This is a genomic window from Pedobacter sp. 05L430 (genome assembly GCF_056397585.1).
In genome coordinates, this window is sequence record NZ_JBFTNT010000008.1 from 1 (window position 1) to 57671 (window position 57671).

Annotated in this window: 63 protein-coding genes and 1 pseudogene (1 of these 64 running past the window's edge); 38 read left to right on the top strand and 26 right to left on the bottom strand. The window is 42.4% G+C overall.

Annotated features, from left to right (window positions below; all coding sequences use genetic code 11):
• The 6 genes and pseudogenes from AC1DG9_RS03695 to AC1DG9_RS03720 all read left to right on the top strand — a co-directional run.
• Positions 1-929: pseudogene (locus AC1DG9_RS03695) on the top strand (SusC/RagA family TonB-linked outer membrane protein); the annotation flags it as partial.
• Between the two features lie 4 nt (positions 930-933).
• Positions 934-2391 carry a RagB/SusD family nutrient uptake outer membrane protein gene (locus AC1DG9_RS03700; protein WP_288879682.1) on the top strand — a complete coding sequence of 486 codons (1458 nt, stop codon included), beginning with the start codon at positions 934-936 and terminating at the stop codon, positions 2389-2391.
• Positions 2392-2404: 13 nt separating this feature from the next.
• A complete protein-coding gene (locus AC1DG9_RS03705) occupies positions 2405-3913 on the top strand; it encodes a CBM96 family carbohydrate-binding protein (protein ID WP_288879684.1) in 1509 nt (502 codons plus the stop codon).
• A gap of 51 nt (positions 3914-3964) precedes the next feature.
• Positions 3965-5512, top strand: coding sequence for a family 20 glycosylhydrolase (locus AC1DG9_RS03710; RefSeq protein ID WP_337715825.1), 1548 nt, complete (start codon positions 3965-3967; stop codon positions 5510-5512).
• 11 nt (positions 5513-5523) lie between these two features.
• Positions 5524-6711 (top strand): N-acetylglucosamine-6-phosphate deacetylase, encoded by a 1188-nt coding sequence (nagA, locus tag AC1DG9_RS03715; protein ID WP_288879689.1) that lies wholly within the window; start codon positions 5524-5526, stop codon positions 6709-6711.
• Between the two features lie 13 nt (positions 6712-6724).
• Complete coding sequence (locus tag AC1DG9_RS03720; protein WP_337715823.1) at positions 6725-7489, top strand: glucosamine-6-phosphate deaminase; 765 nt, start codon at positions 6725-6727, stop codon at positions 7487-7489.
• Here AC1DG9_RS03720 and AC1DG9_RS03725 read toward each other — a convergent pair.
• Both AC1DG9_RS03725 and AC1DG9_RS03730 read right to left on the bottom strand, forming a co-directional pair.
• The gene (locus AC1DG9_RS03725; protein WP_337715822.1) at positions 7486-8376 is read right to left on the bottom strand and encodes a winged helix-turn-helix domain-containing protein; all 891 of its coding nucleotides are present in this window, start codon (positions 8374-8376) and stop codon (positions 7486-7488) included. The genes AC1DG9_RS03720 and AC1DG9_RS03725 overlap by 4 nt on opposite strands.
• A 351-nt stretch (positions 8377-8727) precedes the next feature.
• Positions 8728-9090, bottom strand: a complete 363-nt coding sequence (locus AC1DG9_RS03730) for a colicin immunity domain-containing protein (RefSeq protein ID WP_172660902.1) — start codon at positions 9088-9090, stop codon at positions 8728-8730.
• A 126-nt stretch (positions 9091-9216) separates the two neighbouring features.
• On the opposite strand from AC1DG9_RS03730, the gene AC1DG9_RS03735 reads away from it, so the two are divergent.
• Positions 9217-9417 carry a hypothetical protein gene (locus AC1DG9_RS03735; RefSeq protein WP_172660901.1) on the top strand — a complete coding sequence of 67 codons (201 nt, stop codon included), beginning with the start codon at positions 9217-9219 and terminating at the stop codon, positions 9415-9417.
• A gap of 159 nt (positions 9418-9576) precedes the next feature.
• Here AC1DG9_RS03735 and AC1DG9_RS03740 read toward each other — a convergent pair whose 3' ends face one another.
• The gene (locus AC1DG9_RS03740; RefSeq protein ID WP_048903995.1) at positions 9577-9888 is read right to left on the bottom strand and encodes a hypothetical protein; all 312 of its coding nucleotides are present in this window, start codon (positions 9886-9888) and stop codon (positions 9577-9579) included.
• 245 nt (positions 9889-10133) lie between these two features.
• Between AC1DG9_RS03740 and AC1DG9_RS03745 the strand changes: the two genes are divergently transcribed.
• The 3 genes from AC1DG9_RS03745 to AC1DG9_RS03755 all read left to right on the top strand — a co-directional run bounded on the left by AC1DG9_RS03745 (position 10134) and on the right by AC1DG9_RS03755 (position 12619).
• Complete coding sequence (locus AC1DG9_RS03745; protein ID WP_337715820.1) at positions 10134-11525, top strand: S41 family peptidase; 1392 nt, start codon at positions 10134-10136, stop codon at positions 11523-11525.
• A gap of 137 nt (positions 11526-11662) precedes the next feature.
• On the top strand, positions 11663-12190 hold the full coding sequence (locus tag AC1DG9_RS03750; RefSeq protein ID WP_337715818.1) for a dihydrofolate reductase family protein: 528 nt from the start codon (positions 11663-11665) through the stop codon (positions 12188-12190).
• A 48-nt stretch (positions 12191-12238) separates the two neighbouring features.
• On the top strand, positions 12239-12619 hold the full coding sequence (locus AC1DG9_RS03755) for a DUF1801 domain-containing protein (RefSeq protein ID WP_477634318.1): 381 nt from the start codon (positions 12239-12241) through the stop codon (positions 12617-12619).
• On the opposite strand, the gene AC1DG9_RS03760 is transcribed toward AC1DG9_RS03755, so the two are convergent.
• On the bottom strand, positions 12599-13138 hold the full coding sequence (locus AC1DG9_RS03760) for a glycosyl-4,4'-diaponeurosporenoate acyltransferase CrtO family protein (protein WP_337715815.1): 540 nt from the start codon (positions 13136-13138) through the stop codon (positions 12599-12601). The two genes, AC1DG9_RS03755 and AC1DG9_RS03760, sit on opposite strands and share 21 nt — an antisense overlap.
• A 520-nt stretch (positions 13139-13658) precedes the next feature.
• On the opposite strand from AC1DG9_RS03760, the gene AC1DG9_RS03765 reads away from it, so the two are divergent.
• The 15 genes from AC1DG9_RS03765 to AC1DG9_RS03835 all read left to right on the top strand — a co-directional run bounded on the left by AC1DG9_RS03765 (position 13659) and on the right by AC1DG9_RS03835 (position 26391).
• Entirely contained in the window at positions 13659-13844 is a 186-nt protein-coding gene (locus AC1DG9_RS03765) for a hypothetical protein (protein WP_337715813.1), read from the top strand.
• 134 nt (positions 13845-13978) lie between these two features.
• Positions 13979-15025: an alpha/beta fold hydrolase gene (locus AC1DG9_RS03770; RefSeq protein WP_337715812.1), complete on the top strand. Its 1047-nt coding sequence runs from the start codon at positions 13979-13981 to the stop codon at positions 15023-15025.
• A 52-nt stretch (positions 15026-15077) separates the two neighbouring features.
• Positions 15078-15530, top strand: coding sequence for an organic hydroperoxide resistance protein (locus AC1DG9_RS03775; protein ID WP_337715810.1), 453 nt, complete (start codon positions 15078-15080; stop codon positions 15528-15530).
• Between the two features lie 146 nt (positions 15531-15676).
• Entirely contained in the window at positions 15677-16417 is a 741-nt protein-coding gene (locus tag AC1DG9_RS03780; protein WP_337715808.1) for an SDR family oxidoreductase, read from the top strand.
• Between the two features lie 49 nt (positions 16418-16466).
• Positions 16467-16847, top strand: coding sequence for a winged helix-turn-helix transcriptional regulator (locus tag AC1DG9_RS03785; RefSeq protein WP_172660892.1), 381 nt, complete (start codon positions 16467-16469; stop codon positions 16845-16847).
• Positions 16848-17020: 173 nt separating this feature from the next.
• A complete protein-coding gene (locus AC1DG9_RS03790; protein WP_477634319.1) occupies positions 17021-17884 on the top strand; it encodes a sensor histidine kinase in 864 nt (287 codons plus the stop codon).
• Positions 17885-17909: 25 nt separating this feature from the next.
• Positions 17910-18626, top strand: a complete 717-nt coding sequence (locus tag AC1DG9_RS03795; protein ID WP_337715804.1) for a LytR/AlgR family response regulator transcription factor — start codon at positions 17910-17912, stop codon at positions 18624-18626.
• Positions 18627-18826: 200 nt separating this feature from the next.
• Positions 18827-19555 carry a DUF1223 domain-containing protein gene (locus AC1DG9_RS03800; protein ID WP_477634327.1) on the top strand — a complete coding sequence of 243 codons (729 nt, stop codon included), beginning with the start codon at positions 18827-18829 and terminating at the stop codon, positions 19553-19555.
• 42 nt (positions 19556-19597) lie between these two features.
• Positions 19598-19987 (top strand): DoxX family protein, encoded by a 390-nt coding sequence (locus AC1DG9_RS03805; RefSeq protein WP_172660888.1) that lies wholly within the window; start codon positions 19598-19600, stop codon positions 19985-19987.
• A gap of 258 nt (positions 19988-20245) precedes the next feature.
• On the top strand, positions 20246-22600 hold the full coding sequence (locus tag AC1DG9_RS03810; protein ID WP_477634320.1) for a hypothetical protein: 2355 nt from the start codon (positions 20246-20248) through the stop codon (positions 22598-22600).
• Positions 22601-22650: 50 nt separating this feature from the next.
• On the top strand, positions 22651-23097 hold the full coding sequence (locus AC1DG9_RS03815; RefSeq protein WP_337715799.1) for a GNAT family N-acetyltransferase: 447 nt from the start codon (positions 22651-22653) through the stop codon (positions 23095-23097).
• Between the two features lie 8 nt (positions 23098-23105).
• On the top strand, positions 23106-24299 hold the full coding sequence (locus tag AC1DG9_RS03820) for a winged helix-turn-helix domain-containing protein (RefSeq protein WP_337715797.1): 1194 nt from the start codon (positions 23106-23108) through the stop codon (positions 24297-24299).
• Positions 24300-24446: 147 nt separating this feature from the next.
• Positions 24447-24809, top strand: a complete 363-nt coding sequence (locus tag AC1DG9_RS03825; RefSeq protein WP_172660884.1) for a nuclear transport factor 2 family protein — start codon at positions 24447-24449, stop codon at positions 24807-24809.
• A gap of 77 nt (positions 24810-24886) precedes the next feature.
• The gene (locus AC1DG9_RS03830) at positions 24887-25732 is read left to right on the top strand and encodes a glycoside hydrolase family 16 protein (protein WP_477611792.1); all 846 of its coding nucleotides are present in this window, start codon (positions 24887-24889) and stop codon (positions 25730-25732) included.
• A 98-nt stretch (positions 25733-25830) separates the two neighbouring features.
• Entirely contained in the window at positions 25831-26391 is a 561-nt protein-coding gene (locus AC1DG9_RS03835; RefSeq protein ID WP_337715795.1) for a DUF922 domain-containing protein, read from the top strand.
• Here AC1DG9_RS03835 and AC1DG9_RS03840 read toward each other — a convergent pair.
• Together AC1DG9_RS03840 and AC1DG9_RS03845 are read right to left on the bottom strand one after the other, a co-directional pair.
• Positions 26388-26783 carry an energy transducer TonB gene (locus AC1DG9_RS03840; protein ID WP_172660881.1) on the bottom strand — a complete coding sequence of 132 codons (396 nt, stop codon included), beginning with the start codon at positions 26781-26783 and terminating at the stop codon, positions 26388-26390. The genes AC1DG9_RS03835 and AC1DG9_RS03840 overlap by 4 nt on opposite strands.
• A 53-nt stretch (positions 26784-26836) precedes the next feature.
• Positions 26837-29524, bottom strand: coding sequence for a family 78 glycoside hydrolase catalytic domain (locus AC1DG9_RS03845; RefSeq protein ID WP_337715793.1), 2688 nt, complete (start codon positions 29522-29524; stop codon positions 26837-26839).
• Between the two features lie 92 nt (positions 29525-29616).
• On the opposite strand from AC1DG9_RS03845, the gene AC1DG9_RS03850 reads away from it, so the two are divergent.
• A complete protein-coding gene (locus tag AC1DG9_RS03850) occupies positions 29617-30027 on the top strand; it encodes a DUF2846 domain-containing protein (RefSeq protein WP_172660879.1) in 411 nt (136 codons plus the stop codon).
• A gap of 70 nt (positions 30028-30097) precedes the next feature.
• On the opposite strand, the gene AC1DG9_RS03855 is transcribed toward AC1DG9_RS03850, so the two are convergent.
• The gene (locus AC1DG9_RS03855; RefSeq protein ID WP_172660878.1) at positions 30098-30454 is read right to left on the bottom strand and encodes a winged helix-turn-helix transcriptional regulator; all 357 of its coding nucleotides are present in this window, start codon (positions 30452-30454) and stop codon (positions 30098-30100) included.
• Between the two features lie 111 nt (positions 30455-30565).
• Between AC1DG9_RS03855 and AC1DG9_RS03860 the strand changes: the two genes are divergently transcribed.
• Positions 30566-31168 (top strand): FMN-dependent NADH-azoreductase, encoded by a 603-nt coding sequence (locus AC1DG9_RS03860; RefSeq protein WP_172660877.1) that lies wholly within the window; start codon positions 30566-30568, stop codon positions 31166-31168.
• Between the two features lie 48 nt (positions 31169-31216).
• On the opposite strand, the gene AC1DG9_RS03865 is transcribed toward AC1DG9_RS03860, so the two are convergent.
• Entirely contained in the window at positions 31217-31867 is a 651-nt protein-coding gene (locus AC1DG9_RS03865) for an HD domain-containing protein (RefSeq protein WP_477634321.1), read from the bottom strand.
• A gap of 103 nt (positions 31868-31970) precedes the next feature.
• Positions 31971-32885: an AraC family transcriptional regulator gene (locus AC1DG9_RS03870; RefSeq protein WP_337715789.1), complete on the bottom strand. Its 915-nt coding sequence runs from the start codon at positions 32883-32885 to the stop codon at positions 31971-31973.
• Positions 32886-32958: 73 nt separating this feature from the next.
• On the opposite strand from AC1DG9_RS03870, the gene AC1DG9_RS03875 reads away from it, so the two are divergent.
• The 6 genes from AC1DG9_RS03875 to AC1DG9_RS03900 all read left to right on the top strand — a co-directional run bounded on the left by AC1DG9_RS03875 (position 32959) and on the right by AC1DG9_RS03900 (position 38203).
• A complete protein-coding gene (locus tag AC1DG9_RS03875; protein WP_337715787.1) occupies positions 32959-33432 on the top strand; it encodes a DoxX family protein in 474 nt (157 codons plus the stop codon).
• Positions 33433-33489: 57 nt separating this feature from the next.
• Positions 33490-34071: a TetR/AcrR family transcriptional regulator gene (locus tag AC1DG9_RS03880; RefSeq protein ID WP_172660873.1), complete on the top strand. Its 582-nt coding sequence runs from the start codon at positions 33490-33492 to the stop codon at positions 34069-34071.
• Positions 34072-34141: 70 nt separating this feature from the next.
• Positions 34142-34966 (top strand): SDR family NAD(P)-dependent oxidoreductase, encoded by an 825-nt coding sequence (locus AC1DG9_RS03885; protein ID WP_337715785.1) that lies wholly within the window; start codon positions 34142-34144, stop codon positions 34964-34966.
• A 12-nt stretch (positions 34967-34978) separates the two neighbouring features.
• Entirely contained in the window at positions 34979-36199 is a 1221-nt protein-coding gene (locus AC1DG9_RS03890) for an MFS transporter (protein WP_337715784.1), read from the top strand.
• Between the two features lie 188 nt (positions 36200-36387).
• On the top strand, positions 36388-37236 hold the full coding sequence (locus tag AC1DG9_RS03895) for an SDR family oxidoreductase (RefSeq protein ID WP_337715782.1): 849 nt from the start codon (positions 36388-36390) through the stop codon (positions 37234-37236).
• 61 nt (positions 37237-37297) lie between these two features.
• Positions 37298-38203: a helix-turn-helix domain-containing protein gene (locus AC1DG9_RS03900; RefSeq protein WP_172660869.1), complete on the top strand. Its 906-nt coding sequence runs from the start codon at positions 37298-37300 to the stop codon at positions 38201-38203.
• Between the two features lie 5 nt (positions 38204-38208).
• Here AC1DG9_RS03900 and AC1DG9_RS03905 read toward each other — a convergent pair whose 3' ends face one another.
• Positions 38209-39390, bottom strand: a complete 1182-nt coding sequence (locus tag AC1DG9_RS03905; protein ID WP_172660868.1) for a multidrug effflux MFS transporter — start codon at positions 39388-39390, stop codon at positions 38209-38211.
• A 225-nt stretch (positions 39391-39615) separates the two neighbouring features.
• Here AC1DG9_RS03905 and AC1DG9_RS03910 point away from each other — a divergent pair, with 225 nt between their 5' ends.
• Together AC1DG9_RS03910 and AC1DG9_RS03915 are read left to right on the top strand one after the other, a co-directional pair.
• Positions 39616-40770: a pyridoxal phosphate-dependent aminotransferase gene (locus AC1DG9_RS03910; RefSeq protein WP_172660867.1), complete on the top strand. Its 1155-nt coding sequence runs from the start codon at positions 39616-39618 to the stop codon at positions 40768-40770.
• A gap of 35 nt (positions 40771-40805) precedes the next feature.
• Positions 40806-41654: a prephenate dehydrogenase gene (locus AC1DG9_RS03915; RefSeq protein ID WP_172660866.1), complete on the top strand. Its 849-nt coding sequence runs from the start codon at positions 40806-40808 to the stop codon at positions 41652-41654.
• A gap of 128 nt (positions 41655-41782) precedes the next feature.
• On the opposite strand, the gene AC1DG9_RS03920 is transcribed toward AC1DG9_RS03915, so the two are convergent.
• From AC1DG9_RS03920 to AC1DG9_RS03995, 16 genes are all read right to left on the bottom strand, one after another.
• The gene (locus AC1DG9_RS03920) at positions 41783-42082 is read right to left on the bottom strand and encodes a hypothetical protein (protein ID WP_172660865.1); all 300 of its coding nucleotides are present in this window, start codon (positions 42080-42082) and stop codon (positions 41783-41785) included.
• A gap of 65 nt (positions 42083-42147) precedes the next feature.
• The gene (locus AC1DG9_RS03925; protein ID WP_477634322.1) at positions 42148-42936 is read right to left on the bottom strand and encodes a hypothetical protein; all 789 of its coding nucleotides are present in this window, start codon (positions 42934-42936) and stop codon (positions 42148-42150) included.
• Positions 42937-42955: 19 nt separating this feature from the next.
• Positions 42956-44059 carry a conjugative transposon protein TraM gene (gene traM / locus AC1DG9_RS03930; protein ID WP_477634323.1) on the bottom strand — a complete coding sequence of 368 codons (1104 nt, stop codon included), beginning with the start codon at positions 44057-44059 and terminating at the stop codon, positions 42956-42958.
• Positions 44056-44391 carry a hypothetical protein gene (locus tag AC1DG9_RS03935; RefSeq protein ID WP_477634324.1) on the bottom strand — a complete coding sequence of 112 codons (336 nt, stop codon included), beginning with the start codon at positions 44389-44391 and terminating at the stop codon, positions 44056-44058. The genes traM and AC1DG9_RS03935 overlap by 4 nt, the downstream gene beginning before the upstream one ends.
• Positions 44392-44393: 2 nt before the next feature.
• Complete coding sequence (gene traK, locus AC1DG9_RS03940; RefSeq protein ID WP_477611790.1) at positions 44394-45011, bottom strand: conjugative transposon protein TraK; 618 nt, start codon at positions 45009-45011, stop codon at positions 44394-44396.
• Positions 45012-45025: 14 nt separating this feature from the next.
• Entirely contained in the window at positions 45026-46228 is a 1203-nt protein-coding gene (traJ, locus tag AC1DG9_RS03945) for a conjugative transposon protein TraJ (protein ID WP_477611789.1), read from the bottom strand.
• A gap of 10 nt (positions 46229-46238) precedes the next feature.
• A complete protein-coding gene (locus AC1DG9_RS03950) occupies positions 46239-46865 on the bottom strand; it encodes a TerB family tellurite resistance protein (protein ID WP_448633408.1) in 627 nt (208 codons plus the stop codon).
• Positions 46862-47515, bottom strand: a complete 654-nt coding sequence (locus AC1DG9_RS03955; protein ID WP_477611788.1) for a hypothetical protein — start codon at positions 47513-47515, stop codon at positions 46862-46864. Before AC1DG9_RS03955 ends, AC1DG9_RS03950 begins: the two co-directional genes overlap by 4 nt.
• A 4-nt stretch (positions 47516-47519) precedes the next feature.
• The gene (locus AC1DG9_RS03960; RefSeq protein ID WP_477611787.1) at positions 47520-47963 is read right to left on the bottom strand and encodes a hypothetical protein; all 444 of its coding nucleotides are present in this window, start codon (positions 47961-47963) and stop codon (positions 47520-47522) included.
• Entirely contained in the window at positions 47960-48631 is a 672-nt protein-coding gene (locus AC1DG9_RS03965; protein ID WP_477634325.1) for a conjugal transfer protein TraI, read from the bottom strand. The genes AC1DG9_RS03960 and AC1DG9_RS03965 overlap by 4 nt, the downstream gene beginning before the upstream one ends.
• Positions 48632-48635: 4 nt before the next feature.
• Positions 48636-51083, bottom strand: a complete 2448-nt coding sequence (locus tag AC1DG9_RS03970; RefSeq protein ID WP_477611785.1) for a TraG family conjugative transposon ATPase — start codon at positions 51081-51083, stop codon at positions 48636-48638.
• Entirely contained in the window at positions 51080-51889 is an 810-nt protein-coding gene (locus AC1DG9_RS03975; RefSeq protein ID WP_448633415.1) for a hypothetical protein, read from the bottom strand. The genes AC1DG9_RS03970 and AC1DG9_RS03975 overlap by 4 nt, the downstream gene beginning before the upstream one ends.
• Positions 51886-52215, bottom strand: a complete 330-nt coding sequence (locus AC1DG9_RS03980) for a DUF4133 domain-containing protein (protein ID WP_448633416.1) — start codon at positions 52213-52215, stop codon at positions 51886-51888. The genes AC1DG9_RS03975 and AC1DG9_RS03980 overlap by 4 nt, the downstream gene beginning before the upstream one ends.
• Before the next feature lie 10 nt (positions 52216-52225).
• The gene (locus AC1DG9_RS03985; RefSeq protein WP_477611784.1) at positions 52226-52663 is read right to left on the bottom strand and encodes a hypothetical protein; all 438 of its coding nucleotides are present in this window, start codon (positions 52661-52663) and stop codon (positions 52226-52228) included.
• Positions 52664-52673: 10 nt separating this feature from the next.
• A complete protein-coding gene (locus tag AC1DG9_RS03990) occupies positions 52674-53003 on the bottom strand; it encodes a DUF4134 domain-containing protein (protein WP_477611783.1) in 330 nt (109 codons plus the stop codon).
• A 193-nt stretch (positions 53004-53196) separates the two neighbouring features.
• Positions 53197-53658: a hypothetical protein gene (locus AC1DG9_RS03995; protein WP_477611782.1), complete on the bottom strand. Its 462-nt coding sequence runs from the start codon at positions 53656-53658 to the stop codon at positions 53197-53199.
• Positions 53659-54069: 411 nt separating this feature from the next.
• Between AC1DG9_RS03995 and AC1DG9_RS04000 the strand changes: the two genes are divergently transcribed.
• The 3 genes from AC1DG9_RS04000 to AC1DG9_RS04010 form a co-directional block, all read left to right on the top strand.
• Positions 54070-54642 (top strand): RNA polymerase sigma factor, encoded by a 573-nt coding sequence (locus AC1DG9_RS04000; RefSeq protein ID WP_477611781.1) that lies wholly within the window; start codon positions 54070-54072, stop codon positions 54640-54642.
• A gap of 80 nt (positions 54643-54722) precedes the next feature.
• Complete coding sequence (locus AC1DG9_RS04005) at positions 54723-55853, top strand: FecR family protein (RefSeq protein ID WP_477611780.1); 1131 nt, start codon at positions 54723-54725, stop codon at positions 55851-55853.
• A gap of 299 nt (positions 55854-56152) precedes the next feature.
• Positions 56153-57671: part of a SusC/RagA family TonB-linked outer membrane protein coding region (locus tag AC1DG9_RS04010; protein WP_477634326.1), annotated on the top strand (this coding region is incomplete at its 3' end). The annotated region continues 1543 nt past the right edge of the window; the window shows 1519 of its 3062 annotated nt.

The following is a 57671-nucleotide window of genomic DNA, read 5'->3' on the forward strand; positions in this document are numbered from 1 at the left end:
TAGCTGTTCCGGGCACTACAGGTTATGCTACAGTTCCTGCCAATTTCGGTAGTTTAGAGAACATAGGTCTTGAATTTACACTTTCAACGGTTAACATAGACCAGGAATTTAAATGGAATTCTACATTCACTTTCTCACTAAACAGAAATAAGGTACTGTCTCTTCCTGGCAATCAGGATTATCGTCCAAATATTTATAATATGGCAAGGGTAGGGGAAACTGCAGGCGTATTTTACGGTCTTAAAGCTTTGGGCGTGTATGCTTATGACACAGATAATGTATATCAGCGGGATGCAGCCGGAGCTGTTGTTCCTTATCGTCAGGGATCCGCAAATGGATCGATCTATAAAGGTGGAGATGTAATATGGGAGGACATAAATGGCGATGGTATCATTAACGATTCCGATTTGCAGGTAATTGGTGATCCAAATCCTGATTTTACTGGAGGTTTTCAAAACGAATTCAATTACAAAAAATTMACGCTTTCTACATTAATCACCTACAGTTTTGGCAATGATGTATTTAATGAGGTTAAAAGAAACCTGGATGCTACACCATATGATCAGAATTTCACCACCGATCAGCTTAGACGATGGAGAAAACCGGGTGATGTAACAGATGTTCCAAGATTGGTTAAAACTGACCCGATGTTAAACAATGCCATCTCAAGCAGATTTGTAGAAGATGGTTCATTTATCAGAGTTCAAAATCTTGCGCTCAATTATAGAATTCCGACGAAAGTATTGAACAAGCTAAAAATAAACAATGCTACTGTAGGATTCTCGGTAGTCAACCTGCTAACCTTTGGTTCTTACACCGGATATGATCCCGAGGTCAGCTCATCAACTAATGCACTTGCCGTTGGTGTAGATCGTGGATCTTTCCCAAGAACCAGAACATATAATTTGTCATTGAACTTTAGTCTTTAATACTATGAAACGAAGAGATTATAAAATATACAGCTTTATGCTGATCACCTTGGTTTTCTTATCCAGCTGTAAGAAGGCATTAGAAATCGATCCAACAACTTCTTATTCCAGTTCGAATTTCTGGACCGAAACGCCTCAGGCAACGGCAGCTTTATATGGTGCATACAACCTTTTACAAGGAGCAATGGCGCCGGAGTCTGTTTTATACGGCGAAGGAAGGGCTGATAATGTAGTCATAAATCCACTGGCATTGAGCTCGCAGACCTTGAATTTGTTAACAAACAACCTCAACTCAAGTCTGCCTATTGCAAACTGGAGTGGTTTCTATCAGGTTGTTAATCAAAGTAATTTAATCCTAAAGAACACTTTGGAAATGAAGGGTAAAGGACTTTATTTAGGGAAAGCTGCTGAATATAATAGTGTAAGAGGGCAGGCCTTTGCCATTCGCGCTTTCTGTTACTTTTACATGACCCGTATTTGGGGTAAATTACCCATGGTAACTGAACCCTTTGTAGATGCGAAACAAAATGTAAGCATTGCACGTTCAGATACTGCTGCGGTGTACGCCCAGATCCAGGCAGATCTTGATTCTGCAGCATTAGCGCCAATCCCTGCATCTTATACAACGGCTCCGGCAACCCGGGCCCAGTTTACATTAGGTGCAGTTAATGCTTTGTATACTGATTTTTATATGTGGCGTCATCAATATGAGAATGCACTTGTGGCCTCACAGAAAATTCTGACCAGCTCAACCTATTCACTTGCCTCACTTTATAGTGCCTCGTCAACGGTAGATTATAATGTTAATCCGGCATTAATTGACAATACTGCTTATGCGCAGATGTTTACGAAAGGAGCTTCTAATGAATCAATTTTCGAAATCGATTACAATTTTGCGGAGCGGGCCACACGATCATTTTTGATTACGGTATATGGTGATCTTGGTTTCCAGCCGTTCTTCAAAGCCAGTGGTTACCTATCTAGTAAATTCAGCTCAACGGATTTGCGTTCAAAGATTAATTTCGATACCAATTCGGGTATCGTAAAATTCTTTGAGAAATCTGGATTTGTGCGTGGTACGCAGGACGATAAGAATATTATCATTTATCGCCTGGCCGATATCATGTTGTTACGTGCTGAAGCACTCAATAAAACCGGCAACATTCCCGGAGCAATGGTACTGGTAAATCAAATCAGAAGCAGAGCCGGGGCCCAGCCATATGCGGAAGATTCTTACAGCGGATTTACCACCGATCAAATAGAAGATCTTATCCTTGATGAACGTGCCAGAGAACTTTGTTACGAAGGCAAGAGATGGTTTGATCTGGTACGTACAGGCAAGGCCATTAAAGTAATGCAGCCCATCAATGGCCTTAGTCAGACTGAAAACTTCCTGTGGCCATTAAGCCTTACCGAAATCAGATTAAACCCACTGTTGGATCAAAATTCATATTACCAATAAAAAATATTTAAAGATGAAAAAATTAAATCTTTACCCAAAAGTACTTTTTCTCTGCATGTGTGTGCTCACAATTGTAAGTTGTGGCAAACTCGAGCTTTTGAAAAATGAAGATAGTAACGGAACTGATGCAGGTGCTAACCTTAAGGAGCAAACCATACAACAGTTTCTACTTGCAGACCACAGTTCAGATTTAACCGAACTTGATCTCTTTGCTTCAGCAGTGAAACGTTCGGGCTTGATGGATATGCTGGGTAAAAGCGAGGATTATACTATGGTACTGCTCACCAATCCCGCGGTTAAACAGCTTTTGGCAACGGTAGGGTATACCAGTGTTGATCAGGTACCTCCCATTATTCTTAAAAACCTGTTGGGCGATCTGATCATAAAAGGGAAATTAAAATCCACTGATCTTAGTCTTGATGAGACAAGAAAAATAGAAACCATTAATGGAAACTATATTTACTACTCCAGAACATCAAACGCATCTGATCAATATGTGCTGAGAATTAATCAGAATTCAACATTAGGATCCACGGCGGCAGTGGTACGGTCGCAGGATCTGGAATTTAACAACGGCGTAGCCCAGGTTACTGCTCAGTTTACTTTCTACAGGTTGCTGGACGATAAACCGGATGAGGCCGATGAGGGGGGGAATGTGATTACACAAAAAATCAATGTGGCTAAAGACGTTTACGTTCGCGGCGGTTCTGGTAACTCAAATGCCAATTTCAACGATGTGGCAACCATAGATTTAAAAGCGGTAAGTTCCGCAGATGCTACTGTTGGTCGTATTGGTGTAATGCAGTACCCACTGGAAAAACCAAGCTTTGGCGACAAAATTGGCGCCGCAAAGATGTATGTTTATGTGTATACCACAGGGTTAACGCCTGCTACCACATTCTCCTTTTCTGCACATTTAGGTGAAAATAAAGATTGGGCGGAAAATGCAATCACCTGGAACAATGCTCCGACCTACAATTCTGTTCCTATGTCAACTTTATCTATTCCCGGAGAAACAGTTGGATGGGTTTCTTTTGATGTTACCTCAGCAGTTAGTCAGCTTTACGCAAATAATGAAACCTTTATCAACGTGTTTTTAAAACACAATGTTGATAATTTTATTAAGGTTCGCCCAAGGGAATTCTCTAATGGACTTTACAGTTCTTATATTACTATTAGTTCTCCACCGCAAACAGTTTTAACACTCGGCAAGGTAAGTGTGCTTAATGTTTCTGCCCTTGAGCAGATTGCACCGTTAACATTGGCTAATTTGAAAATGGAAGGTACAACTGATCATAACATTACCTACTCCGTAAAACAGGTTCCTACGGCCGGATTCTTAGTTAAATATGGGATTCCGCTTGCTGCAAATGCCTCTTTTTCGCAGGCTGATATTGCAAAAGGAGCCATTAAATACCTATATGGGGGATCGGGCAATACGGATAAGATCATTTTTGAGGCAAGAGATCATAACGGAGGGTATTTTAAATCAGACATCAGCCTGGATATCGCAATTAAATAGATTTTGCCTGGCATTTGCTTAAATCAGTAAGTCCGAACAAAAATATAAATTATGAAAAGAACAGTATTTCTTGTAATGCTTTTAACTACATTTTTTGACTATGCAAATGCATTTCAAAAAGGGTTAAACGATCCGGTTTCACCATTTCCGGTAAGGGGATTTCATCTCGATTTGCGCATTCAGGCCATTCCTATGCCCGCTCTTAGAAAACTTGCGCTGCAATTGGTTAAGGGTGGCATTAATACGCTGGTTATGGAATGGGAGGCAACTTATCCTTTTCAGGACGAACCTTTGATTCCTAATCGTTTTGCTTATACAAGAGATGAAGTAAAGGCTTTTATTGCTTACGGTGCTTCTATAAAACTTGATGTCATACCACTTCAACAGAGCTTTGGACATGTTGAATACATTCTTAGAAATCCCAAATACAAAGACCTGAGAGAAGATCAGAAAGATTACTCTCAGGTCAATCCAATTCGCGAGGCTGAGGCTAAAAAGCTTTTTACCACGCTTTATCAGGACTTGATTTCTACACATAATTCTCCTTATATCCATATTGGTGGTGATGAGACTTATCTGCTGGGACACTCAGAAGAATCCAAAAAGAAGATTAAAGCAGTCGGTATCGGAAGGCTATATGGCGATTATATCAAAATGCTTTGCGATGTTGTAGTTGGATTGGGTAAGAGACCGGTACTTTGGGCAGACATCGCTTTGAAATATCCGGAGGCATTAAAGGGTTTACCAAAAGAGACCATTTTTATCGACTGGAATTATGGATGGGACATCAATATGTTTGGTGACCATGAAAAACTCATGCATAGTGGTTTTGAAGTATGGGGAGCACCATCAATAAGGAGTCATCCCGATAATTACTTTCTCACCCAATGGGGAAAACACTTTAAAAATATTTCTGATTTTGTTCCGTTGGCAAAAGAGCTGGGCTACAAAGGCATCATTATGACTTCCTGGTCTACCTCCGGATTGTATTCTCCCGTGTTTGAAACCACCAGGGATATCGTAGATCTTTATGCAATCCGACGTGTTTATCCTATCAGCGGATTTAATATGCTTATCGCGGCATTTCTTGAATCCATAAAGTCCGGGAAGGCACTTGATACAGAAAAGTTCATTTACGGTTATGCCAAATCGCAATATGGTTTTGATGAAAACAGTGCTAATGCGTTTTGGAAAGCGGTTTCGGCGGTTCCTTTCGAGATTACACAAGGAAAACCGATCAATACGGATTTAAGTATTGATCAAATGTTAGATAGTACCAAAAAAGCATCTGCTATACTCCTGAAGCTTAAGCCCGTTAAAAATGCAAAAGAGTTTGAACATTACCGCTTAATGGCAGCCATCCGTATACAATATCTTACTTATCAGTCGATAGAATCCCGGGCAAATGCTCCGGAAATGACCGCCGAAAAGCTTAAGGTACTAATTCCTGAGCTTGAAGCGCTACCTACTAAAGAACTGGATAAGAAGTTTATAGCGCTCAATTCAGAGATCATGTACCCTTCAGAAATTGCTCAGGAAAATGAGCTTAGAAATGCGAAAATCAAGGTATTGCTGGATAGGCTGAAGAGGCTTAAATAATACTAAAGAAAATGGAAAAGATTAAGCTATATAATGGTAAAATAATTACTCCCCATCGTATAATTAACGGGGGGTGTATCATTATTGAAGGAGGAAAGATTCTTGACGTAAGCACCTCAGATATTCATGTAGAAGGGGCATTAGAAATAAATGCAAGGGGTAATTACATTGCACCTGGATTTATTGATTTACACGTTCATGGTGGTGGTGGTCACGATTTTATGGACAATGAGCTGGATGGCTTTCTGGCAATTGCAGAATTACACGCTAAACATGGTACAACAGCACTCATGCCTACAACATTAAGTAGTGAGCATCAGGATTTGCTTGATACTTTAAGTGTTTATGAAACTGCCGATGTCAGAAATGTTAAAGGCGCACAGTTTATAGGGATACATATTGAAGGACCATATTTCTCTATGGAGCAAAGAGGGGCACAAGATCCAAGATATATCAGGGCGCCGGATCCGGCAGAATATCAGGAGATTATTGCGGGTTCTAAGGCTATTAAACGCTGGAGTGCAGCACCTGAGCTTAAGGGAGCCTTAGAATTTGCTCAATACCTGACTGAAAAAGGTATTTTGCCATCCATTGCACATACCAATGCGATATACGAAGAGGTATTGCCGGCATTTGAAAAAGGTTTTACTCATGCTACACATTTTTACTCGTGTATGTCGGGTGTTTCGAGGCGAAATGCATACCGTTATGCGGGAGTGATAGAAAGTGCCTATCTGCTTGATGCAATGACTGTAGAAATCATTGCTGATGGCATTCATCTTCCTCCGCCGTTACTTAAGCTTGTCCTCAAAATTAAAGGGGCAGACCGAACTGCACTGGTTACTGATGCAATGCGCGCCGCAGGTATGCCGCCAGGGCCAAGTATTCTTGGTAGTCGACGTGATGGCCTGGAAGTTATTGTTGAAGATAACGTGGCTAAATTGAAAGACAGAACTGCCTTTGCGGGTAGTGTTGCTACGATGGATAAGCTGGTTAGAAATATGGTGGAAATGGCTGATGCTACCCTGGAAGATGCCGTTAAAATGGCTTCTCTTAGTCCGGCAAATATAATCGGCATAGGAGATCGAAAAGGATCACTGGTGGCAGGTAAGGACGCTGATATTGTCATCTTCGATGATCATGTAAACATTATGCAAACCATAGTGTCTGGGAAAAGTATATATGTAAAATCAATTTAATTTATATCTGGTGGTGAAAAAAAAAGAGTTAAGCATGCCTGAGCTTCGGGTTTACAAGTCAAGAAAATTAATGGGAGCTGCGGCAGCGAGCCGGCTCGCCATCGAGATTAATGCTGTTTTGAAAAATAAAGATTCCGTTAATATCGTATTTGCAGCAGCTCCTTCACAAAATGAATTTTTGAGCGCGCTTTTTTACGAGGACATTAAATGGGAGCACGTAAATGCTTTTCATATGGATGAGTATATCAATTTGGATGAAAATGCAACCCAAAGATTTGGGAATTTTTTAAAAGAGCGCATATTTGATAAGTTCAATTTTAAGTCTGTGAACTACTTGAATGGAAATGTTGATGACGTTCAATCAGAATGTAAACGTTATTCGAGGTTACTTGAAAATCATCCGATTGATATCGTTTGTATGGGGATAGGTGAAAATGGGCATCTTGCTTTTAATGATCCGCCCGTTGCCAATTTTAGTGATCCTGAAATCGTAAAGGTGGTTACATTAGATTTGCCCTGCAGGCAGCAGCAGGTTAATGATGGTTGTTTTGCTAGTCTAGACGATGTACCTACTCAGGCGCTAACATTAACAATCCCCGTTCTAATGAGTGCAAAGATTATCAATTGTGTGGTACCCGGACAGGCAAAAGCACAGGCTGTGTTAAATACACTAACCAAGCCCATATGTAGCGATTTTCCGTCAACTGTATTACGAAAACATAACGGGGCAGTACTTTTCCTGGATACCGACAGCAGCAAATACATTCAGTCTTGTTAAGAACTAATCTCAAGCCTGTATCCTTTGGCGCGAACAACAACAATTTTGATATTCGGATCAATTTCCAATTTTTTTCTAAGTTTTGATATGAACATATCCAGACTGCGACCTACAATAACACCCTCATCCTCCCATATCTCTTTTTGCAGTCGACTTCGCTCTATAATCTCGTTAGGAGACGAGGCGAAAATGCGCAGTACACGGGTTTCCGTTCCGGTCAGGTCTGTTGTCTCTCCATTTGTCATGAGCTTACGATTCTTCACGTCGAACAACACTGAGCCCAAAGTGAACATATCAGCATGCCCACTGTTAGGTAAGGCCTTCCGAGGCTTAACAGATCTCAAAAAGAAAAACCCAACAACTGCTAAAAATGACAGACCTCCCAAAAAATATTCATTCTTTGCTACACTTATGCCCGGCGGTTTAAATTTGATGTTGATCATGTAACATGCTCTAGGCTGTTTTCTTCCTAAGCATGCTACAATATCATCTTTCTTATTTTTGGATATTGCGTATCCATAGGCTACACTGGCATTGCTACAGTTCATTACGTTTACAACATAATCACGTGCCAGCTGATCTTTGCCCAACAAGCGCTGAGTAGTATTCACCAGCGAGTCCGGTTGAAAAGTAAGCTCATTCTCAAACCTGATCTGGTATTCATTTTCTGCGATCTTTTTTACCGGAAGCACTCTTGATGTACTGTCGCCCGACTGTAAGAGTATCTCATGTCCAAGCCTTCGTAGCAAAACTTCTCTCCTGGCGATATCAAAGTCGTCACCATCCTTCCTACTGAAAGCCACGCAGATTACAGAAATAAACAAGAGTAGCAACAACCCGAACAGGTACTTGCGTTTCCCGGACAGGAGATTTCGGTTAACATGCATAATGTCAAGATTTTATTTACAAAGTTTACAATTTTATTTGCAATCTAAGCTCTTCAGGCTGAAATATGTCAAAGTAATTTCGCTTAATCAATTAGAAATGATATGAAAAATAAAAGAAACGTTTTGTACAGCACGGTTATCATGCCGTCACCGAAAATCGAGTATCAGGCCTTAGGTGGCCTTTGGTCCAGGTAGTGTTACACATAATATAGTCACCTTTTGCTACACGCTGAGACCGAAATTGTTCGAACCTTGTTCGACCAGAGCCGAATATGTAGGGGACTAGAGTAGTGCCAGATCTTAACGATCTGCACCTCCCAAAAAGAAGGCAAAAAAATTGAACGTTTGAGCTTAAATTTTATTAACGCTTTGCAGTTTCTGTAACTTCTTAAAAGCCTCTTTTGCTCTTCTTATTAACTCACATTCATTAAAATTAATTAAATTAACATTAACAAAATCATCAGGATCATACAAGTAAGCCAGTGAGTAATATCTGATGTCGAGATAGAGGGTATCTAAAACCTTTCCTATTCTCTCGTCAAACTTTCCCAACTGCCCATACTCATCCTGAGATTTGATTTCAAGAAACAATTGTTCGAACTCGGCAATTTCAATTTTTCCGGAATTTAACATCGAGAACAGATGCAAATACTTCTGCAAGTGTATTTTGTCTAATAACTTTATTTCATTTATCATAAAATATGTACTAGTCATCTACGTCTTTTATGATCATGCGGTTTTCATTGCTTCTTTTTTCCATTGTTATGATATAATCTGGAAATTCCATATTCAGGTTTTGCTGCATAATGGAATGATAAGTATGAATATATCCGGGATAAATTGGAACTCACTTACGCAAGTCAGACGGTGAAAGACCAATTGGAGAAAATATGGCAAAATGCTTTAGAAATACGTAACAACTGGGAGCTAAACCACCAGTCAGGCCGAGCAAAATGGAAGTTCATCAAAGCTACAGTAACCCATGATCCAGCTAACTTTGGAAAGGCCTATCTGGTGCAGCGTATTGATTTTGTGAAGTAGTCATCTTTGGTAAACACTTAATCGGAATATATATGCATAAAAAAGGCTGCTTAAAAGCAGCCCCTTTCAATCATCATCAGCCCTTTTCAATCACTAAGGGAATGCTGTTGTGATTATATTTTATCAGAACTATTCAGGGGTTCTGACTAAGATGAAATGTTATTGTACTATTTTACCGTCTTTGTCAATTTTCAAAGATGATGTTTCCTCACCTTTTTTAACATCGATTTGGTAAAAGCTTGATTTATCTGCATTTGTTACCAAAAATGCAGCTGTTGGAGTCCATTCTTTAACTGGATCTGTTTGCAAAGTTTTTTGCACTGGTTCTGGAAGATCTTTTAATTCTACCGGAGTTTTGGTTGTACTATCCTGATGAACACTAATCATCACTGGATTTTTGATTTCGCTTGCTTTTACTGAGGTTAATCCTGCTACAGCTAAAATTGCTGCTGATAAAATGATCTTTTTCATAATTACTATATTAAAGTTCAATTAAATATTCTTGTTATTTATGTTTAGAGTATGCTACATAATAATGCCTAACTACATTTGTTTTGGCACGGGGTTGATTTACAGTAGTTTACTGATTAGCTCGTTTTATTATACTGTTGCATTTTTCCGCAACTTGCGGAGCGCCGATACAGTTTTGTGGATAACAAAGTCCATGTATTAAAAAACTGCCATAATTATTACCTTTAATAAATTCCATTTTGTCGATGAATTATTTTATCTCAGTTATCTGCCTGCTACTCTTAAGTACGTATAGTAAAGCGCAATATCTTGATGAAATGTCTGTAAAACTGCATCAACCCGCTGATCTTAAAAAAGATGTTTACCTCGTGCAAAACACATTAGAAAAAGAAAATCCAAATCTTTATCTATATATCAGTAAAAAAGATCTTGACCATAAATTTGATAGTTTAAGGATGACCATAAAACAACCACTTACCAGCATAAGTCTATATGTTAAACTATTAAGCGTTATCAGTTATATCGGCGATGGTCATTTAACCATCAACATAGACTACTCGAAATTTACCGCCTCTGATATTGCATTTTTAAAGAAGCCAACATTACAGCACCCTATTTATCAATTTAATTACCGGGTAATAGCACACAGGCTATTTATCAGCGAAAATTTATCTGTCGATTCCACAATAGCTAAGGGTACAGAGATCTTAAGTATTAATGATGTTCCAGCCGCTAAATTGATAGATAGCTTGAGCCACTACATTACCTCAGATGGTTATAATACTACCTATAAAGAGTTCCTGATGAACGGCGGCCTATTTGCAGAACGTTATCGTTTTTTATATCCGAAAAGGGAACCTTTGAACTTTAAGCTCAGTTCCAATAAAGGTACGCAACAAATCACACTAAATGCCTTTCAAAAACCTGGTTATGATAGCAGTAGTGTTGCCCTGCCCCCACATACAGCGTATAAATTATTAACGGCTGATAGTAGCATTGCCTACCTTAAACTCCAGACCTTTTTTAATGGCGCTAATTATGAAGGGTATCACGGTATTTTTGCGGACATTCAAAAGAGAAAATTAAAAACATTAATAATAGACCTGCGCGGAAACACCGGAGGAGAAATCGGTTGGGCATCAAGTATATATAGTTTCTTAATAGATACGCCAACCTATTTCTACAAGCTTCCGGCAGAAATAAGCCGGCAAAAGTTACTGTATGATAATCCAAAAATACGGGACTGGGTTAAAAAGGCATCTAAATTAAATTATCCCATTGTTACACCTGATACCAGCATATTTAAAGGCAAAATATATGTACTTATAAATGGTGGTAGTTTTTCGGCATCCAGTTTACTGGCAGCAAATATGCGAAACCTAAAAAACGTAACTTTTGTTGGTGAAGAAACCGGAGGCAGTAAAAATGTCTGGACTGCAGGGATAATCAAAAATATGACGCTTCCCACCAGTAAACTTTCACTCGCTTATGGCAACATGCCGGCCTATTTTGGTGACATTACAAACATTGACGGGCGTGGATTAATGCCTGATGTATCAATTTCCTACACTATTGAGGATTATTTAGCAAATAAGGACCTGGAGATGGATTGGGTGTTAAAGGATATTGCGCGTTAGAGGAGAAAAACACCCTCATATTGTCGCAATTACACCTCACACAGGTAGCCTGTCCTCTTTAAATTTGAATCATCATTATACTAAATAGCATCAAAATGAGAAAGATCAGAATTTTCGAACATATCTCGCTTGACGGCGTGATTGAGCACGACAAAAACTATGCATATGGCGCATGGACTGCACCATACCGGACCCCTGACGGATTGGCTATGCTTCTTGACGCATACGGTCCTGGTTTTGACCTGCTAATTGGCCGACGCACATACGATGAGTGGTTGGGCTATTGGCCAAATGCCGGAGACTTTCCGATGGCGAACGCTATAAACGCTGCAACCAAACACGTAGTGACGCACAGACCGGAAAGCCTTAAATGGGGACCAGTGAAAGATCTTGGAGAAGATTTCATCGAGGAGCTTCGCAAACTCAAGTTGACCGACGGGCCCGATCTGGTCGTTTCCGGAAGTATATCACTGACACCTTTGCTACTCAACGCGGGATTGATAGATGAGGTTATCCTGATTGTATACCCGGTATTACTGGGTAAAGGCAAACGCATTCTTTCTGACAGCTTTGACGCGCGTGAGCTCGAATTCGTTAGCACATCGACCACACCAACAGGTGTGCTGCTCAATACTTATAAGCATTTAGGATCGCTGAAAAAATAATCTATCACTGAGTTTGAATAGGCAATACATGTAGCAAAACCAATTCCAATGAAAATCAGAAACCTTGTTGATCTGTTTRCTATCCTTCCTGAAGAAGAAAAAATAATTGTCGACGTATTGCGACAGATAATTATTGAGTCCCTTCCCGAATACTGTAAAGAGAAAATCTCATACAATGTTCCGTTTTTTTATGGCAACAAAGGGATATGTATTATTTGGCCTTCAACTGTTCCCAGGGGAGGTATCAAAAAAGGCGTTCTTTTAGGTTTTTGGTATGGGCATAAATTAAATGACTATGATCACTTTCTGTCTCATGGAACAAACAAGCAAATTTTTTACAAAATCTATCAAACCGCAGAGGAAATTGATGAAAATCCAATAAAAAAGCTTTTAAAAGAGGCGATCAAATTAGATAGCTCGTTTGCTTAAATTTATAGCTCGTTTTATTCTTGGCCGATTATATCGTTGAAGGAAAATGGGATAAAGGTTTAGTAAGACATTTAATATGAGTAACCATAAAGATTTGAGCACTCCATATTCGAATGCCACAAAAACATTAAACCCCAGGACGATCAGCAGAATAATTAAGTGGTCTAGTTCAGATTTTTTTGTCTGATAATGCAAATTCACTAAAGCTTTGGTGTTTTTTTCTATGGGGTTTGATTTTCTGATCACCTTTTCCCAGCCAATCCAAACCAATAATTTTCTGAAAAAATTAATTCCGAGATATTCATATGTTTTTCCTCTCCGTTCCCATTCCTTTTCGTTAAAGTAGGAAGAACCAAGTGGACTTTTTAGTACTGCGGTAAAAACAACCACAAACAACATCAACATGAAGTTCAGAATCCAGGAGAATGAAAATCCATCCATTTTAATATAATGGACCAGGGTATAAATTGAGGCAATTGTGGCGATTGCAATTAAAATTAAAATTAAGGTTTTTCTCATTCATTTATTTCTCAAAAGGACGCTTAGATGAAGTGTTACCTTTTATGGTTGCGCTGAATTTATAGAATGCCCAAACAAAAATCCCTACTAAAATCAAATCATACGCAAAATTTACCCTTACAAACGAGATTGTTGTGGATGTGAATTCTGAATTCTCAAAGGTCATTCTTTGCAGGTAGGGAAAGGGAAAGCCTGCTTTAACAAATGAAAATTGATTCCAGAGAAATGGTAGGGCAGATACCAATAGGAAAGACAAAATAAATAGTACAAAAAATTTCATAAACGGTGGGGATGCTAACTGGCTTTGTAAGTTGGTCGTTGCTAAATTTAATATATTCCTATAAAGAAGCCAAATCGAAAATCCCTTGGGGGATTTTTTTGAAGATTGCTTTCGGAGAAAATTCAGCCACCAGGCTGTCTGGGTCATGGCCCGATTTGTCTGACCCAAGGTTTTTTACTCGTTTTTTCATAGCCTGTCCTGGTAGTTTTGGGGTATCAAATCACCTAATAAACAGTAATTATGAAAATTAGCATCATCTTATTTTCGGCCCGGGACCTGGCAGTTGAAATCAGGAGGCGGCTTGCGGCAGCTATGATCGCCTTCGCTTCCGTACTCGCAATATCAACGGCGAGATTTGAACGGGATCCACAAAGCTGCGGTATGATCACCATTCAGTTGAAAAAGAAAAAACGACCATCGGAGTAAATTGAACTTAAACGTTCGACCCCCCAAATGCCTGGTTGGCGTTTAAGCTTGTCTACTTCAGCCCGGTTATGATTTTTCTCAGGTCCCGGCAGCACTAAATTTACCTTATCAATCAACAAATACTATAAAATACAATGAAAGATCAATCTATATCCCCTCGCCACTGCTTAGGAAGACTAGCCTTTATATTTGCAGCGCTACAGCTGATTTTATTTTCTTCAGCTACAGCAAAACCAATCACGATAGCTGAGAACAGTACGCTCAGGCAGCTCGAGGACCCTTTTAATCACATCAAACAAATAAAGGCAGGTGTACTCAATATTGGTTATGTAGAGGCGGGTCCGGCCAATGGTGAGCCCGTTCTGCTCCTTCATGGCTGGCCATATGACATTTACAGTTACAAAGAGGTATCCGAAATCTTGACCGCTAAAGGCTATAGGGTGCTCATCCCTTACCTGCGCGGTTATGGCAGCACGCGCTTTCTGTCTGCTGCAACGCCACGTAACGGTCAGCAATCTGCCCTTGCCGTGGACATGATTGCCTTTATGGATGCTTTGAAAATCAAAAATGCCATCGTCGGCGGATTTGATTGGGGTGCACGTACCGCAGATATCATGGCCGCATTATGGCCAGAGCGCGTGAAAGGACTGGTTTCTGTGAGCGGCTACCTGATCGGCAGCCAGGCTGGTAACAGGGCGCCGCTTAAACCACAAGCCGAGCTGTCCTGGTGGTACCAGTACTACTTTGCTACAGATCGTGGCCAGGCAGGGTATCAGGCACATACCGCTGAGTTCAATAAACTGATCTGGCAGACGGCTTCGCCCACCTGGAAATTCAGCGAGGAGACTTATAGCCGTTCTGCAGCATCCTTCAAAAACCCTGATCACGTACAAATTGTGATTGACAATTACCGTTGGAGATTAGGGATCACTAAAGGAGAAGCTAAATATGATGCCCTGGAATCTAAACTCGCTACTGCTCCTTACATTACCGTGCCTACAGTAACCCTGGAAGGGGATGCCAACGGAGCGCCGCATCCCGATCCGAGCGTCTATGCCATTCGCTTTAAAGGAAAATATGCACACCATAACATTAACGGTGGCGTTGGCCATAACCTTCCGCAGGAAGCCCCGCAAGCTTTCGCGGATGCTATCCTTGAGGTTGCCACATGGGCCCGATAAACATGAATAACTCACAATCATCATCATTCAAAAATTTAAATATTCAAATACAATGAAAAATCAAACAGTTTTAACCGCCACTGGCGGATCTGCAATCACTAAAGTATTATATACTGGAAAAGTCCACATCACCGGAGGTCGAGAAGGTAAAGCAAAGAGCACAGATGGGCGTTTAGACATCGAGCTGTCTACTCCGGGAAGTATTGGCAAAGGTACCAATCCCGAGCAACTGTTCGCTGCCGGCTGGTCTGCCTGTTTCATCGGCGCTATGCAACACAATGCCGCTGCTGCAAAAATCAAACTTCCGGAAGGAACCTCTGTAGACACTGAAGTTGACCTGGGAACAGGAGAAGAGGGCTTTGCCTTACAGGCCAGGTTACAGGTTAACCTCCCAGGTCTTTCTGTTGAAGAAGCAACCAGCATCGTAGCAGCTGCTCATCAGACCTGTCCTTATTCAAAAGCAAGCAGAAACAATATCAATGTAGAAATTTCAGTAGCCGTATAAACCACTGGATATGAACAAATAAAATGATGCTATGGTATTGTCGGAATGATGTCAGGAATAATGGTTTATCTGGTATCATTGATTATACTGGTAACAAAATTATACCAAATGCATTTTACTTTTGTTCAAATTTACAATAGAAAAATATGGAAACGCTAAAAGGAAAAATAGCCCTTATCACAGGAGGGAACAGTGGCATCGGATATGCGACTGCGAAAGAATTAAAATTACAGGGCGCGGAAGTCATCATTACCGGAAGACGCGAAGATGCGCTGCAAAAAGCGGCTGCAGACCTGGGTGTAAACGGTTTTGTGAGTGATCAGGGCCGGGTCTCGGCTATTGAAGAACTTGCTGAAAAAGTGAGCGCACAATTTGGCAGGATCGATATCCTGTTCATTAATGCAGGAGTTTTGGCAGGTGCAGGGATTGAAAATGCAACCGAGCGGGATTTCGACTATGTGATGGATGTCAATTTTAAGGGAGCATACTTTACGTTGAGCCGCTTTATTCCAATTCTGAATGATGGTGCGTCGGTAGTTTTCCTCTCCTCGAACGTGGCGAGCATGAGCGGAGCCAACTCCTCTATCTACAGCTCGGGCAAAACGGCGCTGAACTCAATAATGAAGATCGCAGCTGTAGAATTGGCTCCGCGGGGGATACGTGTGAATGCGGTAAGTCCAGGACCAACGCAGACCGAGATTCTAAATAAACTCGGGCTTGACCAGGCCAGCCGACAAGGCCTGGATGACTGGATGATTGAGCGCATTCCGCTCCGGAAAATAGGTGCTGCGGATGATGTTGCTAAAATGGTGGCTTATTTCGCCGGAGAGGCTTCCGGTTTTATCACCGGTGCGGAAATCGTGATGGACGGGGGAATGAGTTTATAAGCTTTCGTATCTTAGTATCTTGCAAGCAATCCTTAACCAGTAGTACATCATGAGTAATGAAGAACTTATCCGTAAGTCGGGAGAAATACTTTCCGATCCCAGAAATCAAAAGGAAGAAATCCAGGCACTGCAGGATACCATGTACGTCATGGGCGGAAAATGGAGGCTAATGATCATCAATTCGATCTGTAACGGGAACAGGCGCTTTCGCGACATACAAAGAAGCATTCCGGGTATCACTACCCGGATGCTTTCAAGGGAATTGAAGGATATGGAAGCCAATAAACTGATCAAAAGAACCGTCACACCCTCAACACCAGTGCTGGTCGAATACAGTGAAACAGACTATTGCCTTTCTTTTGGGGCCATTATCCTGGAGATGATCCGGTGGGGCAAGCAGCATCGTGAAAAAATAAGAATGGCAGATTAACCTCACCTGGCTTATCCATGAAAAAAATGAATTTCAAGATATCAAATACCATTATATGGAGCAGTTCTATCGTGCTGGGGGTATTGTCTTCAGTGCCTCAACTTGCTTCCCATCAGTTCAATCTTTTAGAAGCTGCGGTGAATGCAGGTATCACAGCGGCTTTTGCGGTAACGATGTGGTACTTCAATATCTATATGCTTTCGCGAAAAAGCAATAAGACCCAGGGTCAGCAGATCTCTTACCGTAAACTACTGAAGTCCCTGTTATTCGGACTCGCTGTAATGCTCGCACTGGCTTATATCCAGCAGCTAATACTTTCCCATATTGAATTTGGCCCCACGATGCTGATGGTAGAGGTTCGGGGGATCTTGATTAACMTGGTCTTCTATATGTTTTTAAACCTGCTGCAGCAGAACTATGAGAACCAACACGTAAATATGGAGTTGGAGCGCTTCAGAAACGACAACCTCAGCGCGCAGTATGACCTGCTCAAACAACAGGTCAATCCGCATTTCCTTTTCAACAGTCTGAATACCCTGAAAGCCATGGTGGAGAGCAATGATGAGCAGTCGGTAGATTTCATCCTGAAACTGGCTAACTTTTACCGATACACCTTAGAGAGCCGCAAGCTGGATCTCATTCACGTTCGTGAAGAGATGGATATCCTCAACGCCTACCTTTTCCTGCAAAAGGCCAGGTTTGATGATGGTTTTATATTTACCAGCAAACTGGATGATGAAGTGCTGGAAACGCTTATTCCGCCCTTTACCCTACAACTGCTTGTGGAGAATTGCCTGAAACATAACATCGTCTCCTTACATCGGCCATTAAACATCAGTATCTACCGCGAAGCAGGAATGCTGGTAGTGGAGAATCAGATACAGCTAAAGAATAATGAGGAAAGCTCTCTGGGAGTTGGTCTCAAAAATATTGAACTCAAGTACAGTCATTTGCTGGACAGGAAAGTGGAGATCCTGAACGACCAGCAATTATTTCAAATCAAACTTCCATTAATCTATGAACATCATCATCATTGAGGACGAATTACGAACCGCCAAATCATTGGAAAATATACTCCGGGAACTCCGACCCAATGCCAAAATCACGGGCGCGTACCAAAGTATAGAAGAGTCGGTAGCGGCGTTATCCAAAGGACCACAGCCCGACCTGATTTTCATGGACGTTCAGCTGGCAGATGGCCTCAGCTTTGAGATTTTCAAATCGGTAACAATTAGCTGCCCGGTGGTTTTTTGTACAGCCTTTGACGAGTATTCGCTTGAGGCTTTTAAGCGTAACGGAGTGGATTACGTGCTGAAGCCATTTTCAAAAGAAGATATTGCCGGGGCCATGAAAAAAGTGGATGACCTGAAAAACTTCTTTCAGCAAAAGACGATTCCGGATCTGAGCGACCTGCTGATCCAGATGGTTCAACCTGCGGAGAAGACGAGTTTCCTGGTATTCAAGCACCAGAAATATACCACAGTACAGATCGCACAAATCGCCTATTTCTACATCCGGAATGAGTCCACTTCGATCATGTGCTTCGACGGACAAGAATTTTCCCTGAACCAATCCCTGGATCAGGTTACCGGCTCGGTTTCACAAAAGCAGTTTTTTAGGGTGAACCGACAATACCTGATCAACTTCAGTGCAATTAAGGAGATTGAGCATTATTTCCTGCGTAAGCTATATGTGAAATTGGTAATCGAAACTCCGGATAAACTGCTTATCAATAAAGAAAAATCGACCTCTTTCTTATCCTGGATGGAGAACCGTTAACAACAATCCAATTGAAGGGGCGCCCTGTCTATGTGGCGATCCCAATTGTCCGATTCAATCCGAATCTCCTGTTTTTGGGTATCCTTAGTCCCTAAGTTTGGATCAAATTAAAGATTCAAATTATGAAAAGGATACAACTCACCATGCTTTGCGCATTAGCCGTCATCTTATTGCTGACCGCGACCCTGGCCAATAGATCAATGGCCTCCAAATCATCTATCTCACAAACGATAAAAGGGGATGGCTTCGTCGTTCTCGAACTCTTTACTTCCGAAGGCTGTTCCAGCTGTCCGCCAGCAGACGAGCTATTGGCTAAAGTGCAGCGCGAAGCCGGAGACAAACCCGTTTATGCTTTGTCTTACCATGTAGATTACTGGGATAACCAGGGCTGGCGTGATGTGTTTAGCAATCCGGATTACAGCAAACGTCAGTATCAGTATGCAAGCAAGCTTCGCGCACAGGTTTACACACCGCAAGTAGTGGTTAATGGTAAAACGGAATTCGTAGGTTCCAATGCGTCAGCGATGAATTATGCCATAGCAAGTGGCATTAGCGGTAGCGCAGTCAACACACTGCAACTGCAGGGCAAGCAGCAGGGCGCAAAAATGAGCCTCGATTACCAGGTAACCGGAAAAACAACTGACGATGAACTGCTGATCGCGATCGTTCAAAAGAACGCAGTTCATCAGATCAAACGTGGGGAAAATGAAGGCCGTACATTGAGTCATGTGCAGATTGTAAGGAGCTTACAGACTTTCCAGCTGGATCAACCCGAAAAAGGCCAGATTAGCATTGAACTACCCAAAGCATACAGCGCAACAGGATGGGAAATCATCGGTCTGCTGCAGGATAGAAAAAGCAGCGTCATACACAGCGCCACCAGGGCAATATTCACCGCCGGCGAATTTAAAGACATTAAGGTAAAATAAATTGCAAACAATTAAGTAAGACAGTACATAAATATAGAAATCATGAATACTAAAACAACAAACATAACCTTCTGGATCGGCATCGTTTTAACTTCCCTATGGTTCGGTGCAAGCGGATTCTTTGAACTGACCAAAAATGCTTTGGTTTGGGAAATTACCCAGCAACTTGGTTACCCTGCGCATTTTATTTACCTGCTGGGGGTGGCTAAAATATCGGGCGTCATCGTGCTCCTGATTCCCGACAAATTGCTGAGATTAAAAGAATGGGTATTTGCCGGAATCTTCTTTGATATTATCTTCGCATTCGGGTCAAAAGTAGCCGTCATTGGTGTTGGGACAGCCACAGATGCCGTGGTAGCCTTAGTGATGGTCAGTGCGACCTACGCGATGTTCAGAAAGCGCTATCCGGTGGCTTACCAAAAAATTGAGTAAGATTTCAAGCCTGGGTCACGCCGGCGCTTTTGCCATTACGAAAAGCAAAAGAAACAAAAAWCTTTTGATATGCATCTTGTTCAAAAAGTTCAAAATTGAAAGCCATAACTTCAGCGCCATAGGTCAAAAAAGCATCAACAAGTGTCAAAATTTGAATAGTTTATCAGGGATTCAATTTATATTTTAGCTTTATTATTTATTCAATTTCATTTCTTTTACTGGTGAAAACCGAAGTATAAATTAGATTCCTTTTTATTCATGAAAAAAACAGTCCTGGTTATTTTTACACTTTTGGTCCAATTTTTTAATGCATCTGCGCAGCAAATCAATCTAAAAACAGACGATCTGAGCCTCARCATTTCCCAGACTGGTCAGGTCGCCGCAATGCTAAATCCTAAGACTGGAAAAAATTACCTTGCTATCGGAGAAAAGGCCCCTTTATTAAGTGTTCGTGTCGCCGAGGAATGGGAAGAGCCGGCTCAAGCTGTATTTAATAGTAAATCAGGTGTCATTATCCTGAATTTTATGAAGGCCAAGGTTTCCGCAGAAATAAAAGTTGTCCAAAAGAAAACCCACCTTGTTTTCGAATTAATTCGTTTGAACACAAAAGATAAAGTAAATGCAGTTGTCTGGGGCGCATATCCAACTATTATTGGGCAAACGATTGGAGAAGTGGTTGGGGTGGTACGTGATGGTGAATATGCGATCGGGCTTCAATCATTAAACGTAAAAACCATTGGAGGTGTTTTAAAAAATGCTGAAGGGGCGGATTATTCGCGAGGTTCGGTGGCGGTTAGTCAGTCCTATGGGAGTAGTTTACAGGCATTCAGTCTGGATCGATCAAAAGACCGCAAAATCACGGTTTGGAATCAATATCCGAATATGCCGGTTAATGCAATACCCAATGAAACTACAATAGGTTCAAAGATTGCCCTTTTTGGATGTTCCGAAAATCAAGTGCTATCTCGTATTGGAACAATTGAGCTTGCCGAGGGGCTTCCACATCCATTGATTAACGGGGTTTGGCATAAACAGTCCCCTGAAACCGGGAGGGCCTACATGATTACGGATTTTGATGAAAGTAATATAGATACCTTATTGAATTATGCAAAACAGGCAGAACTCATGTCCGTTTACCATGAAAGTCCGTTTCAATCCTGGGGCCATTTTGTTTTAAATCCTGCAAGTTTCCCAAATGGGAATGCGGGAATGAAAGTTTGTGTTGATAAAGCATCAAAAAAAGGGATTCGTATAGGTGTACACACACTTAGTAATTTTATCAATACGAATGATCCTTATGTTACACCGCTGCCCGACAAGCGCCTTGCTTTAACTGGTTCCTCCATCCTAACAGAAAACATCACATCGTCTGCTACTGAAATTGTTGTTGAATCTAATGAGTATTTTAAGAACATAAAGCCAAGTACATTACATGCTGTTCAAATCGGTGAAGAAATTATCCGTTTCCGTGAAGTGACATCAGAACGCCCATTCAAATTGTTGGATTGCCAGCGAGGTGCTTATGGAACAAAAGCATCCGCTCAGGAAAAAGGGGCAGCAGTAGGGATGATGATGGATTATCCCTATAACACGCTTTTTACAAATTTTAGCCTTCAACAGGAAATTGCAGGGATTTTAGGTCGTTTTTTTACTGAAACTGGGGTTAGCCAAATGGATTTTGATGGTCATGAAGGATGTCTATCCTCGGGGGAAGGTGATTATGGTATGCAGGCTTTTGCCGAAAAGGTTTTCAAGGATACCAAGCAGACCTTGGTTAACGGCACAAGTCGTTCCAGTCATTATTATTGGCATATTTGTCATTATTGGAACTGGGGAGAACCATGGTATGGCGGATTTCGTGAATCCCAGGGAGATTTTCGTTTGGAAAACCAACCTTTTTTGGAAAGAAATTACATGCCTAATATGCTGGGATGGTTTTTACTTTCTTCAACAACAACGGCAGATGACATCGAATGGATGATGGCAAGAGCTGCCGGTTACCATGCAGGTTTTGCTTTGGTTGCACGCTATAAAAATTTGCAAAAAAATCCAAATACTACTCAGCTATTAGCTCTGATCAAGCTTTGGCAGGATGCTTATAAAAAGAAAATTTTCTCTCCTGATCAATTGACAAGATTAAAGAATCCGGAAAACGATTTTCATCTGGAACATAATAACCAGGGTTGGAAACTATATCCATTTAAAAAATTCAAATTTGAACATACTAAGCAGGTGCTTCAGCCTGGACAACCAACCTTTTCGGAATGGCAGTTTGTAAATGGTAATGCAGAACAACCCTTAAATTTTACCCTTACTTTTATGGGAAAAGAAGGTGTAATCAGTAATCCGTGGATTGAATTAGATGGATATTTTAAACTTGAATTGCCGGGCGAATATGAAGCAGGAAACTCAGTTGTATGCAATGGAACAACTCTTAAAATTTATGATAATAAGGGGAGTTTTAAGAACGAAATTGCATTAAAACAGCCCATTCCACGCCTTAAGTCTGGAAAGCATACCATTAAATTTGATTGCGGATTTCCTGATGAAAATGAACTGACAAACAGGTTTATCATTAAAACAATCAGCAGTCCTGAAATCATCTCAAAATAGAAATGTATTAGTATCTTGGTGGGTAGTCCGGGAATTTACGTTATACGTTTATGAAAATTACTTATCGGAAATTAGAATCTTCAGATATCAAACAGCTATTGGCCCTGGTTGGGGTATATGAGCGGGTATTTGAAATGCAGAATTTTGAAATGCCATCGGTTGCCTATTTGCAAACCTTGCTGGAAAATCAGCAGATCGTTTTTTTTAGTGCGCTTGACGATTATGAAAACGTAGTTGGTGGAATGACAGCTTACATGATGCCTTCCATATATTATGCTGCCCCTGAAGTTTATATATACGATTTGGCTGTTGAAGTAGCATGGCAGCGCAAAGGTGTTGGCAGGAGGCTAATAGAGGAGCTCAAGTCGTTTTGCAAGGGGCATGGATGTAAGTTTGTTTTTGTGCAGGCCGATCTTGCAGACCAGCATGCTATCGACTTTTACCGGTCGACGGGTGGGATCCAGGAGGATGTGGTGCATTTTGATTATCAGCTTTAAGGTTTTAGATGGAATCTATTGTCCTTACCCAGTCACAGGCACGGAAGATCATCCTTGATGCCGCCGGGCTCGCCCGAAAAGCACAATTCGGAACTGGAGTAGAAGCTGTTTATAACGTAATTGATCATCTCGGTTTTGTGCAGTTGGATACAAATTATGTTGTGGAACGTGCCCATCATCATGTGATGGCTGCACGTATACCGGATTATCAAACAGAATGGCTGGCCAACCTTAGCGAGGATGGCCGAATTTATGAATACTTCAGCTCAGATGCAGGTTATCTTCCGATGGGGGATTTCCGCTTTTCCCTGCCTGTAAAAAAGGCCTTTGAAACACAAGGAAAACCGCTCACTAAGCCGGAAGTTAATTTAATGACACAGATTCTGGACCGGGTGGAAAGGGAAGGGGCGCTAATGGTTGGAGATTTCGAGAACGACCGCTTAGCAGCAAGCTCCGGCTGGTGGGACTGGAGACCCGCTAAGGTTGCCTTGGAAAGACTTTACCTGAACGGCAAATTGATGATCAGCCGGACCAAAGCCTTTCAGAAAACCTATGATTTACCCTTTAACTTAGTGCCGGAGGAAACAGACCTCAGCATGCCTACAGATGAGGAATACGCTCGTTTTGTGATCTATCGCACTCTAGGCGCACTGGGTATCTGTTCTGCCAAGGAAATGGCCTGGCGTGCCCGTCGTGTGAAAGGCAACCTGGTTAAAAAGGAACTGGAAAAAATTATTCAGGAAGGAAAAGTAAAAATGGTAATTGTAGAAGGCTTGAAAGGCCCGCTCTATATGCTCCCCGATCAGGAAATTAACGTTAAACTTTCCAACGATGTTTTCATTCTTTCGCCCTTCGACATCCTCAATGTCTTCCGTCACCGCTTAAAGGACTTTTTTAATTTCGATTACCAGATCGAATGTTTTGTGCCTGCCCCTAAACGCCTGTACGGTTATTTTTCACTTCCTGTACTGGCAGGGGAAACTTTTATCGCAAGGATGGATGCCAAAGCCGACCGCAAACAAAAAATGCTGATCGTTCATAACATCCATTTTGAATCCGTGGATCTTGAGCAGCGCATTATTGAAAAGTTTGTTCAAGCTTTAAAAGCATTCGTTCAATTCAACCAATGTAAGGACATTGTTTTCAAACGGTCCAACAATGAAACTTATCTGGATTCGATCAGCAAAAGTTTTTCTGAATAGATTGTTATCAAATCTTTATAAAAAAGCTCCATCTACAGCATTCTGGTTTTTATTTCCGATCACTGCCAAAATAACCCAAACGTAACATTTGGGAAACAATTAAAAGGCAGATTTGTAATAACTTAGAGATAACTTAAATATAATCGTATGAATACTCAGGAAGTAGCTGACAAATTAGTACAGCTTTGCCGTGAAGGCAAGCACGCAGAGGCCATTGATGAACTGTATGCAGACAATGTAGTTAGTAAAGAGCCGAAAGGATCTCCGATGGAATTGACGGAAGGCAAGGAGGCCGTTAAAAATAAAACGTTGCATTGGGAACAAAGCGTAGCAGAAATTCATAGTGCATCGACCTCAGATCCGCTTGTTGCGGACAACCATTTTTCTATAGTTATGGATATAGACGCCACCTATAAAGAGCATGGTAGAATGCCGATGAGCGAGATTTGTGTGTATGAAGTTAAAGATGGTAAAATCGTAGCCGACGAATTTTTCTATAGAATGGGTTAAAATGTTGGAATAAAACTCAGAATGATTACCTTAAGGGATGCATATCACTTGTATTAGAAATGAATATGGTAAATAAAATGACTTGCATCCTTTTTGCTTTTGCCCTTGGCGGAACGGTAAATGTATCCGCGCAGAAAGCGGATCCGGAATCGATTTACACAAAAGAAGGTTATAAATTGGTCTGGGCAGATGAATTTAACAACAATGGTAAACCTGATGCTACAAGTTGGACGCACGAGCAGGGCTTTGTACGCAACGAAGAAGCCCAATGGTATCAACAGGATAATGCCTGGTGTGAAAACGGGCTGCTTGTTATTGAAGGAAGAAAGGAAACCAGACCTAACCCAGGTTTTAAAAAGGAATCCGGGGATTGGAGAAGTAACCGAGAAAATGCGGAATATACTTCGTCAAGCATAAAAACCGCCGGTAAACATTCCTGGCAATATGGTCGTTTTGTGATGCGGGGTAAAATTGATGTAAGCTCCGGGCTTTGGCCGGCATGGTGGACGCTCGGTGTATCCGGAGAATGGCCTTCCAATGGCGAAATAGACATGATGGAATATTACAGAGGGAAATTACTGGCCAATATTGCTGTTGGGACTTCAAAAAAATATCAGGCGGAATGGCACAGCAATTCCAAGTCCATCATAGAATTGGGTGGACCCGAATGGGTCTCAAAATTCCATATCTGGCGAATGGACTGGACAGAAAAAGACATCGCCTTATATATAGATGAGCAGCTGCTGATTAAAGTAGATATGGATAGTCTTTACAATAAAGATGGCAGTAATACACATCCATTTAAACAACCTCATTACATGCTGTTGAACCTGGCCATGGGAGGTACCAATGGAGGTGGGCTTGAAAACACCAAATTCGCCAACCGTTTTGAAGTTGATTATGTACGTGTTTATCAGAAGTAGCCAGCTTTCGGTTTGTGTTTAGTGATGGTTGGAAAAAGGTGAAAGATGACTGGCATCATTATTGGCCTTATTGAGCGTCATCATAATGGTAATCTCCTATGGATATCAAGTTATTTTTCCCCTTTGTTTCTTTGCTAAAAAGATCTGTATTTATTCTTTTGCTTTTGGCGCAGGCGCATTCTTTTGCGCAAAGCAATATTTCTAAAGACATTCCGGTAATTGACATTAGCTTTTTCAAAGGTCCTGTGCCCAATAATACATCCTTTGCAAGCATGACCTATATCGATTACAGTTACGGTTTTAACATAGAGGGTACGCGACGTTCAAAAGATGTGAAAGTAAAGGTCGCCCTGACGATCAGTCCTAACAGTTCCCGGAGTTACCTCGACAAATCGAGAATAAAAAATGAGAATTTAGATCAGTTAATCGCTCATGAACAGGGGCACATTGTTATCGGGTTCTTTATTGGAAAGAAGGTTCAGGATGCCCTAAATGGGAGCCATTACACCAAAAATTATAAGAATGAGATCAAAGCCAATTACAAGAAGTTTTATCAGGAGTTCGAAAAACTGCAGCATCAATATGATGAAGAAACCAATCATGGTGCAGATAAAGAAGCCCAGATAAAGTGGAATAGAAAAATTCAACTGCTGGATTAAATACCAAAGCCAACAGGCATGTTTAGCAACATACGCACTGGTTTGTCCTTGTAATAGGCTGGTTCAGTAAACGATGTTTTTTGAACTGCCGCTACTGCAGCTTCATCACAGCCATGACCAAGTTTTCTATCAACTTTGATGTTAGATATACGTCCATCCAATTCAACGATGAATGACAAAAATACCCGGCCTTTAATTCCAGCCTCCTTGGCGCCTTTAGGGTATTCCAGGTTAGCATTTACCGCTTCATAAAACTTTTTCATGCCACCTTTAAATTTAGGCATTACCTGAACGACCGTAAATTCATATACGGTCGTATCTGATTGTGATTTTTCCTGAGCCAAGCCAGTAAGGTAAATGACAGTACATAAGAGCGTTAATAGTAATTTCATATCGTAAAATAATTAAAATTTAGTTGAATATCAATCTAAGAACAAAGCTGTTTTTATATTATCTCAAAGCTATATACACCTGATTGAAATTCGATCTGATATTTATTGTTGGTTTCTTTTGCGAAAGTGCTTTGTCCGGAATCATACTTTATCTTCGTTTTATTTGCAGGTAAAACAAAAGTTGCTGAACTATTTTTAGGGACCTCAATCAATACCTGCAGCTTTCCATTATCTCGTTTCCATTCTGAACGTATTTTCCCAAATGAACTATTGTATGAGGATTTGCAATAATTTAAATCGGTTATAAGTTTTGGCTGAATTAAAAAATGTTTCATACCCACACTTGCCGGATCAACTTTTATCCCTGCAATACCTGAATAAAACCATTCCACCACGCTTCCAAACATAGGGTGGCACCTGGAGCCATCGCCATTCCACGATTCCCATAAAGTGCTGTTTTTGCTGTCCAGTAAATAACCAAAGCCCGGGGAATCTTTTTGATTCATAATTTGGTAGGCAATATCATCCCGGTTATTTTGTGAAAGCACTTTTATCAGCAGGGGAGTTCCTAAAATACCTGTATCAAAATGGTAATTAATTTCCTTTAGATGCGCTAGTAACGAGTTGAAAACGATCTCATAGTTCTCCTTTGGTACCAGGTCAAAAGCTAGGGCAAATACATCAGCACCCTGCCTGCCTTCCCAGTAGGTTTGTTTGGAGGTGTTATAGTACGCTTTATTGAAATTTGTTTTTATTTCATTTGCAAGGTTCTCAAATTTTTGAGAATCATCATTTTTACCCAATGTCTTTGCCACTTTTGTCATGATATTGGTAACATGATAAAAGTAGGCTGTGTTAACCAAAGGTGCCGGAATTTGAATATTGTTGGGCGTACACCAATCTCCTAAACACCATCCGTTAGGTTCTTCTCTGGTTATTAATCCGTCTTTGTCGGTTCTGGTTTGCAGGTATTCCACCCATTGTTTCATGCCGGTATAATGCTCGGCCAAAACTGTGGTATCTCCATAATAAGAAAAATAGGTCCAGGGCATAATTACATAGGCCGACCCCCAAGCCGGCCCACCTCCGCCACCGCCAAAAGGGGCTGTGTGCGTAACAAATCCGGTTTTTTTATTTCTGGCATCGTCCATATCGTTGAACCATTTGCGATAAAACTGACGCATATCATAGGTGAGAATGGAACTTTCTATGATCACCTGCCCATCTCCTGTATAGCCTAGTCTTTCTCTATGAGGACAATCGCTGCTGATACTTCCATGGAAGTTTGCATTTTGTGTTTTGATATAGGCTGTATTTATCTTATTTAAAAATGGGTTTGAACATTCGAAGTTTCCATTTGATTTTACATCCGTGTGGACTTCTTTTATTTTTAAACTCTCCTTGTCAAGGCTTACATCCTGGGTAATTAATTCAATTCTTCTGAAAGCATGCCATGTAAATTTTGGCTCCCAGTTTTCTATCCCTTTCCCTTTCAAGACGTAGCTGTCGAACTGACCATAATCATCACCTTCCTCGCTGATATACCTGATTTTAATCCGACTGCCTGCTTTTCCTTGAACAGTTATTGCTGCCCAGCCTGATATCGTTTCATCTAAATGATAGGAATAAACAGAGTCTTTTGTTTTACCCTCAAAAGCAGGTATCAGCGTTCTGGTAATTTTATCAAAAGGTGCTAGCTGTGGGTGTAAAGTACCGGTAGGTGAACGCACTAAGATTGCCGGTTTCCACTGCACATCGGAATAACCGATTTTATTCCATTCTCCTAATTCTAATCGTGCATCGTATTTTTCCCCGGTAAAAATACCATCCTTCAATAAGGGCCCGTTTGCTGTTTTCCAGGTTTTATCGGATCCGATGATTTTGCGACTTCCGTCTGCATATTCTATTTCAAGTTGAAAAATTAACCTTGGCGCATCGTACCACATATCGCCTTCAACCCTTCGATCTCGTTGATTGTACCATCCATTGCCAAGTTGTATTCCAATCGCGTTGTTTTTTTGAAGCAGATAATTGGTAACATCGAAACTGTTATATAGCACACGTTGGGTAGACTGATCATCATAAGGATAAAGTAATTTCTTGAGTGGTCTTTTATCATAATTGGTAACCGCAGGAGCCAGCACCTGGTCCCCAACTTTCCTTCCATTTAAAAACAATTCATAAAACCCCAGGCCACTGATGTGAACTATAGCTTGTTTTATTTTTTTTTCGGCTGTGAATTCTTTACGAAAAAAGGGAGAGGGATAAGTAATCGCCGAATCGGGAAATGGATTTTCGAAGGCGCCAATCCATTTCCCTTGCCAGTCTGCGGCTTTTAATAATCCCATAGACCACGAAGCTGTCTGGCTCCAATTAGAGGCCATATTTTTTTCATCCCAAATCATCACTTTCCAGTACAACTTTTTTCTGGACGCTAAGGGCTTACCCTTGTAGAAAACCTGGGTTGAGTTTACAGAATTTATCTTGCCACTATCCCAATAATCACCTTTATTTTGCTGTAATAAAGAGATACTGCTTGCCACTATTATCCGGTATGCCGTTTGACTATTTGCTCGATACTCCGATGCCATTTGCCAGCTTAGCCCAGGATGTTGATGCTCAATAGCTATTGGATTTGAAAGCTGTTCGCATTCGAGTTTTTCAATATTGGGTGCTAACTGGTTACTGAAAATGAAGGTTGGAACAAGCAGGAATAGAATATTGGTAATGATTATTTTCATTTAATATCACTTAGCGTTTATAAAGCAAACTACGATTTTAATTATAGTTTTTTGTAATTTTATAAGATCTATTAACATCTTAATGCTGCGTTATGAAAACAATTAAAGTATTAATCTATCTGATTTTCTTTTTTTCAATCTCTCAAAAAGCCATGGCTCAGGAAAAAATGGGACAGGTCTATATTATAAGATCTACGGGATATGAGGGTTCCTTAATCAACTATAGGGTATATATTGATGATAAACTGGTTTGTAAAATAAAGAACAAACAGTTTTCTATTCACGATATTGCTGTTGGTGATCATACGGTCTCTGTAGCCAGTGGTGGAATCTCCACTGGAAAGAAATCTCAACCGTTGAAATTTACTGTAGAGGAGGGAAAAATAAACTATATTCAATTTAATAGGGCAGGAAAATTGACCTGTCAGGAAATTATGAAGAGCTCGGCAGAAGAGATTTATAAAAAAGCGACCCGAATCGATAACTGTCTTCCAAAAGAATAGCATCAAAATATAATATCTGACAGACAACTTAAGGAGTACGAAAAGGGAGAATTTTTCAGTTCTTCCTTTTCTAGCGTTCGCTTCTCAATTTATTTCGGTGCATTGCCCCCCAATCGGACAGGGTTTCCAATACACCGCTTAAAGTATCAGCATATGGTGTCAACTGATATTCAACCACCACTGGAGTTTGCGGATGAACCACTCTTTTTACAAAACCATTTATTTCCAGTTCTTTAAGTTCAGCTGATAACACCCGTGCAGATATCCCCTCAACACTTCGCTGGATCTCGTTAAACCGCTTATTGTTCTCACGAAGTGAGACTATAACCCTAAGCTTCCACTTCCCTCCAATCACATAAAGTGCGTCAGAGATAGAAGCCAGTCTGCTTGTGCATTCATTTGAAGTTGGCTGCAGTGTTTCGTGCATAATTAATTGATTTACAGTTTACTAAACAAAATATTAGTGCTAACCTTTTGTATACTACTAATCTTTTGTAAGCAAATGTATATAGATTTGACAACAATAAATCATAAATTCATGAAAAAGATATTGCATGTTATATCAAGTCCAAGAGGCGATGCCTCTTTTAGCATTAAATTAGGAAACGCCATTGTTGAAAAGATTAAGGCAGCTTACCCAGACAGTACCGTTCAGGAAAGCAATCTCCTTGAAAAACACTTTCCACACCTGGAAGAATCGCATTTAGCTTCCTTTTTTACGCCGGCTGAAAATAGAACACCAGAGCTCTTAGCAGCCGTTAAACATTCAGATGAAGCAATTAAAGAAATCATGGAAGCGGATGTGATTGTGATCGGTGCTCCGATTTACAATTACAGTATTCACTCTTCTTTAAAAGCATGGATAGATCATATTGCCAGATCCGGCCTCACTTTCAAATACGATGAAAATGGCCCTGAGGGATTGGTCAAGAACAAAAAAGTTTATATAGCCCTGTCCTCAGGAGCGATTTACTCAGAAGGGCCACTAAAATCAATCGACTATGTTGAACCTTACATGAGAACTATTCTGGGCTTTTTGGGGATGACAGATATCACCGTAATTCGTGCAGAAGGAACCTCATTGCCAGGCATACAGGATCATGCATTGGAAAAAGGAATAGCTAGCGTGCATATCAACTAGTTATATTATTGCTTTCACAATTGTGAAAGCAATAATTATTGACCCTTATTAATCATTCCATGGCGAATGTAAAATGCAATCGCAGAAATTTTTACGATGGAAATTTGGGGTCATATACGCACAAACATCAGCTTTGATATTACCAAAAGTGGTCTCTGTTTTATGTTCAAACCCACTAAAAAAAGTTGGGATGAWGTTTTTCTTGAAATCATTACGTGGAAAGGCACTTATGATCTCAATTCTGTTCTCTTCGCTGAGGTGCTCATATCCTTCTCCCATTACATCTAAGCCGACGCCTGAATACATCAGCGCTACTTCGGGTTCCTTGTGTTCTGCAATACCTATCGTAGTATGTAAAGCAATAGTATCCCAAACCAACTGCAAAGATTCTTTCGGTAGGCCATGACTTTTAAGAAAATCGCGCGCGGCGTTAGCTCCGTCTACTTCGAAACGCAGATCAGGGCTGCTGTAGTGTTGTGTTAAACCTAAATCGTGGAATACCGAGCTCACATATAACAACTCCTGATCATATTTTAGCTGGTTTCTTTTTCCATTTAAAGAAGAAAAAAGAAATACCCTTAAAGAGTGATTGTAGATGAATTCTGTTCCATGTTCTAATAAAAGTTCTGTTGCCTGATTGGCAATGCTGCTATCGGGAATGCTTATACCTGCAACCGTTTTTAATTTATTAACTGACATCGTCTTTTTGTTTTCCCAAAGTTACCGCCGTCTTATGGCATAGGGAATGTTAAAATCCGTTAATCACATGTTAAAAGCTGCAAATGTGTAATTGGTTAGATGATCACCTACCAAGGTTTGTAAAAAGCATCCGGTAATCTTTGGGCGATACCTGTACGTTCTTCTTAAAAAAATGACTGAACTGGTCCGGCGTTGCAAAGTTCAATTGAAGTGCAATTTCTTTAATTGGCATAGAGGAGAACTGTAAAGACCTTTTTGCTTCTGCAATAAGCTGTCCATTTATGAGTTCCTTGGCTCCTCTACCACTGCAACGTTTTGATAGATCGGCCAGTTTTCGGGCAGAAATACCTAAAAGTTTCGAGTATTCTGCTACCTCATGTGAGCTTTGATAATGTGCACTTATCAATTCAATAAACTGTCTGTAGAGCTGATTCTCATAATTGTCGATTCCACTTGCAAGGGATGCGTTTACGTTAGCTATTTTTATCATGATAATTTTTAGATAGGCAGCCATTGCATCCAACTTATTGATATATTCTTCTCTTGCGAATTCATTCCATAAAGATTTGAACAGCGAACTAAGTTCTTCATGGTCTTCTTTTATGAGTGGGAGCATTTGGTTTGCAGAGGCATTGTTGAACAGTACAGCCTTACAATTATTGGCGCTTGAAGGAGCTTTTTCCCAAAAGCAATCACCAAAACTGAGCTCGTAACCAGTAAATTTGCTGCCTTTTTTAAAATTTACGACCTGCCCTTTTGAAATTAGAAAAAGTTCGGACGATGAAATTTTAAACGTATGGTCATCTATTTTTAGCGTGCCAAGCCCGGTACTGACAAGAATTATCCGGTTATAAGCAAGCCGAGATGCCGATGGGTGTTCATATTGTCTATCTGCAAAAAAATGGATAGAGAAGGAATCCTTAATCTCTTTTTCTATAAGCGTACTCGACAACATAATTTCTGGAAGGGGTAGTTTTAACAATCTTACACTAAAGGTAGCAAGAATAGTCAAGATCATAATTCATTTGGAAATGATCTTGAGAAACGAATGAAAATTAATTAATATGCTAACTTTAGCTTATTCTCTCCTTATGATAGACAGCATCTTTTATACCGGCAATGATTATGTTCCCCTCATCCTTAGGGTGGTGGCCGGCGTAATCATTTTGCCTTATGGCATGCAAAAGCTCTTTGGATGGTTTCCGCCATTGGGAGGAGGAATAGGCATTAAAGGAACGCTAGCAGATTTTAAAGCTAAGAAGGTTCCTGTATTAATAGCCTGTCTGGTCATTGTTGCCCAGACATTGGGGAGTATAGGACTGATTATTGGATGCCTTGGCAGGGTAGCCGCGCTAGGTAATTTTATCATCTTTGCTGCGGCCATTGTGGTGCACGCCCCTGATGGCTGGGCGATGAACTGGACTGGCAGGAAAAAGGGGGAAGGCATTGAATATTTTATATTGCTCTTATCAATCCTGCTTATCATTATCATTAAGGGGAGTGGCGCATGGTCCGTAGACTACTGGATTACCCATTTTATGAGCAATTTTACAATAGAAAGATGAAAACATTTGTTAAAATAGACCGAATGGTTTATTTTTGCTTCCTCTAATATTTAAGTAATGAATAAGGCAGAGCGGACAAGGAAATTTATTATCGAGAAATCGGCTTCCATTATCAACAGAAAAGGAATGGCCGGTACTTCGCTTAGTGACATCATGGAGGCAACAAAACTGGCCAAAGGTGGTATTTATGGAAACTTCGAAAGTAAGGATGAAATATGTGTAGCGTCCTTTTTATACCTGACAGAGAAGCTTGCCGATCAATTGAATAGAGCTGTGTTGCGTGGAGGAACCGCGAAAGAAAAATTTTTAAATTTATTGGATGCCTATACAGAGATTCAAAACACCGAGGGAGGTTGCCCTATTCTGAACTTTGGCGTTGAGTCTGATGATACCCATCCTAATATGAAAGAATATGTAAAGAAAGCAATCCGGTCCTCGCAAAAAAGATTTTTTGATATCATATCTGATGGTATTGCCCATCATGAAATATCAGCCACGGTGAATCCGAAGAACTTTAGCATAAAAGTTTTTGCCATGATTGAAGGTGCTATTTTGTTCAGAAGGGTATTAGAAAGTGATGAGCAAATGCGAATTATCCACGAGGCCATCAAACTTGAATTTGAGTCGTATTTAATATAATTTTTTTGTCAAATTAAAGACCGATTGGTCTATTTTGTGTGCTGAGTTTTAACAATTAATATAAGAAACAATGTCAAAAGTAATTTTAATCACAGGAGCCTCCAGGGGATTTGGAAAAATCTGGGCAGAGGCATTTCTAAAACGTGGTGATCGGGTAGTAGCTACAGGAAGGAACATCGAAGCGCTTCAGGGCCTGAGCGATCAATTTGGGGATCAGGTATTGCCTGTTCAATTGGATGTTAACGATCGCCAGGCCTGCGTTGAAGCCGTAAATAGGGCGAAGGAACATTTTGGAAGAATTGATGTACTGATCAATAATGCTGGGTATGGACTGTTTGGAGCCGTTGAGGAAACTTCTGAACAAGAAGCAAGGAGCCAAATGGAAACAAATTTCTTTGGCGTGCTTTGGGTAACACAAGCGGTGTTACCGATTATGCGCGCGCAGAAGGCCGGACACATTATTCAGGTATCAAGTTATTTAGGTTTAATAGCAGCTCCGGTATTGGGGATTTACAATGCTTCCAAATTTGCTGTAGAAGGTTTAACTGAAACACTTGCTTTGGAAGTGAAAGCCTTTGGCATTAACGTTTCTTTGGTAGAGCCTAATGGCTATGCAACAGACTGGTCCGGCGAGTCGGCTTTTCAGGCAAAACCAATGGAGATATATGGTCCGGTAAAAGATGCATTTCAGAAAGCGGTGTCCGTTCCTGGTTTTTTTGGACAACCAGCAGCCACTGCAGAAGCCATAATTAAATTAGTAGATGCACCTCATCCACCACTGAGGTTATTGTTAGGGTCATTTGCATATCCTTCGGTAAGAAAAGTTTATGAGGAACGCCTGGCCAGCTTTGAAGAGTGGAAAGCTGTTTCTGAAGCCGCACACGGAAGCAATTGATAGCAGAAAACAATGAAAACTTTAAAAGAAAATCACCAGGGATTTAGTACTGTGCTAGCCCTGTCGTTGATTCCATTGTCGGGATTTGCTACAGATATTTATTTGCCTTCACTTCCGGCGATGGCAAAAGACTTGCATGTTTCAGCATCCGCTATTCAGCTTTCGTTGGTACTATTTATGTTTAGTATAGGCGTAAGCCAGATTTTTATTGGAAGCATATTGGATAGCTTCGGACGTTTTAGGATCGGTATTGTATCACTCGCACTGTTTTCGCTGACCAGTTTTGTTATTGCCATTGTACCCAATATTTATGTTATTTATGCAATGCGTATTATTCAGGGTATCACCATTGCCTTTATTGTAGTAGGAAAGCGTGCCTATTTTGTTGATATCTATTCGGGAGATAAATTAAAGCATTACATCAGCTTGTTTGCCATTATCTGGGCATGTGCTCCCATTATGGCGCCATTTTTAGGGGGATACTTGCAAAGTGTCTTTGGCTGGCAATCTAACTTCTATTTCCTTGGTGTGTTGTCGCTTCTATTTTTAATTTTGGAACTCATCTACAGCGGCGAATCTTTAAAACATTTTTATCCGTTTAAGATCAGGTCAATTGCACAGACTTATAGTGGCATGCTAAAAACACCCGATTTTATCCTTGGTTTGGCGATTATTGGCATTTGCTTTGGCATGGTGGTTATTTACAGTTTGTCGAGCCCCTTTATTATAGAAAGTGTATTTGGTTATTCTGCTGTTACTACGGGCTATAGTTCATTGTTATCTGGTTTTTCTATCATGACTGGTGGGATCATTGCCAAATCGCTTATTAAACAGCCCCTGGCTAAAAAGGTTGTTACCGCTCTTATCGTACAGGTGAGTTTAGTGTTCCTTATGATATTGACAGTTCCTTTTGGTAGTAATATTTATACATTGATAGGCTTCACGATCTGTATACATATGTGCGGTGGTTTTATTTTCAACATCATTTATGGTTATTGCCTTAGCCGCTTTTCAAAAAATGCAGGTGTTGCAAGCGGACTTACCGGTGGTGCCATGTATATGGTTAGCTCGGTATTTAGCTATGGGTTTGCAAATTTATATGCTGTTAAAAGCCAGACTTTACTGGGGATAGCAAACATTTCTTTGATTCTGGTTATGGGCATACTGTTTATTGCTTTTAACCGATACAGAAAGGTACGGGTGAGTAATGAGCTGAAGACTGCTTTTGCCTAACTAAATCCGAAAATGAGGTAATCCAATAAACATTATTGGATTACCTTTTTAAGTATTCCGAGTGCTTCCACCATCTCATTTTGTAACAGGACGATTGTTTGAATTTTGCAAGTATTCATTTGTTCTCTGCAATCATTGCGTTTCCATGAGGGCTTACCTTTGTTTACATAAATTAAAAAGCAATAATCATGGATAAAACAATTCAAAAAGTATGGTTCATTACAGGAGCTTCGAAGGGGTTAGGATTAGCACTTGCAATACAGTTATTGGAACAAGGACAAAAAGTAGCTGCAACTTCAAGAAGCATTGAGGATTTAAAAAATGCGATAGGTGAGGAAAATGACAATTTTCTTCCCTTATCGGTTGATATCAGGAATGAAGAAAATGTTTCATCTGCAATCGAACAGGTGGTTGCGCGCTTCGGGACGGTGGATGTTATTGTTAACAATGCAGGCTATGGCTTAGCGGGCGCACTTGAGGAATTGACAGATGCGGAAAGCAGGCAAAACTTTGATGTTAACGTTTTTGGTTCTTTAAATGTGATTAGAAAAGCAATGCCATATCTGCGTAAACAAGGTTCCGGGCACATATTTAACATCGCATCTATTGGGGGTTTTACAGGGGCTTTCCCAGGCTTTGGAATTTACTGTGCTACAAAATTTGCAGTTCACGGTTTCTCAGAATCATTGAGAGAAGAAGTGAAAAATTTTGGTGTAAAAGTAACGGTAGTATCACCAGGATATTTCAGGACCAATTTTCTAAGTGATTCCTCGCTAAATGTACCATCAAATCAAATGCAGGAGTATGCTGAGGTACGAGCGGTTCAGGCTGCCCACGAACAGGATATTAACGGGAATCAACCTGGTGATCCGAAAAAAGCTGCTGCAGCCTTTATCAGCGTAGCAGACATGGAAAACCCTCCGGTTCATTTGTTTCTTGGTGAGGATGCCTACGAATTTGCCAACGCTAAGATAGCATTTGTACAAAAAGAAATGGAACAGCTGGCATATATTGGTAAGGCCACCGGCTTTGAATAGCAGGTTGACAACAGGTTATTAATTGCAGGAATATCTTTATTTTTGATCAGGTAAAAAACATATGGCTGAAATAGAAACTTTAGAAGATTTTTACAGGCACAAATTCGCAGGCGTTGCCAGCGATGCACAAAAAGCAATTGGCGATTTTAATGCCTTTGTATTGGAAGACATCAGTACTCCGGAAGGAAATTCAACTGTTGAATATGCACGTAGGGATTTTTTCAAGATCAGCCTGGTTACCGGATCCAACCTTTATCATTATGCCGACAAAACGATAAAGATCGATGGTACTGCACTCATCTTTTTCAACCCGCAGGTACCCTATAAAATGGAATGTGCATCGAAGGAAAATAGAGGCTTCTTTTGTATTTTCAAAGAAGCCTTTTATAGTGAAAAATTGAGAGGTAGCTTAAATGACCTCCCCATGTTTACCATTGGTGGAAAACCATGCTATATTCTTGATGAGCAGCAAAAAGAGGAAGTTTCAGTGATCTTTAAAAAGATCATCAAGGAAATGGAATCTGATTATAAATACAAACGGGACCTGTTGTTGAATTATGTAACCGAAATGATCCATTATGCGCTAAAGTTGGAGCCTACCGAAAACCTGTATCATACCAATGATGCCAATGCCAGAATTACTGCTGTATTTTCGGAGCTTCTGGAACGTCAGTTTCCGATTGTATCGGCTGAACAACGATTTAATATGCGTTCGGCCAAAGACTTTGCTGAAAGGCTGTTCGTTCACGTTAACCACCTTAACAGGGCCATAAAAGAGACGACCGGGAAGACGACCAGCTACTATATTGCAAACAGGATTGCAAGCGAAGCTAAAGCGTTGTTGAAACATACAGACTGGAACATTTCTGAAATCAGCTATTGTCTGGGTTTTGAAGAACCCTCGCATTTCAATAATTTTTTCCGGAAACATACCGAGTTGTCACCATCGAAATATAGAACTGCCTAAGGTCACTACCTTTCCAGATGCTTATGCTGCAAACATAAATAAGCCACAACGGCACAACAATACATCATTAAGATCATGGGGTAGGCTGTACCATTGTAAAGTATACTTAGTATTGATGTGATCAAAAAAGCAGATAGGTAACTTACGGCTCCTACCAGTGCAGAAGCTGATCCGCTGAATGATGGAATGGCTCCGATATATAAAGAAGTAGTGTTGGGTAGAATCAAGCCAAGCATAGCTAAAAATATAAAGATCAATGCCAATAAAACAGCGAAAGGCCCATTAAAATATAATACGATTATCATTATTAAACCTGTAACCAATTGGCACATCATTGCAAGTTTTGTGATTTTTTGAACCTCAAAATGTTTCAGCAGTCTGGTGTTGAGTATTCCGGTAGCAATTATTCCTATCGCAAAACCGGAAAACACAAAGCCGAACTGCTTTTTGCTTAACCCATAAATCTGTGTAAATATAAATGGCGAAGCCGTAATAAAGGAGAATGCTGCGCTATTGCTAATGGCTCTTACTATTGCATAATTAATAAATGCGGGATGTTTTATGCAATAGATATAGTTTTTGAATATGACAGGAAGGTAGAATTTTTTATCAGCAGCCGGAGGTTTTCCTGCGGGTAAAATAGTTAAACATCCTATTAGTCCTGCTCCCGAAACAACTGCCATAATTAGAAATAGGTATTTCCAGGTGGATGCTTCGGCTAACATCCCGCCGGCTATTGGCGACAATATTGGCGAAACCCCCATTATGATCTGTAAAACAGTGAATACATGGGCTGCATTTTTGTCCTTATAAATATCACCTACCAATGCCCTGCAGATGACCTGACAAGCGCTTCCTGCAAGCCCCTGGATAAACCTTAGTGTCAGAAATACAGGGAAAGAACTGGTAATTACGCAGCAAATGCTGCAAAGGACATACGCTGCTAACCCCACTCTTAAAGGGGTTTTTCTGCCCCACACATCAGACATGGGACCAATAAACAATTGGCCAAAGGACATGCCGAACAGAAACAATGTTACGGTACCTTCAATACGAACAATTGGTACTTTAAAGTAATTGGCCATTACACCAAATGCCGGTAAATAGATGTCAATGGAGATCGAGCCTATTGCAGTTAAAATACCTAAAGTTAACGTGATCAATAAGGGCTTCGCATTGATTTTCATCGAAATATTGGGTAGCTGAATTTTATGATAAAGCTATACAACTAAATTTACTCATATGAAATTTCTTATGTAAAAATTATGACTTAATTTTCTCGATTAAAAACCTATTTTTATGGCTTGAAAGAAAACAGTTTTTTACAGATCAACATCAAAACGAATCTATAGATATTTACTGTCTGAATTAATTCGGTTATCACTGTTTCGGGGTAAAAGTAATTTTTAATCATGATTGCAAAAAGAATGGAGGGGGTTAGTGAATACTACTTCTCCCAAAAACTTAGGGAGATAGAATCCCTGAATAAAGAAGGCAAAAACATCATTAACTTAGGCATCGGGAGTCCCGATCTCCCACCACATCCGGATGTGATCAGGACATTGCAGGAAGAGGCTGCAAAGCCAGGTGTACATGGTTATCAGGGATACAAAGGCATACCTGCATTGCGACAGGCCTTTGCAGATTGGTATCAAAAGTGGTATCGGGTAACGCTTGATCCTGACACCGAAGTATTGCCCCTGATTGGCTCTAAAGAAGGGATCATGCACATCTGTATGACTTATTTGAATGAGGGTGAGGAAGCATTGATCCCGGATCCCGGTTACCCTACTTATGCCAGTGCAGTTAAACTGGCAGGAGGCAAAGCTGTAACTTATCTCTTACAGGAGGAGCGAAACTGGTATCCCGATCTCCAGGCACTGGCCGCTACGGATTTGAGCAAGGTGAAGCTAATGTTCGTGAATTATCCGCACATGCCTACCGGGCAGCAGGTAAATGCCGGGATGTTTGAAAACCTGATACGCTTTGCAAAAGAAAATCAAATCCTGCTGATACATGATAATCCATACAGCTTCATTCTAAATGATCATCCTGTAAGCCTTTTGGAGGTGCCTGGTGCTAAAGAAGTGGTACTGGAACTGAACTCCTTGAGTAAATCTCATAATATGGCGGGTTGGCGCATCGGTATGCTTTGCGGATCAAAAGAACGGGTTGAAGAGGTGTTGAGGTTTAAAAGTAATATGGATAGCGGAATGTTCCAGCCGCTGCAAATGGCGGCAGCAAAGGCTTTAAGTCTTGGGACTGACTGGTACAATTCTATCAACAGCATCTATTCGCAAAGGAGAGATAAGGTATATCGTATACTTGATATTCTGGGCTGCAGCTATGAGCTTAAACAGGTTGGTTTATTTGTTTGGGCAAAAATACCTGATCATTACCCGGATGCTTATGCCCTTAGCGATGAAATCCTTTACGGAGCAAATGTTTTTCTGACCCCGGGAGGCATATTTGGCAGTCAGGGAAATCGGTACATCCGGATCAGTCTTTGTGGCGATCTTTCCAGGTTTGAGCAGGCGATAGGCCGGATCAGTAACTCGTATAAATAACGCATATACTCACAATAAAAAAAATACCTAAACAGATGAAAATAGCAGTTGTAGGTCTTGGACTTATCGGCGGTTCCATGGCCATGGTGTTAAAGCATAGGGGCTTCGCTTCAAAAGTGATAGGAGTGGATAATCAGCAGACACATACGCAGAAGGCACTGGAACTTGGGATTGTCGATGAAGTGGCTGATCTGGACAGCGCAATAGCAAGCAGCGACCTGGTTATACTTAGTGCTCCGGTAAGCGTATGTGAGAAATTACTACCTCATATCTTAGATCTTGTAACACACCAGGTTGTACTGGATACCGGTTCCACTAAAACCTCTCTTCTGGAGGCCGTAAAGGGGCATGCGAATAGGGGAAGGTATATCGCCACGCACCCCATGTGGGGAACAGAATTCAGTGGCCCGGAAGCGGCAACATTGGATGCGTTCGACGGTCGGGCCAACGTCATTTGTGATGCAGGGGAAAGCGATAAGGATGCTCTTGAAACAGTAGAACGGTTGTATAAATTACTTGGCATGTACAATGTATACATGGGCGGAAAGGATCATGATGTACATGTGGCCTATGTCAGTCATATTTCCCATATTACTTCCTTTGCCCTGGCCAATACGGTGCTGGAAAAAGAGAAAGAAGAAAATGCCATATTTGAACTGGCCAGTGCGGGTTTCGAAAGTACAGTAAGGCTGGCCAAAAGTAGTCCTGCCATGTGGATGCCCATATTTAAACAAAATAAGGAAAACGTACTTGATGTGTTAAATGAACACATTACTCAGCTCAGGAAATTCAAATCCTGCATTGAGAAGGAGAATTGGGCATACCTTACCGAGCTGATGGAACATGCGAATAAAATCAAAGATGTCCTGGACCGGAAACAATAAAAAGTGTGCGCTGACGGAATAAACCATTTTGATATCTTTTTTAAGAGGACATAGCCCGGCTCCAGAGGCCGTCACAGCAGCTTGGCTCGTTTACAGTCTGAGGACAATTGCGCTAAATGTATCTCAAACTAGGGTGCGGTGGAGAAATCCAGCATCATTACTTTGCTGCAACTCATTCTATTGAAGTTGGGCTGGTAGAGTATATACCCATATTCATCCAGAGCCCTGATGGCGCTATGCCAGGTTGCACTGCTGGATACTTTTGCCTGCGGCATGAGCTGCTTGCTTTTTACCCGGATGAAAGCGGGGTGATCGCTTTGAATCCAGTGCCGATAAAGCGCCATGTAAACGGCAATGTGTGTGGTCCTGATTCGTGGGTCGTGTTCGATTTTTTCCAGAAATTGCTTTAAAATAACTGTTGCTTCCATTCTTTCTTGGATATTGTGATTTGCTGACGCCAGTGTTGGCGTGAGCGGTTTGGAATTCTTGTTTGCTAAGACATGGTGGGACCGGACTTTTTTACCCTGGGTCTGGGTGTCTTGTTTTCCAGGGATGTTGCCTGGGAATTTATTTGTTCTTTCCCCTGTTGCTGGTTGAGGTACAATTTATTCAGGTTCATATCGTATACGTCAACACTTTTAAATCGGGGATTGGCGGCCAGGAAATGCTGCTGCAATTGACCATCTTCAACGAAGTTTACCGATTGCAGGTTACCTTTTTGGAGCGATTGCAGCAGTCTTGCAGCTGTTGTTTCGTCCCCAAGTTCTGCAATGGGCAATTTTTCCAATGCTTGCTGCAGATCAAAGCCATAATTGTCCCCAAAAGTCTGGAATTTGTAGTTTCCGTATTTATCGGTTTCCTTAAAGTTCAGCTGTGTCCAGGCATTGTATTTCTCACCTGTAGTGACGTATTTGTCCTGGATCAGGTCTTTCTCMATTTTGCTGTACTCCTTGAAAACGGATCTCCCGCTTAGCAGGTTATAGGCCTCTTTCTGGGTGATGTTGTTCTCCTTGCCGATTTGAAAGGTTTGGCTCATCAGCTCTTGGGAGTGCGGAGGTCTGAATGTGAGTTCATAACGGTTAAAAAAGTACAGGTCGCTTGACTCTGAACGACTGAAATCCAACCTGGAGACCACCACATCATTGCCGAATTCTGTGCGGTTTAAGAGTTGAAATTCTTTGAGTTCTTTGCCGATCTTCTCATTCAGCTGGCTTTCATAGCCTTCACCAAATCCAGTGTATTTGATCTGGTCTTTCAGGAATTCTACATTTTTCTTGTTCATGATTTTTGGATTTAATTAATTAATGTGATTGATTGTCTTTTAACAGTACCTGGTAGCCGGCTTTGAGCCTTGCTTTGATGCGCTTTATTTTTTTTCCGAACAATCCCTTGGCAGTAGTGATGCCTGCCCCGGCAATCTGTGTACTTAGATTCTGCTCCATCCCCATGAGCTGCAGGCCCTGGATGGCATTATCGGAACCCTCTTTGAGCGCATCCGTAATTACGGCTTCGGGTGCATTGATGCCWTCCATACTGTCTTGCAGGTCATATACCACCAGGTCAACAGGGATGATGGCATAGCCAAGCCCGATGCTTTTAATGTGCAGGCTGATTCGCTGGTTGCTGATTTCGCAGCTGCCATAAACCTGATGTCCTTTAGGGATGTGTTGTCCATTCAATACTGCTGAATCCAATAGCCTTAAGGCCACCACGGTACCTTGTTTGACCTTCTGGTCTTTCGCAATGATGGCAGGAATGGCGGTGTAGGTCATTTTAGTGCCTTCGGGCAGAATTGGGTGGGTTTTCTCCTTCAGCAATTCCGGATGCTGAATCTCCTGGATCTTTTCCAGTAGTTGCTGGAGTTGACTGAGCTCGGGATCCTCTTGTTTTTCTTCTTCCACAGCGTCCATCATCGCGCTCAGTTGCTGGAGCTGATGAGTGTTTTCAGCTACGGGAACCGGATTGCTTTTTAAGGTAGTATCCGAAAATTTTTTCTCTGGCTGATTCAGTACCTTGTTAAGCTGTTCCAGCTTTTGATAGACTTGTAGCTCGCCAGGCTCAGGACGATGCCCATTCAGCAGCAAAGGGTCCTGGTCAAATGTCTGCGGGGCGGCTGAACCATTTGACGAATAATAAGGATCTGTTTTAGACTGCTGGGCGAGTCGATTGGAATCGGCGGTTGCCTTTTCATAAAAGCTCATCTTATTGAGCGGCTTTATCGTGTCGTTTTTGGCGTCGGGCAGTTCGGTATTGATGCCAGTAGTGGAAATTCCATGATTTGTAATGCCTTTTCCGCCACCTAGCAGTACGAAAAGGAGTGTGGCAAATGGCACGATGATAACAGGCAGGAAAGTAAAGAACCTGCGTTTGTTGAGAAATTCCGGGGATTTGAGTAGTTGATTCATTTCTGTGGTTTTTTACGTGATTCATAAATTTTTTCCATCAGTAACAGACTGTCCGAAGGCTGGGTCTGGGTGATGGGGGCACTTTTTGTTTGAACAGGAGGAATGGGCTGAGCCTTTAGCCCAGTGTTACCAAGCAGTGTAATGTTCCATGCGGTGAGGAGAATGGCCGCAAGCAGCAACGTGACGATTTTTATTTTCCTCGGCAGGCAATTGAACAAGCGGTTCATTCCATTGGCCCAATGCGTTTGCAGCTTCAGAATTACCGTGCTGATGTTTCTGGCGATAACCTCTTGCAGCATTGCTTTGCGCTGTCCTTCGTTGTTGTTTTYCATGATTAGGGTTGTGTGGTTTTCAGGTCTTTGTTTTCCAGGGTGTTCCAGCGTTCGATTAGAAAGCCATGGGGATTGTTGTCACTACGAATCACCTCCCGGAGATAGCCCGAAGTAATGAGTGTTCTGCGGAGCTGACCGGTCTGGCGGATAATCTGTTGGGTAGCATAGCAGCGAAAGGGGTAAGGGTAGCTCCTGGTATCAATTTTAACGCTATCCACCTGGAGTGATTGGCTGATATTGCCAGCTATCAAACCTGCATAGTAGCCCTTCTCCTCGAGATTGTCGTAGGCATGTTTGGCACTTTGATCAGCCAGATACAGGGACTTGGTGATGTGCTCCTTGATGACTTTATCGTCAGGGCTGAGGCTGAAAAAAAGCTGGTGAAAGGTGGCGACATGATCCCTGGCTTCTACCTCCAAGTTGTCTTTTCTGTTGGAACTCATGGCGCTGACCACCTTGCCGTTGAGCAAAATCAGTACACGATCCTCCGCCCGGGCGACCCGCTGGTCTGAGTGGTAAGTATAGAAACAAGTGAAAGCCAGGTTTGCCAAGACAACCACCAGGCTGAAGGTCCGGATTTGTCTGAAGGCGGTATCAATATTTTTTATTTGCTGAAACATATCGCTGGGATTAATTAAGAGCCAAGTATTTTATCTTGCATGTAACTGCCGGTGTTTCTGGATGATCCGCCAGTGCCCCGATCGGTACCTGAGCCGCCGGCGCTGAGACCGAGTGCTGTACCCATCAGGTGCTGCGCCCCGCTGGCTGCTTTAACGGCGCCCGCGGAGGCAACAGCGGTAGTACCTGCCGCTGCCCCTGAGACCATGCTGGTAATTTGCTGGGTCATGGCGCCAGCCCCGCCGGCATTGACAATGTAACCAGCAACACTGGGAACGGTAAAGTAACCGACAATACCAATCAGCAGGAAGATCAGGTAAGCGGTGTCCGTAGCGCTAAACAGCGTATCTCCATTTTGCTGAATCTCACTGATATCCAGAATGAGCATTTTCTCCTGTACTTTTGCGATGATGCTGCCGAAGATATTGGCCACAGGCAACCACAGAAAGATATTCAGGTAGCGTGCCAGCCAGGAACTCAGTGTACTTTGAAACCCGTCAAATACCGCGATGCCGAATACCAGCGGTCCTAGAATAGCCATGACCACCAGGTTGAAAGTCCGAAGGGTGTTGATGCACAGCGCAGCTGCTTCATACACGACCCGCAGGATTTCACTCATCCATTCTTTCACTGAATTCCTGAAATTGTAGGAGGCCTTTGACATGGCAAAGCGGACTTCATTGCCCAGGCCCTCCAGAATTCCTTCTTCTGCGGGATCCTGGTTGTCATAAGTGTATTTATACCATTTGTCCCGGTCACCCTCACCGGTCGATCCGATGTACATTTTCCAGGCATCGCTTGCCTTGACCTGCTTTTCCTTGGCTTTAAGGAGCCTGGCAATCGCCTGATTGGAGCCGCTCATCATTTCAGCAGTAGCGGTTACCGTAGGTTTCATTACCCCATTGATCATGCTCAGTACCGAAGGGTAGATCATAATGGCAAAGCCCAGCACAAAAGGGCGAAACAGGGGATAGAAGTTGATGGGTTCTGCGTTGGCAATGTGTTTCCATACCCTGGAGCCGATGTACCAAAGGGCTGCGAAACCGGCAATGCCCTGGGCAACGCCGATGAGTTTACTGCATAAGGGCATCATTTCCAGATACAGCTGGTCGAGGACACCATGCAGGCTGTTCATCTCCTGGGCAAGCCCCTGTGCCTGGCAAAATGCCGGCAGTAGTAAAAAAAATAATGGGGCTATTCGTTTTGTCGTTTTTTTCATGTGGATAAGTCTAGGGCCGGATGCCATAAAGCTCACGGCTGGATTGAATGTCTTGATTCGATGCGCTGCGCTGCAGGGAAAGAAGACTGGTCGAAGTATTGAATTTGTTCAAAAAAACTAGCTTTTGCTGCAGCTCCAGATAGATCTGGTCAATGGCAGCGAGCCGCTCCTGGTCTGACATTCGTAGCCGTCCGGCAGTGACGACCGCCAGCAGGTCATTAAGGTTGTCCACACTTTGCTTTAGGAGGCGGTCATAGATTCTGGCGATATACTGCAGCTCATCCGGACTGAAACTGCCACTATGGAGGAAACGCCGGTAAGCGGTTTTGTACTGGCCAACCAGGATCATCTGACCGGAAACAATATCGGCCACCTTTTTATACTTTCTGACCGCCGGGCTAACCTGCATCAGCCCGTCTAAAAAGATCCGATGCAGGTTGAAGTTCCCCTGGGAAAGGTTCCGGACGGTATTGTAGCCGTTGCTGATGAGGGTATAACCTTTTTTCATGTCTTTAAGTATTTTTTTAAACTGGTCAAGTTTTTCAACATTCAGCAGCAATTGCTGCACTTCCTGACTTTGCCCTTTTCCATAATAACAGGTCAGCTGAAGCAGGAATATGAGTAGCAGGATTTTCATAACACCGTATTGAGGTTGCTTAACCTTAGTTCCAAATTGATATTCCTTAATTCGGATGTCCTTTGTTGGTCCAGGGACATACCTTGTTGCACAAAGCTTTCGCAGAAATTTAGATGCGACAACAGCTGGTGATGCAGCTCCCTGAGCCGGTTGATCCGCTGGGCATCGCTGAGTTCCAGTTGATGGTCTTCGGTCAGCTGGTAAGATTCTTCCATTGCCTGCGCACAGGAGCTACGGAGTTTTTGAAAGACCCTTTGCTGATAGGACAGCTCATCGGGAGAAAAACTTTCTTTCTGTACCGCTTCTTTCAGGTAGCTGGCGCTGAGGCGGAATATATGATCCTGGAGCTGGACCATGTCAGCGAGCAGGCTTAGGCTTTTTATGTTGGTACGTGGATTTTTTAACCCCGAAAAATATAGGCTGTGAAGGTTAAAGTCTCCTTTTTTTAATGCACTGATGGTGTTGGTCCCAACTTTAATGATGTTATAGCCCTGCCTGGCAAAACTGAGGTAAACTTGCAGGCCTGCGACCTGTTGCGCCAGGTATCGCCGCTGGGTTTTTTTCTGTTTAAAGAACTCTGCCCAGGTCTGGGCTTTGCCGGCCGATCCAATCAGCAGCAAGAGGGAAAAGGTGAAAAATATGGATTTCATATGTTTAACGGGTTAGGTTTTTTTTGTGTTTTTGCTTTGTTTTTAAACCAGCTGGGGCCACCCAGGCCGCGGCCCAGCTGCATTGCGGTAACTCCGAATGGCTGTTGATCTGCTGATAGTCGTAGTCCCGTGTCAGGCCATTTTGATTCAGGCAGATGATGTCCATGCTTTTGATCAGGAATCCCCTTTGCCGGGTATAATCCAGGCTGAAAATACAGCTGACGCGGTATCCTGCTTTCAGTCTGATGTCCTGGCTGACTAAGGAAAGCTCAGATGGTTTTTTGCCGAGCACTTCATGGGTCAGCATCAGGTATTTCAGACTGTCTGAAAACGTTTTGCCGTCTTGTTGAAAGGTTGCCAGGAACGGTCCGGGGTAGCCTTTCTGAGCAAGCAGATTTTCCAGGTCTGCGACATGCCTTTTGATCCGTTGATGGGCTTCGATGATCATTGCAGTCCGTATAAGCGCTGTATCTGGCGCAGGTCATTCTGGTCCGCTGCCCGGCTAAGGGAGAGGCTGATGTTTTGCTGGTTGAAGTGCAGCAGGTCGAAATAGGCCTGATCTGCCTGGTCTGAGGCCTGCCTGATGAGTTCCAGCCTGGCCGCGTCACTCATCTGGGTTTKAAAGGAATCTACCACCAATAGGAGCTGATCCATTTGCCGGACGCTTTGCTGCAGAATTCCTGCATATACTTTTGCCATATATTCCAGCTCGCCGGGAGAAAAATGTGGATCCTTTTTCAACAGTTGCCAGGCTTTGCGATAAGCCTGCACCAAACGAATCTGGCCAGCGCCAATCGCTTTGACCTGGTGGTAAGCGCTGATGATCTGTTTCACTTTACTCAGCTCTGCAAAGTAGTCCTGGTAAAGGTCCCGCTGCCTCTGGGTCCAGTCGGAAATCTCTCCCAGCTTGACTTTACTCATCGCATTTTCCAATGTCTTCTGCGCATTTTGTAACCAGATGGTTTGATTTTGCATACGCTGGACTTTCAGGTCAATGGCTCTGATGACTTTTTTAACGCCGGTTTTGATGACTTCGGCAATGACCAGCTGAGCCTGGACAGGTTTTGGTTGCAGCAAGCCTGCCAGCAAAACAATGGTGATCAGTAATGTTTTCATAAGTTTAATTGTTGTTTTTGTCTTTCAGCAGCGCTGTTATTCCCGCTTCCATACTACCGTGTTTTTCTGCGGAAGTGCTGACCAGAACCCTTTCCCTTCCTTCGGTGGTGTAGGCATAATATTCTTCGGGACAGAGCTCATTTTTGTAGACCTTAGCCCTTTGTCCGCCAATCTCAATGAAAATCTCCCTGTTGTCCTTATTCACCGAGAGCAGGATCGTTTTGGCCTTATCGGATAGTCCCAGGGCATTTTGGAGTTGGTCAAACTTGTGGAGGAACTTGCGCATGTCCATCAGGATTTTGATGTCAGCATTGTTAATGATGGCATCTTTGATGACCGGTGAACTGATCAAATCATCCAGTTCCTGGGTAATGACAATGGGTACCCCGTTGAATTTGCGGATGGTCTTAAAGGCATACTTCAGGAATTCGGCCATCCCGGACTTGGCGATGGCTTTCCATGCCTCGTCTATGGTGAGTACTTTGCGGACACCCGGTAGCTTGCGCATCTTTGAGATGAACAGCTCCATGACAATCAGGGTGACTACGGGGAACAGGATGGGATGATCCTTGATGTTGTCCAGTTCAATGACAATGAAAGGCTGTTGCAACAGGTCCAGGTTTTCCCAGGCATTGAGCAAATAATCAAATTCACCGCCCTGATAGTAGGGACGCAAGACATACAGGAAATTGTCCAGGTCAAAATCCTTATCTTTTACCTTGTGTTGCCTGAGTAAAACGCCATATTGGTTTTGCAGGAAATCATAAAAGGTGTTGAAGCATGGGAATATTTTCTGGTCTTTTTTCAATTCGTCATAATATCCCTGCAGGGCATTAGATAAGGCCACATATTCACTGCGGTTGAAAGGATCGTGTTCCTGTTTCCATAAGGAGATGAGCAGCGCCTTTAAACTTTCTTTTTTTTCGGTATCCAGTACGTTTCCTTCCGCCAGGAAAAAGGGATTGAACCGGATGGGGTTATCCTCGGTGTAAGTGAAATAATAACCTCCGACCAATTCACATAACCCTTTATAACTGCCACCGATGTCCACCGTCACGCAATGTGCTCCCTGCTGGTACAAGGTGCTGAGGATATGGTTGATGGTCATGCTTTTGCCGCCCCCTGAGCTTCCACAGACTAGCATGCCCATATTGGAGGCGATACCCGATGTCCTTGGCTCATCAAACAGGTCTACATAGACGGGTTTGCCGTTTAACCGGTCACTGAAACGGATGCCCTGACCGGGGCTTACACTTCGGTAATTGCTTTCCAGATTTAAAAAGCAGCATGCCTGCTCGGCAAAGGTGTCAAAGGTATCATTCATCGGAAAATCTGCCGCATTTCCAGGAATACCAGCCCACCAGATCTGTCCGGCACCAACCAGCTCAGGTTTGGCTGCCGCATCCATCTGATTGAGCGCAGAGCAGACCTTATTTTTCAGCTCAGGGAGTTCTGCTTTGTTGCCGGTCCAGAGCAGTACATTGAAATGTGCTTTTACTGGCAGGCGCTGCTGAGCGATGGCCTCATTTAAGAATTCATTACTGGCATCCCTGGCAATGGTGTTTTCCCGGGAGTAAGCCGACAGGGATTGCAGGCGCAGTCGTTTATTTTCAATTTTTTTTAAGCTTGCCTGGGGATCATCAACAAACAGGTACTGATTATAAATGTGGTTGCAGGGCAACAGCATCCCCAGCGATCCGGCGAAACCGATAGGAAATTTGGTTTTGTCAGTCGAGAATTTATCATAAGTGATTCTTGGTCCGCACAGATGAGGCAGGTCGGCTGCATCACCCAAAGTATATAGCTGTGCAAACTGGTCGCCAATTTGTATGCCGTCCTCAAAAGAGATGTCTTTATAGAGAAAGTCCCGGGGACGTTCACACAGGCTGCAGTACCTTTCAATTAAGCCTGATTTGCGCCGGTAACTTTCCAGCTCCGGGGCTTTGAGCCTTTTGAGTTTAATGAGGCCACAGTCCTCCATGATGCGCTTGAACTGACTGACCTGGTCCAGAAAGGTGTCAAATGCTGCCGGTTTCAAAAACTCGCCGGGCACAATGGTTTTTTTAAGCAGGTTGCAGAACAGCGAGCTGCTGGTTTTCCTGCCTGCGGGTTTTTTGCAGAGCATGAGGTAGCATTCATGCTGCAGGAATGGCCTGCCCTGGAAATGTCTGGCACTGCTTTCAGCTAAAAATCCTGGAAGATGCTCCTGCACCTGATGGGCACTTTGCAGGAACCAGTCTTGCTTGTGCATCAGGCTGTGTTTGGGCAATACTTTAATGGCTTTGACCCAGCTCTGGTGGAAAGCCTCATATTCTGCATCTGAAAGACTGAAGATCTCCGGAAGCTCCGCCTGGAAGACCAGGGTGAGGTCTCCCTGGCTGGAGAGAATACAGTCATTTTCTATACCCATAATGGGCAGCATGTCGAAAAGGTTTGGTGTCTTGGTGTTCATATGCTTTTTCCTTTCCTACGGGGTTGGATGTAGGATTTTAATTTGGGTGCCTGAGGGGCTAGGTTTTTCTTTTTTTGCAGGTCGACCATTTCCTGATGTGCAAGTTTGGTCAGGGGAGTGGCCATGGCCTGGTGACTCATTTTCATGGGAAAGCGTGATAACAACTCGGTGTCTTCCAGCTTGTAAAGCCTTGCTGCGCCCACGGGATCCAGCAGGATCTCATTAGGCATTTCCAGTAGGACGATTCCTTCCCGAAAGGGCGTTAAAACCGATTCTTTGCTGATCTGTTGTCCCTGTTTGGTATCAAAGAATAAGCGCAGTTTCTCCCCGTCGGCGCTCAGCTCCAGTTCCTTGATCCCGATGCGCGCTGCAGGTTGGGCTACCGGACGCAGTTCCCGCATGCGGACATCAATGATGTAAGGTTTTCCCATCAATGTGATTGTGGGCAATTCACCTTTAAGCCTCCGGTCGATCGCCTCATCAATCATCAGGATGCCCCAGTTGTGGCGGTAACTGGTTTGATTGAAAAGTGCCGGCAGGCTGCTGTCTTTGCCGAATTCTTTTTGCAATACCTCTTTGGGAATGATGATGCGCCGGAGCTGGGGGCTGAGTTCCCGCATGAGCTGCAAATGGGATTTGGCTACTTTTTCAACGATCGCATAGATCATCGAATAAAATCCCCCTTCTTCTTTGAGCTGGGAAAAGGGAATCTTGTTTTCTGGGTAGGCTGCCTGCACAAATTGCTGTTTTTCACTGTCGACATGGAACAGTGAGCCGTCCAGGATAATGCTGATATTGGCTTTCATGAGCGGGTAGGATTTAAGTGTTGAAAGGTAATCCGACTATGATTTTTGATCAGTTTGGGCATTTTTCGTCTGGCGATGGCCTTCATCATGCCATGCTCGCCATAGGTATTGCTCCATTGGTAAACTTTGATCATCAGGATGGCCCCGGTTACCAGAATAAAGGCCATACAGAAATAGGTATTGAGCCCGATCAGGTACAGCAGGACAAGAAGGATTAGCAGCATCAGCATGCCACCGGCAAAATATCCGATGTATTGCGCCTTGAGCCCTTTAAACTCAATGCTTTTATTGATGCCCTTGTTGATGGAATAAACGCTGTTGTTCATGACTTTGATGTTAAGATTTGGTCGTATTCAGGTATTTGTTGATCTGCCGGCAAACCACATAGCGAATCAGTGTGTCGTTAAGTTTTGCCTCACTGAAATGCATGGAATTGAAAATGGGTGTGCATACTGCGATCAGGTGGACAATTTCCTGGGTTAGGGTGCCGTTCTCCCGAAGCTGCAGGTAATCTCCTGTAAATTCTTCTTTCAAAAGATTGCGCAGGTACTGGTATTTAGAAGGCCTTAAGTCGGCAGTAAGCACTTTCATCAAGACCCGGGCAACCAACTCAGGCTCCTCTTCGGTGATGGTAAGGGAGTTGAATGAGGGGAGATGCTTCGCTAGCCTTTCTTCGAGGTATTGATCCAGGGCCCTATGTTGCAGACTGATGATCAGCTCAGGATTGTGCTGTACCAGATAGTTCTCGAGTTGCTTTTTTAACTGCTCTTTCATGGGAATGGAATTAAACGCCGAAGAAAGATTTGATGATGGTCGCTACAACGACCAGGAAGATGCAGCTGCCAAACCAGGCGGCTGCAATTTTGGAGGTGTCCTGGTCACCGTTGCTCCATTTCTGATAGACTTTAACTGCACCGATGAGCCCGAGCAGGGCTCCTACAGCGTACATCAGCTGGACCCCGGATTGGAAATAACTTCTGACTTCGGCGTTTGCCTTTTGAATGCCGGCATTGCCATCCTGGGCACTACTGTACAGGTGGATTAAACAGAGTAGGAGTATTGCCCCGTATTTCTTTAAGTTCAGGGCTTTATGTGGTTTGGGTATTGCTTTCATATCATTTTTTCTTGTTCATGGAATGGAATTTCTGTCGCCCGGTACTTCACCGTACCGGGTGCAGAAATGGCGGCCGTCACGCTGCCCTGTTTTCCTGTTTTTTTGCTAATGCGCTTGGCAGGGGCGGCGGCCAGACTTTATTCCCCTATGCCCGCCAATGGCCAGAGCGGGCATGGGGAATTCCAGCTCAGCGCTACCATAGCTGCTGGAGTTCGGTTTCATCAGGTGGGGAGATTTCTGCTAACTGGCATTCTCTGATGATCATCTCATTGATGGATGGACGAAATGGCGAATCTTTCAGGTCAGGGTAGTCATGGATCACCTTTCTGAGTTTTTCTGTTAAGCTGGTTTCCATGGTTCCTGGMCCCTTCTGGTGGATCTGTGATTTGAGTCCGGCAATCAGGCTTTCGATCCTGTCAAAAGTTTCCTCGTTGTTTTGAGCTGGGGTGATTGGTTGATCAGGGAGGATTTGATTGGCCGGCAGTTGCTGCTCACCTGTAGCAGGCTCAGATGGTTGGGAAGGAATGTTTTTTTTGCCGCTGAGCAGCGCCCTGAGCGCTTGTGGATAAAACCGGATGGCAATCCAGGTATAGTAAACAAGTGTCAGAATAAGGAGTCCGCTAAGGTACTGTGTCCAGGTAACGAGGTTTAACATGTCTGTAATTTTTAGTTTCTGTTTTTCGTCCCTGCTGCAAGATCATTGGTCTTGCAGCGGGCTGATGAAACAAAGGTGGGCAGGCTGGAGAAGTACCAGGGATACATAAGAAAAGCTGTATCCCTGTATCTGCTGGTATTCAAGTCTATAAATTACACGTCATTTATTGCTTAAGCGTTACAGGGAACTTGGTGCCGCAATCAAGCGATAAAGGGCTGACGCTGTTTTTGAAAGAGAGGACACAGCTAATCTCTCAACAAGTATATGTATATAAATCTTAGGGTTATTTTGTTGGCTTCCGATGGGTAGCTGAAAAAATGAGAGACAAAACCATCTGGTTGTTGATATATTTCATTTAGTTCTATATAATTGCCTGAATATTTCAATAACTTTATAGGCAGGGACCAATTCATGACTGATTATAGCGAATTTAATGATTCTGAGCTAGCTAACCTGCTGAAGGAAGGGAATCAGTATGCATATACCGAAATATTTGAGAGATATAAAGGCTTGCTTTACAAACATGCATTTCGTTTGCTCAATGATCAGGAAGAGGCTAACGACATCATTCAGGATCTTTTTTTGACGCTTTGGCAAAAGAAGGCTGAACTTAATTTCAGAACTTCATTGTCTTCCTACCTCTACAGCGCAGTGCGCAATAGGATATTTGACCTGATCAGCCATCAGAAAGTAGCTTCTAAATATCTGGATTCCATCAAAGTTTTTGTCGAGCAGGGCGATTACATTACCGATGAACAGGTTCGTGGAAATGAACTGTCCAGGATTATCGAAAAGGAAATTGCTTCTCTTCCCCCAAAGATGAGAAAAGTCTTCGAATTGAGCCGCCAGGGGGAACTGTCTTATAAAGAGATTGGCAGACAACTGAATATTTCTGATAAAACAGTAAAGCAGCAAGCTTATAATGCAGTAAAAATTCTCAAGCTAAAGATCAATTCTTACCTCTCACTTTTCCCTTTTTTATAATTTTTTTATTTTTCTTCTAATACCTTTCAGGTGGTTCCCCGTCTTAAGGTTATAAAGGGGTAAACAGCCTCTTGCTGATTATGGAAGAAAAGCAAATTACCGAGCTGTTAGAAAAATATAAGAACGGACTACTGGATGACCGGGAAAAGGCAATACTCGAAAGCTGGTATCTTCAGCAGGCGGACAACAGTCCGCATGAGATCAGCGATGATGACCTGAACCATAACCTGGAGCATATCGCCACCGGCCTTCCTTTAAAATACCAAAAGCCTGAATATCAATTGTGGAAACGCGTGGGTTCCGCCGCTGCAATTCTTCTGGTGGCAGGATTGGGCTATTATTTTTTCCGCCCTGAGCAGTTAACTATAACTACTGCTGTAGCTAAAATGCAGGATGTGTCTCCAGGTGCGAACAAGGCTGTTCTCACACTGGGCAATGGCAAAAAGATCAGCATTACAGATGCCAAGGATGGAGAACTGGCCAATCAAGCTGGTATCAGTATTAAAAAGACAGCAGACGGACAATTGGTTTACAGGGTAGATGACGTGGGTACTGCGGGTAAAAATCCTGTATTTAATACCATTGAAACGCCAAGAGGTGGACAGTACCAGATCGTATTGCCTGATGGCACAAAGGTTTGGCTCAATGCAGCTTCAAGCCTCAAATTTCCGGCGAGCTTTTCAGGTTTGGCCAGCAGAAAGGTGGAGCTGAACGGCGAGGCCTATCTTGAAGTAGCCAAGGATAAAAAGCATCCATTTATTGTAAAAACACCACAGCAAGAGGTTGAAGTATTGGGGACCCATTTCAATGTGAATACATACAGCGATGAAGATGCCATAAAAACGACCTTGCTGGAAGGCGCTGTTCTAGTGCACCTGGAAGGACAAAAAGACATCAGGCTTGCGCCAGGACAACAGTCCGCCATTCGCAAAGCCAGTCCTGCAACGGTAAGCGTGGTGGATGTGAATGAGGCCATTGCCTGGAAGAAAGGCAATTTTGAATTTAATAATGAAAATGTATATCAGATCATGCGGAAGGTTGCCAGATGGTATGATGTACAGGTCATTTATGAAGGAGAGATCCCGCTCAGTACGATGGAAGGTACCATGTCCCGGTTCCAGAATGTCTCAAAAATATTGGATATCATGCAAAGTACCGGCCTGGTCAAGTTTAGAATTGAAGGCCGGAAAATATACGTCAGTAAAATATAGGACTTAGGCCAGGCAAGGCATATTTCCGCAAATAACCTAACCATTAACCAAATAAAACATGAAAAGAAAACTACGACAGCCGCATTAACCAAATGCAGAAGGGCCCCGTAAAAACAAAACGTGAAAGTGTTAGAGCACTTCCACGCCAATTGTCAGGGTCACCCTTATCCGGATTTTCATCCTGGAAAAATTGATTAGAATCTAGTGTTAAACCCAAACAGAACAAAAGTATGAATTTAAATGCTTTTCACAAGATGGCAGGGCCCATGCCTGGCCTGCTGTCGAAAATTTTATTCGTTATGCGAATCACCACGTTTTTATTATTTGTAATGCTCATGCAGGTCAGTGCATCAGGCCGTGCCCAGAGAATTACATTGTCCGAAAAAAATGCTTCTTTGAAAAAGGTGATCGAAAAGATCCGCCAGCAAAGCAATTATGATTTTTTCTATATCAAGGATAATCTGAAGTCGGCAAAACCCGTCGACATTCAATTGAATGGCGTCTCGGTTGAAGAAGCGCTTAAGGCCATATTTGCAAACCAACCCCTGGGATATGAACTGAAAGACCGGGTAGTGGTGATCAAAACAAAACCAAGAGCCCTGATCCCAGCATTGACCCCTGTATTTAAATCCGTGGATGTGGGCGGCAGAATTACCGATCAGGCTGGTGTAGCCATTCCGGGAGTAAGTGTAAAGATCAAGAATACGCAGAGAGGGACGGTTACCGACGCCGATGGTAAGTTTCAGCTGAGTCTGATCAAAGGAGATGTCCTGGTGATGAGCTATGTGGGGTTTCAGACAAAGGAGCTTGTTTACGATGGACAATCAACCATTGAGGTGATCATGGAACAAACCAACAACGCGCTTGGAGAGGTAGTGGTGATTGKTTATGGAGCGGTAAAACAGAAAAACCTGACCGGTGCGGTAGTACAGGTGAAAGGTAAGGATTTGAATTCCAGTGTGGCTTCCAGTTTCCAGCAGACTTTGCAAGGAAAGGCTGCTGGGGTTGAAGTGATACAGCCTACAGGACAACCAGGTGCGGGTGTTACCGTGAAAATCAGGAGTAATCCATCTTTTGCCAATGCTGGTGTTTTATATGTAGTGGATGGTGTTCCTGTTAATGATGCTGCGGGACAACCCCATCTGGGCGGGAGCGTTGGTGGCGCGAGATATGTAGAAGATGGGGTGGATAAATCACCTTTGAACTTCATCAATCCAAATGATATTGAATCGGTCCAGTTTTTGAAAGATGCGAGTGCAGCTTCTATTTATGGCGCCAGAGCTGGTGCCGGAGTGGTTTTAATTACCACCAAAAGAGGTGCAGAAGGTAAGGCGAAAATTGAATACACAGGGTCTTATGGCAGTCAGCAGGCAGATAAAATGTACCCGGTTTTTGGTGAACAGGATTACATGACACAACGCAACCTGCTTAAGCAGGAGATTTGGTACAGAGATAATAAAATTGCCCCTTACTATGGAAATGTACAGACAGGTACAGTAACACCGTATACTCCTGTTTTTACACCGTCGCAGATTGATGGGGCATCCAACAACAATCCATCTGCTATGGATGCAATTGTAAGAACGGGCTATACACAACAGCACAACCTGTCTCTTTCCGGTGGTAATGGTAAAACCTCTTATTTTGCGTCTGGAAATTACTTTGACCAGAAAGGTGTAATCATTGGCACCGATTATAAAAGATACAATGGCCGGTTAAATATAGATCAGATCGTTTCTGATAAAATTAAGATTGGTGCAAACATTATTGCTTCCAATTCAGAGGCTGATAATACCGTAACTGGTGGCCAAAATGAGA

Bases quoted from the DNA above. Each gene is read 5' to 3' on its own strand.
- AC1DG9_RS03875 (WP_337715787.1), top strand. From the start codon at position 32,959: ATGATAGACAGCATCTTTTATACCGGCAATGATTATGTTCCCCTCATC.
- AC1DG9_RS03900 (WP_172660869.1), top strand. From the start codon at position 37,298: ATGGCTGAAATAGAAACTTTAGAAGATTTTTACAGGCACAAATTCGCA.
- AC1DG9_RS03705 (WP_288879684.1), top strand. From the start codon at position 2,405: ATGAAAAAATTAAATCTTTACCCAAAAGTACTTTTTCTCTGCATGTGT.
- AC1DG9_RS03775 (WP_337715810.1), top strand. From the start codon at position 15,078: ATGAAAAATCAAACAGTTTTAACCGCCACTGGCGGATCTGCAATCACT.
- AC1DG9_RS03780 (WP_337715808.1), top strand. From the start codon at position 15,677: ATGGAAACGCTAAAAGGAAAAATAGCCCTTATCACAGGAGGGAACAGT.
- AC1DG9_RS03960 (WP_477611787.1), bottom strand. From the start codon at position 47,963: ATGATCATCGAAGCCCATCAACGGATCAAAAGGCATGTCGCAGACCTG.
- AC1DG9_RS03730 (WP_172660902.1), bottom strand. From the start codon at position 9,090: ATGACTAGTACATATTTTATGATAAATGAAATAAAGTTATTAGACAAA.
- AC1DG9_RS03860 (WP_172660877.1), top strand. From the start codon at position 30,566: ATGAAAAAGATATTGCATGTTATATCAAGTCCAAGAGGCGATGCCTCT.
- AC1DG9_RS03825 (WP_172660884.1), top strand. From the start codon at position 24,447: ATGAATACTCAGGAAGTAGCTGACAAATTAGTACAGCTTTGCCGTGAA.
- AC1DG9_RS03880 (WP_172660873.1), top strand. From the start codon at position 33,490: ATGAATAAGGCAGAGCGGACAAGGAAATTTATTATCGAGAAATCGGCT.
- AC1DG9_RS03950 (WP_448633408.1), bottom strand. From the start codon at position 46,865: ATGAAAATCCTGCTACTCATATTCCTGCTTCAGCTGACCTGTTATTAT.
- AC1DG9_RS03815 (WP_337715799.1), top strand. From the start codon at position 22,651: ATGAAAATTACTTATCGGAAATTAGAATCTTCAGATATCAAACAGCTA.
- AC1DG9_RS03820 (WP_337715797.1), top strand. From the start codon at position 23,106: ATGGAATCTATTGTCCTTACCCAGTCACAGGCACGGAAGATCATCCTT.
- AC1DG9_RS03905 (WP_172660868.1), bottom strand. From the start codon at position 39,390: ATGAAAATCAATGCGAAGCCCTTATTGATCACGTTAACTTTAGGTATT.
- AC1DG9_RS03985 (WP_477611784.1), bottom strand. From the start codon at position 52,663: ATGAAAGAGCAGTTAAAAAAGCAACTCGAGAACTATCTGGTACAGCAC.
- AC1DG9_RS03870 (WP_337715789.1), bottom strand. From the start codon at position 32,885: ATGATCTTGACTATTCTTGCTACCTTTAGTGTAAGATTGTTAAAACTA.
- AC1DG9_RS03980 (WP_448633416.1), bottom strand. From the start codon at position 52,215: ATGAACAACAGCGTTTATTCCATCAACAAGGGCATCAATAAAAGCATT.
- AC1DG9_RS03915 (WP_172660866.1), top strand. From the start codon at position 40,806: ATGAAAATAGCAGTTGTAGGTCTTGGACTTATCGGCGGTTCCATGGCC.
- AC1DG9_RS03745 (WP_337715820.1), top strand. From the start codon at position 10,134: ATGAATTATTTTATCTCAGTTATCTGCCTGCTACTCTTAAGTACGTAT.
- AC1DG9_RS03835 (WP_337715795.1), top strand. From the start codon at position 25,831: ATGGATATCAAGTTATTTTTCCCCTTTGTTTCTTTGCTAAAAAGATCT.
- AC1DG9_RS03850 (WP_172660879.1), top strand. From the start codon at position 29,617: ATGAAAACAATTAAAGTATTAATCTATCTGATTTTCTTTTTTTCAATC.
- AC1DG9_RS04000 (WP_477611781.1), top strand. From the start codon at position 54,070: ATGACTGATTATAGCGAATTTAATGATTCTGAGCTAGCTAACCTGCTG.
- AC1DG9_RS03910 (WP_172660867.1), top strand. From the start codon at position 39,616: ATGATTGCAAAAAGAATGGAGGGGGTTAGTGAATACTACTTCTCCCAA.
- AC1DG9_RS03990 (WP_477611783.1), bottom strand. From the start codon at position 53,003: ATGAAAGCAATACCCAAACCACATAAAGCCCTGAACTTAAAGAAATAC.
- AC1DG9_RS03970 (WP_477611785.1), bottom strand. From the start codon at position 51,083: ATGAACACCAAGACACCAAACCTTTTCGACATGCTGCCCATTATGGGT.
- AC1DG9_RS03920 (WP_172660865.1), bottom strand. From the start codon at position 42,082: ATGGAAGCAACAGTTATTTTAAAGCAATTTCTGGAAAAAATCGAACAC.
- AC1DG9_RS03765 (WP_337715813.1), top strand. From the start codon at position 13,659: ATGAAAATTAGCATCATCTTATTTTCGGCCCGGGACCTGGCAGTTGAA.
- AC1DG9_RS03895 (WP_337715782.1), top strand. From the start codon at position 36,388: ATGGATAAAACAATTCAAAAAGTATGGTTCATTACAGGAGCTTCGAAG.
- AC1DG9_RS03740 (WP_048903995.1), bottom strand. From the start codon at position 9,888: ATGAAAAAGATCATTTTATCAGCAGCAATTTTAGCTGTAGCAGGATTA.
- AC1DG9_RS03855 (WP_172660878.1), bottom strand. From the start codon at position 30,454: ATGCACGAAACACTGCAGCCAACTTCAAATGAATGCACAAGCAGACTG.
- AC1DG9_RS03885 (WP_337715785.1), top strand. From the start codon at position 34,142: ATGTCAAAAGTAATTTTAATCACAGGAGCCTCCAGGGGATTTGGAAAA.
- AC1DG9_RS03725 (WP_337715822.1), bottom strand. From the start codon at position 8,376: ATGCATGTTAACCGAAATCTCCTGTCCGGGAAACGCAAGTACCTGTTC.
- AC1DG9_RS03710 (WP_337715825.1), top strand. From the start codon at position 3,965: ATGAAAAGAACAGTATTTCTTGTAATGCTTTTAACTACATTTTTTGAC.
- traK (WP_477611790.1), bottom strand. From the start codon at position 45,011: ATGTTTCAGCAAATAAAAAATATTGATACCGCCTTCAGACAAATCCGG.
- AC1DG9_RS03840 (WP_172660881.1), bottom strand. From the start codon at position 26,783: ATGAAATTACTATTAACGCTCTTATGTACTGTCATTTACCTTACTGGC.
- AC1DG9_RS03890 (WP_337715784.1), top strand. From the start codon at position 34,979: ATGAAAACTTTAAAAGAAAATCACCAGGGATTTAGTACTGTGCTAGCC.
- AC1DG9_RS04005 (WP_477611780.1), top strand. From the start codon at position 54,723: ATGGAAGAAAAGCAAATTACCGAGCTGTTAGAAAAATATAAGAACGGA.
- AC1DG9_RS03785 (WP_172660892.1), top strand. From the start codon at position 16,467: ATGAGTAATGAAGAACTTATCCGTAAGTCGGGAGAAATACTTTCCGAT.
- AC1DG9_RS03800 (WP_477634327.1), top strand. From the start codon at position 18,827: ATGGCCTCCAAATCATCTATCTCACAAACGATAAAAGGGGATGGCTTC.
- AC1DG9_RS03975 (WP_448633415.1), bottom strand. From the start codon at position 51,889: ATGAAAGCCAATATCAGCATTATCCTGGACGGCTCACTGTTCCATGTC.
- AC1DG9_RS03805 (WP_172660888.1), top strand. From the start codon at position 19,598: ATGAATACTAAAACAACAAACATAACCTTCTGGATCGGCATCGTTTTA.
- AC1DG9_RS03830 (WP_477611792.1), top strand. From the start codon at position 24,887: ATGACTTGCATCCTTTTTGCTTTTGCCCTTGGCGGAACGGTAAATGTA.
- AC1DG9_RS03700 (WP_288879682.1), top strand. From the start codon at position 934: ATGAAACGAAGAGATTATAAAATATACAGCTTTATGCTGATCACCTTG.
- AC1DG9_RS03955 (WP_477611788.1), bottom strand. From the start codon at position 47,515: ATGAAATCCATATTTTTCACCTTTTCCCTCTTGCTGCTGATTGGATCG.
- nagA (WP_288879689.1), top strand. From the start codon at position 5,524: ATGGAAAAGATTAAGCTATATAATGGTAAAATAATTACTCCCCATCGT.
- traJ (WP_477611789.1), bottom strand. From the start codon at position 46,228: ATGAAAAAAACGACAAAACGAATAGCCCCATTATTTTTTTTACTACTG.
- AC1DG9_RS03770 (WP_337715812.1), top strand. From the start codon at position 13,979: ATGAAAGATCAATCTATATCCCCTCGCCACTGCTTAGGAAGACTAGCC.
- AC1DG9_RS03760 (WP_337715815.1), bottom strand. From the start codon at position 13,138: ATGAGAAAAACCTTAATTTTAATTTTAATTGCAATCGCCACAATTGCC.
- AC1DG9_RS03845 (WP_337715793.1), bottom strand. From the start codon at position 29,524: ATGAAAATAATCATTACCAATATTCTATTCCTGCTTGTTCCAACCTTC.